This is a genomic window from Methyloceanibacter sp., assembly GCF_041573655.1.
GTDB lineage: Bacteria > Pseudomonadota > Alphaproteobacteria > Rhizobiales > Methyloligellaceae > Methyloceanibacter.
The window spans coordinates 1-57142 of the sequence record NZ_JBFFQD010000003.1 but is presented as its reverse complement, the minus strand read 5'-3'; the positions used below and the strand labels follow the sequence as shown (position 1 = coordinate 57142).

The following is a 57142-nucleotide window of genomic DNA, read 5'->3' as shown; positions in this document are numbered from 1 at the left end:
GCGAGGTGATGATATTGCCGAGAAAGCTGCCGGGACCGGCGAACCGCGCCACCAGCGAGCCGACCCAGGCCGTCACGATCACCGTGACCATGATGGGCAGGAGCGCGAGAACGCCCGACAGGAATATGCGAATGATCCGGCCCATGTCGGCCCTCCTCGTCTTTTCGGAGACGACGCTAGCCTATTGCGCGCAAGTTTGCATCAAACGCAAATGGCCGGGTCGAAACCCGGCCACCGACGCGGAACGAATTCTCGAATTTAAGTTAGCTGGCGCGCTTCAGAGCATCAGCCGCTGCGACCTGGCGCAAGAAGTTCTCCACCGTGTGGCGAAGCTGCTCGGCCTGGCGCGACAGGTCACGGCTGACCTGAAGCATCTGCGTCGCCGACTGGCTGGTCTCGTCCACGGCCTGCGTGACACCTGGCATATGCGCCACGACGTCCTCGGTGCCGCGCGCGGCCTGACGCACGCTGTGGGAAATCTCGGAGGTCGCAGCCGATTGCTGCTGCACGGCGCCTGCGATCTCCTGGGTGTTCTTGTTCACATCGCCCATCGTGGTGACGATGGACTGCATCGCATCCACCGCGCCGTTGGTCGACGATTGGATGGTATCGATTTGGTGCTTGATGTCTTCGGTGGCTTTGGCGGTTTGGTCGGCGAGTGTCTTCACCTCACTCGCCACAACGGCAAAGCTGCGTCCCGCCTCACCTGTGCGCGCCGCCTCGATCGTGGCGTTCAGCGCAAGAAGGTTCGTCTGCGCCGCGACATCTTGGATGAGACTCACCACATCGCCGATGCGCTGGGCGGAACTCGCCAGCCCCTCCACCTTGTTGTTGGCGGCACGGGCGTTCTCGGTCACGTCGTCGACAATGCGACTGGCCGTGGAGACCCGTTCGCCGATATCGCCGACCGAGACGGCCAGCTCCTCGGCGGTCGCGGCGACGGTTTGCACATTGGCTGACGCCTCGTCGGAGGCAGAGGCCACGGAGGTGACCCGCTCATTTGTGTCGGAGGCGACGGTCGACAGAGCCCGCGCCGTCTCGTCCATCTGACGTGCGCTGTCGGCAAAGGCGCCGAGGATACCGGCGATCGAGCCCCGGAATTGATGGATCAGTTCTTCGGTGCGCTGCTGCGAGGCAAGCCGCCCTTGGATCTGGCTGTCCTGCTCGCTCTTATGGCTCTCGCTCCATTGAATGGCGTCGACCTGGAAGGCCTTCAGGGCCTTGGCGATGACACCGATCTCATCGGAACGCTTGGCGTGCGGCACCTCGCCGTCCATGTCCCACTTAGTGAAGCGCAAGATGACGTTGCTGAGGTCCTTGAGCGACTGGTTCAACGCACCGCCCCAGTAATTAGCCGTACCCGGCGCCAAGCCCCATCGCGATAATCAGCGCCAAGACCGCGGCGAGCCCGGGGCTGTCGAACATGGTCAGGAGCCCAAACGAGACAATAACAGCCATCAGTGCCGTGGCGGCGTAGGCAAGCGTGATCTTCAACCGGAGAACCATTTGAAATCTATCAATATTTAAGACGCTAAGAACCGTCCGAAAGCCTGCCAGAACGGCTCGATGAAGCGAATCCCCCAACAGGCGTGTCGAGGAGAAGCCTCTCCGGTTGTGGTTAAAACTCCCTTAGGATTGCCCTCGTTTGGGCACGTCCAAAGAAAAATTTCGAGGAATCCGGCCCTAGCGGAGCGCCGCGGCGATGTTGCCGCCGTCCACCGTCTCCACGTGACCCGTCGTCTTGCGGGCCTTGGCCAAGCTTAAGAACGCCTGAGCCACATCGTCCGCCAGGACCTCGGCGTGGAGCAGATTGCCGCTCATATAGTCGGCCTCGGACAGCCCCCGCGCCTTTGAGCGCGCCGCGATCATCTCGGCCGTCAGGAGCCCGCTGCGAATACGGTCGGCATTGACCCCGTTGGAGCGGATCCCGTCCGCGCCATAATCGAGCGCGTATTGGCGCATGAGCAGCATGGTGGCGGCCTTCGGCAATCCATATGGCCCGAAATTCTGCCCCGGGTTCACCGCTTGCTTGGAGATGTTGAACAGAAGCGCCCCGCCGGTGCCTTGCTTCAGCATCACCTGGACCGCGGCTTTCGCCACCGTTTGGTGCGCGAAGAAGTTGAGCTCGAAGCTCTGGCGCAAGGTCTCGTCCGCAACCTCGCCGATGCGTCCTTGCCAGGCGGCGCCGGCGTTCGACACGAGAATGTCGACACCGCCATAGCGCTCGCAGATCTCGGCGAACGCGCGCGTCACTTGGTCCGGTTTCGTCACGTCGCAGGCGAGACCAAGCCCTTTGACTTGGGCCGCAGCGCTTTTCGCCGCCTCGCCGTCAATGTCGAGCACGGCAACCGCCGCGCCGTCGCCGGCGAATGCCTTGGCCGTCGCCGCACCGATGGCACCAGCGCCTGTCACCACAGCGACTTGCCCCGTGAGCGGCTTCTCCACCTGCGCTTTCAGCTTGGCTTGCTCCAGGCTCCAATATTCGAGCGCGAAGAGATCGCGCTCCGGCAGCGGGTCGTAGCGCCCGATGGCCTCCGCATCGGTCACCACCTTGATCGTGTTTTCGGCAAGATCGCCTGCGATGCCTGCGGCCTTGGCGTTACGCCCAAGTCCGAACAGGCCGACGCCCGGCACGAGAATGACGCGCGGCATCGGGTCGAGCTTGGTCTTGATGCCGCCAACGGCCGCGTTCTCGCGCGCGAAATAGGCGTCGTAGTCGGCGGCAAAATTCTCCACCGCCGCTTTCACATCACGCGCAAACGCTTCGAGCTTGCCGGCTTCCGGCGCCGGCACGAACAACGGCGTGTTCTTGGTGCGAATGATGTGGTCGGGCGTCACCACGCCGCGTTGGCTGTACGAGCCAAGCTCCGCTCCGTTCACGTAGTCGAGAATCTCCGGACTGTTACGCAGCTCAGCAATGAAGCGGACAGGCTCGGCGCCGTCTTTGCGGACTGCGCACGCACCGCGCAGGATCGGCGCGATCTCCGCTGCCGCTTCCAGCTTCGCCGGCGTCTTCGCCTTTTGGAACACGACGGGGCGTCCCTGCCGCAACCGGCTTTCGGCGAGCGACACCATCTCGATCATGCGCTCATAGGCTTCGCGCGCCGTCTCCCCGAACGTGAAGATGCCGTGCTTGTGCAGGATCAGCCCTTCGACGTCGGGCTTCTCGTCGAACACGTCCGCGGCGGCTTTGGCCAGCGCGAAGCCCGGCGCGATATAGGGCACGATACCCATGCGCCCGTCATAGACCTCGCGCGCCAACGCCTCGCCGTCGGGCTGATCGACCAGCGACAGCACTGCGGCGGCATGGGTGTGGTCCACGAATTTGTGCGGCAGAAAGGCGTGAAGCAGCGTCTCCACGGACGGGTTGGGCGCCGAGGCGTTCAGCAGGTTTAGCCGCTGCACATTGACCATCGCCTCGTCGGACAACGCATCGAGGCTGCGCGTCTCCCGCAAGGGTCCAAGCTTCACCTCCGGCAATCCCCACGGCTCCATGTCGGCCATGTCGGCGCCCGAGCCTTTGACCGCGATGACCTCGTGCGCCTGGCCGAGATCGTCGGTCGCGCTGGTCTTCACCGAGGTGTTGCCGCCTCCATGCAGGACAAGCAGGGGATCACGGCCGATCAGGCGCGTGGTGTAGACGCGAAGGGCAATGTCCTCATTGACGCCCTCGGCGCCATAGGCCTTGACCGTCTCTTTCGCGGTGTCGTCGTTCCATTGGCTTTGCATGTCGCGGGTTTTGGCAAGTTTCGTGAGGCGCGGCAAGAACGGAGCCGCCCCGGCCCTTGCGGCAAAGAATCCTCATTTTCGCCCCGGTTGCATACCAATTGGCAACATATTCGTATGAAAATTAAGACGTTAGGGGCTCATATGGATGAGGGATTGCAAGGTGGGTAGTTTTCGTAACGCGTACCGGCCCGAACGCCACTATATGCGTGGCCCAGGGCCGAAATGGCACGCCAAGCACACGGCCTCGCTCATCGCCGCTGCGGGCGTTCAGCCGATCATGGCCGCGAATGCGCCTCACGCGCACGCCGGGCCGGGCCTAAACATCGTAATGTCCTGGATCGCGCCGACGGCCGCCGCCGCCGCGCTAGGCTTCGTCGCCGTCATGATGCTGGCTTAAGCCACACATACGCTGAGACGGCTTGGGGCGTTCCGCCTGGATCGGTGGGATTCACTGATCTGAAACCGGAAAGCCCCAAAACAGTGGAATTCATGGGTTCCTTTTTGGGTGCCCAATCCCCACTTTTAGGGTTCGCCGAGGGAGAAAACCCAAGCACGCGAGGTAAGCACTCATGCGCACAGTACGTCTCACGGCCCTTTCAGGCCTCCTGGCCGTCTTCGTCGTCGCGAGCCCCCAGCCCGCCTCGGCAAATCCCGCGGCCGCGGCCCTGAAACTCAACCACGCCAACACCGCCGACGTGATTCAGGTCGGACGCTATTACAACCGGCGGCGCTATTACGGGCGGGGCTACGCACGGCCTTACCGCTACGGGCGGCGCTATTACGGGCGGCCCTACCGCTATTATGGGCGTCCTTACTACTATCGGCGGCCCTATTACCGCCCCTACCGCTATTACGGGCGACCCTACCGCTACCGGCGCCCAGGCGTCAGCGTGTGGATCGGCCTCTAGTCGGTTTCTAGGCTTTGATGACGAAAGCGCGGGGGGCCTCCCGCGCTTTCTTTGTGCCCGGCGGCTCACGTCAAAAAGACGCTTCCGACTCCGGCAACGAGCATGACCGAGGTCGCCAGGAGCAGCAGCCTGCCTAGGGACGCGCTGCCGAACAGAAAGGTTATGGCGCATTTCGCGATCGTGTTGGCCAATGCCGCGATCACAATGGCCGTGACCGCCACCTGCGCCGTGCCGCTCTTGGCGAATTCGGCCATCGACAGGGCAATCGCATCGACATCGGTGAGGCCGGCTAGGCCCGCCACCGCGTAGACCCCGCCTGCCGAGAAATTCTCCTGTGCAATCTTGACCGCGACCAGCACCACCGCAAAGAACGCCGCAAACTTTGCCGCCTCCGTGAGGCTGAACGGGTTGGCGACCTTCAAGTCACTTTTGGCATTGCCGTAGCTCTTCGCCTGCCCATCGCTGAGGTAGTAGTACGCGGCGAACGCCCCGACGATGAGCCCCATGACGCCGAACGGGATGAGGATTGGCGCAAGCAGCGCGCGGTTCACCACCGCCACCAGCACCAGGATGCGTCCGAACATGACGGCCCATGCCAGCAGGATGCCGCTCGCGAACACCGTCGTGTTCTGTGGGGTCGCACGCGCTTGGCGGGAAAATGACAGCGTCACCGCCGTCGAGGAGACCAAACCGCCGGCGAGCCCCGTGACGAGCGCGCCCTTGCCGGGCCCGAGCCAACGGGTGAGCGCATAGCCCACGAGCGAAAGCCCGGAGATCAGGATCACCAGCAGCCAAAGCTGATATGGGTTGAGCGCACCCCATGGATCGATCGGCTTATCCGGCAGGAGCGGAAGCGCGATAAAAGTGGCGATCAGGAGCCGCAGGCCAGCGTACACGTCGTCCCAATCGAGCTTCTTCACGAGGCCATGCAACGGCTGCTTATACGCAAGCACCGCAGCCGTGATGACGGCGAGTGCGATTGCAATCTCCGAAAAGCCGAGCAGCACAATAGCGCCCACCAGGAAGACGATGATGGCGGCGACTTCCGTGGTCATGCCGGCGGATAGAGGCATTCCCTCCGTGGTGACAAGATAACCCACGACAACGAACCCGCCGACGACCAGCAGTGCGACGGCGAGAATCCAGTATGAGTCAAGCTCGTGAGACAACCAGCCCGCGCAGGCTCCCAGCAAAGCGAGAAGAATAAACGTCCTCAGTCCGGCTGTTTGGCCGGTCTCGGTTTTCTCTCTCTTATGCTTCTCGCGCTCGATGCCCACCAAGGCACCGAGCAGCATCGCGATGGCAAAATCGAAAGCGACGTCAAGCAGGTTGTGATGCTCCATCCGCGCCAGTCTCCTCCAAGCGACGCGTGGATGCCACTTTCATTTAGGCGGCTAGGCGGCCTTCGCGCGGTGCTCCGGATAAAGCATGGCCAGCCCGCCGGCCGACCCGGTCGTGATCCCGCAGTCGGTGATGAAGCCGGTGACGAGACGCGCCGGCGTGACGTCGAACGCGTAGTTCGCGGCCGGACTTCCCTTCGGCACGATCTCCACGGTGGCCACCGATCCGTCCGGTAGTTGCCCCGTCATATGGGTCACTTCGCGCGCGTCGCGCTCTTCGATCGGAATGGCCCGGCCGTCGGCAAGCGTCCAATCGATGGTCGAGGACGGCAGCGCCACGAAGAACTGGACCCCGTTGTCCTTGGCTGCGAGCGCCTTCAGGTAGGTGCCGATCTTGTTGGCCACGTCGCCGTTCGCCGTGGTGCGGTCGGTACCGACAATGCACAGATCGACCAGCCCCGCCTGCATCAGATGGCCGCCCGTATTGTCCGCGATGATCGTGTGCGGCACGCCATGGGCGCCAAGCTCGAAGGCGGTCAGCGAGGCGCCCTGATTGCGCGGCCGCGTCTCGTCCACCCACACGTGAACCGCAAGGCCTTCGTCGTGCGCGCGGTAGATGGGCGCCAGCGCCGTGCCCCAATCCACTGTCGCCAACCAGCCGGCATTGCAATGGGTGAGAATGTTGACGGGCTCGCCGGCCTTCTTCTCCGTGTGCGCGCGGATCAGGCCGACGCCATGCTCGCCGATCTTCCGGCAGGCCTCCACGTCCTCGTCGCAGATCTCACCCGCCCGCGCGAATGCGGCCGCCACGCGTGCGCCTTGCGGCACGTCGCCAAGCGCCGCCTTCATCTGATCGAGCGCCCAACGAAGATTGACCGCGGTGGGCCGCGTGCCCGCGAGCGTCTCGCATGCGCGCGAAAGGCCATCGTCGGAGGCGTCCGCCCGCATGGCCAGCGCGACACCGTAGGCCGCCGTAGCGCCGATCAGCGGCGCGCCACGCACCTGCATCGAGGAGATGGCGTGGGCCGCATCGTCGATTGTCCGCAATGGCACGACGTCGAGTGCGAACGGCAGCCTGGTCTGATCGATGATCTCGGCCGAGCTACCGTCTTCGCCAAGCCAGATGGTGCGATAGGGTTTGCCGTCGATGTTCATGAGCCTGCCTTAGCACACAGAACCCGGCAAGTAGAGAGACCTAGTCGCCCTCGAAGGAGATGAGCGTGTGGCACTCCACGCCAAGCTCGGCGAGCCGCGCGCACCCGCCAAGGTCCGGCAGGTCGATGACGAACGCAGCGCCGACAACCTCGGCCTTCAAGCGGCGCAGCAGCTTGACCGCGGCCACCGCCGTGCCGCCCGTCGCGATCAAATCGTCTACCAGCAACACCGGCTCGCCCGGGCTTAACGCGTCTTCGTGAATCTCGATGACGTCGACGCCGTATTCCAGCTCGTAATCCTCGCCGATGGCCTTGTGCGGCAGCTTGCCCTTCTTGCGAATGGGAACGAACCCGCAGCGCAAACGGTCGGCGGCGGCGCCACCGAGGATGAACCCGCGCGCCTCGATGCCGGCGACAGCCTCCACCCGCTGATTGTGGAACGGCGCAATCAGTTGCTCGACCGATTCACGCAATCCGGTGGCATGGCCGAGCAGCGTGGTGATGTCGCGGAACATGATGCCCGGCTTCGGGTGATCCGGAATGGTCCGCACGAGACCTTTCAGGTCGATGTCAGTGGTCATTGTGATGAGGTCTCCCGAACGCAAAAGTAATTGCGCCTTGATACTGGAAGGAAGAGCGGCTGGCCAGACGCACGCGGTCAGCCGTTCAGCACGCGGCCCGCGACCGCATCGAGTTTTTTCAGAAGCTCCGGATCACGCGCCTCAGGCGCCGTGATGATGGCCGTGTCGAGCGCCCGGTCGGAGCCGATCGGACACGGCTCGTGCTCACGCGGAAAATCCTTAGCGATGCGCGCTACGAGCCGCGCGGCCTTCTCCACATTCGCCGTGAGCACACGGATGATGTCCTGCACGGTCACCGCATCGTGGTCCTGATGCCAGCAATCGAAGTCGGTCACCATGGCAACGGTCGCGTAGCTGAGTTCCGCCTCGCGCGCGAGTTTGGCCTCCGGCAAATTAGTCATGCCCACGACCGAATAGCCGAGCCCTTTATAGGTGAGACTTTCGGCGAGCGTGGAGAACTGCGGGCCTTCCATGCACACATAGGTGCCCCCGCGCACAAACGGGATGCTCTCGGCCTCCGCCGCTTCCGCAACCCGCATGGCGAGCCGCGGCGCCGTGGGGTGTGCCATGGAGACATGCGCCACGCAGCCCGTGCCGAAGAAAGACGTCGCGCGGTTGTGGGTGCGGTCGACGAATTGATCGACGACGACGAACGTGCCGGGCGGCAGCTCCTCTTTGTAGGAGCCGCAAGCCGACAGCGAAATGAGGTCGGTGACCCCTGCTCGCTTCAACACGTCGATATTCGCCCGGTAATTGATGTCGGTGGGCGAAAGCCGGTGCCCTTTGTCGTGGCGCGGCATGAACACGATGGGAAGCCCGTCGATGTCGCCGATACGCACCGGCGCGGACGGCGCGCCCCACGGGCTCTCGATGCGTTCCTCGCGCACGTTCTGAAGCCCGGGCAGGTCGTAAAGACCGGAACCGCCAATGATGCCGAGCACTGCTTTCGTCATACGTTCCTCGTTTCAGCGATGAGAGATGGGCGGACGGGCGTTCCCAAGGGCGAGCCTACTCGCCGATATGCATATAGACCAAGGCCCAGACGTGGCTGCCGCGATTGTCTTTGCCAACCGTCTCGCCTTCTTTGCGGGTGTTCATGAGCCAGAGCGGCCCTTGCTGGCCGAGCCCGAGCGGCTTCCCATCCACCTCCAGGGCGAGAATATAATCCGAAGCCTTGATGTCTTGCGGGAGAAGATAGCCGCTATAGCCGTCCGAGGCGACGAAGGTAGTCTTCACCATTGCCGCTTCGATCAGGTGCAGGACCTCGCGCAGGACCGGCCCCTTGAAGGTCGCCTCTTTCTCGAACTCTATGGGCTTGGCCTTGACGGTCCCTTGCGGAAGCGCGAGCAGCATCTCCCGGTCGAACGCGAAGCCGTGTTTGAAATCTGCCTTGAGATGGGCGAGCGCACTATCGCGCTTCGGATCGAAAGCCCCGCGATTGGGCTTGCCCACCAGCCCGCCAACCGTGAGGAGCACCATGCCCTTCGGCGCGGGCGCGTCATCGGCAGCCTGTGCCGAAAACCCGAGAAGCGCGACAACGAGAACGGCGACGGCACGCTTCATCGGCGGTTCCTTGCGTGGGTTTCCTAGGCGTGCCTTCTTACGCGGATTCGCTGTGATCGCGGCGATGCAGCCGCGCCCATACGGCACGCTTCGACAGATACATGATCACGGCGAACACGAGCAAGAAGATCATGATCCGTGCGCCGACCTTGTATCGCTCTTCAAGCTTCGGCTCCGCCGCCCACATAAGGAACGCGGACACATCCTTGGCGTAGTTGTCCGGCGTCGGCTTGGTGCCGTCCGTGTATTCGACGACGCCCTCCACGAGGGGATTGGGCATGGCGATCTGATGACCCGGGAAGGCAGTGTTGTACTGCATGCCCTGGCTCATCTTCATGTCGGACGGCGCCGTGCCATAGCCGGTCAGAAGCGCGTAGAGATAATCGGGGCCGCCTGCGCGCGCCTTGGCCATGACCGAAAGGTCCGGCGGCAGTGCACCGTTATTCGCCGCCCGCGCCGCCGCGTCGTTCGCGTAAGGAGAACGGAAGCGATCGGAGGGCACTCCCGGGCGCTGATACATCTGGCCCGTGTCATCCGGCCCATCGGTGATTTGCACTTGAGAGGCGAGAGCCTCAACCGCCTCGTGCGAGAACCCGGGACCGCCAGGCTCGCCGAGATTGCGGTAAGACAGCAGCCGCGCGGAATGGCAATTCGCGCAGACATATTGGTAGACCTTGTAGCCACGCTGGAGCTGCCCCTTGTCGAAACGGCCGAATGGCGGCGCGAACGACCAGTCCTGCGCCTCGATTTTCGTCCCCTCCGCGCCAAGCGCGGTGGCGGGGATCGCGAGCCCGGCAAGGAGCGCGACAGCAAGCGTGCGAACGACGTTCATTGCGCGCCTCCTGCGTGTTGTTGACTGCCGCCGGGCGGTGCCTTGGAGCCCAGTACGGATTGCGTGATGCTCCCGGGCAGTTTCTTCGGCCCCTCGATGAACCCGACAATGGGCATGATCAGCAGGAAGAAGCCGAAATAGTACGCCGTGCAGAGACGCCCGAAGAACAGGTACCAGCCGTCCGGCGCCTGCGACCCGAGATAGCCGAGCGCGATGCAGCAGATGACGAACAGCCAGAAGAACCATTTGAAGATAGGCCGGTAGCTGACCGAGCGGATCCGCGACGTGTCGAGCCAGGGCACAAACACCAAGATTCCGATCGAGGCGATCAGGGCGATCACGCCGAACAGCTTGCTCGGGATGGCGCGCAGGATCGCGTAGAACGGCAGGAAGTACCACTCGGGCACGATGTGCGGCGGCGTCTGCAGCGGATTGGCCGGAATGTAATTGTCCGGATGGCCGAGGAAGTTCGGCGCGTAGAACAGAAGCGCGCCGAACAGGATGCAGAACAGCACAAGCGCGTAGCCGTCCTTGATCGTGTAGTAGGGATGGAACGGGATCGTATCCTTCGCCGACTTCACCTCGACACCGGTTGGGTTGTTGCTGCCCGGTATGTGCAGCGCCCAGATATGCAGGATCACGACGCCTGCGATCACGAACGGGAACAGATAGTGGAGCGCGAAGAGCCGGTTCAGCGTCGGCTCGCCCACGGCGAACCCGCCCCAAATCCATTGCACCAGCGTGGTGCCAAGCCCCGGGATGACCGCATCGAGCGATGAAAACAGGTTGGTGATCACCGTCACCGCCCAAAAGCTCATCTGCCCCCATACGAGCGAATAGCCCATGAAGGCGGTGGCGATCATGAGAAACAGAATGATGACGCCCAAGATCCACAGCACCTCGCGCGGCGCCTTGTAGGATCCGTAATACAGACCGCGGAAGGTGTGGATGTAGACGGCGACAAAGAACATCGAGGCGCCAACGGTGTGCGCGTAGCGGAGCAGCCAGCCCCAGTTCACGTCGCGCATGATCTTCTCGACGGAATCGAACGCACCATCCACCGTCGGCTGGTAATGCATGGCCAGCACGATGCCGGTGACGATCTGGATCGCCAGCATGAAGGTCAGGATGCCGCCGAAGGTCCACCAGTAGTTCAGGTTCCGCGGCGTGGGGAAGACCATGAACTGGTCATGCATCATCCGCGGGACCGGCAGGCGTGAATCAAGCCAACGCTCAACGCCGGTCGATGGTTCGTAAGTCGAAGGATGCCCCATGCCCGTCTACCCGATCTTGATCTTGGTGTCGGAAGTGAACGCGTAAGGCGGGATGTACATATTCTCCGGCGCCGGGCCGATGCGGACCCGGCCCGCCGTGTCGTATTGCGAACCGTGGCACGGGCAGAACCAGCCGCCGTACTCGCCCTTGTAATCGCCGACCGCCTGTCCCTTCGGAATGCAGCCGAGATGCGTGCAAATGCCGATCATCACAAGCCAGGGCGCCTGCTCCGGCGCGGCGCGATTGCCGTCCGTGGCCGGGGCGTCGTCGGGCAGATTGGCGTTGCGCGCCAGCTTGTCGATCAGAACGTCGACTTTGACGTCCTTGGCCTCGTCGACTTCCTTGGCGGTGCGATGGCGGATGAAGATCGGCTTGCCGCGCCACATGACCGTGATCGCCTGGCCTTCTTCGATGGGCGCGAGGTCCACGTCGATCGAGGACAGCGACAATGTCGAGGCGTCCGGGTTCATCTGGTCGAGCAGCGGCCACAACATTGCCGCACCGCCGATCGCGGCAAACGCGCCGGCACCGATCAGAATGACGTCGCGCCGCGACGGATCATCATCCGGAACAAGAGATGGGTCGGTAGAAATATCGGGGTTAGCCACGGGCCCTAGAGCTCCTGACGTTGAGAAGGACCCGAAGAGAGCAATGCCCAGCCTCTCGGCTCCGCCAAACTGACGCGGATGCGCCGAACTTTTTTTGTCTCTCTCAATGCCGTTGTGCGGCACTATTGTTGCAAGTTTCTTGCACCGGTTCTTTTGGTTGTCCAGCGCCCAGAACGCTCATTCCGTGGGCAAATTGGCGCACGCATTGAACGATTTCCTGGAGCTAGCACATGGACGGCACGGCCGAGGTTGATCCGTGTCAAAAACCGCCTCGTTCGTTTGGGCCATGCCAGAACGCGCACGAAGCCGTATAGGGATGGTCCGAGCGGGAAATCCCACGCCTCGGCCAAAATACCGATGGATATGAAAACCGACGAATACGCAAAACGCGCCGCCAAGACGCCGGTCTCGACCTTCGAAGCCAACAAAGAGCGGGCCACGGCCTGGTTCGAGTCCTTACGCGATTCCATGCTGGCCGTGCTCGAGGCTATCGAGGACGGGGCCGAAGGCGCCCCCGGCTGCGAGGGCAAAGAGTCCGGCCGGTTCACCCGCTCGCCTTGGGAACGCGAGGAAGGCGGCGGCGGGGTCATGTCGCTGATGGGGGGCCGCGTGTTCGAGAAGGTTGGCTGTCACACCTCGACCGTCCATGGCGAATTCCCCAAAGAGTTCGCCAAACAGATCCCAGGCGCCGCCGAAGACCCGCGCTTTTGGGCCTCAGGCATGTCCTTCATCGCCCACCCGGTGAACCCCAACGCGCCCACCGGCCATATGAACACCCGCATGGTGGTGACCTCGAAAGGCTGGTTCGGCGGCGGCGGCGACCTCACCCCGGTTCTGAACCGCCGGCGCACCCAGGAAGACCAAGATTCGGCCGATTTCCACGCCGCCATGAAGGCGGCCTGCCAGGGCCAGCCCTCCGCCGACTACCCGCGCTTCAAGGACTGGTGCGATGAATATTTCTACCTGGCACACCGGAAAGAGCCGCGCGGCATTGGCGGCATTTTCTATGACTCTCTGGACACCGGCGACTTCGAGGCCGATTTCGCCTTCACCCAAGAGGTGGGCAAAAGCTTCGTCGCCATCTATCCGGAGCTCGTCGCCCGCAATATCGGGACACCTTGGACCGAGGCCGACCGCGAAGAGCAGCTGATCCGGCGGGGCCGCTACGTAGAGTACAACCTCCTCTACGACCGGGGCACAATTTTTGGGCTGAAAACCGGCGGAAATGTCGAGGCGATCCTGTCCTCGATGCCGCCTTTGGTCAGGTGGCCTTAAGCCCCCCTACCCGCGGACGCCCGCATACATCATCGGCGGGGTGGCTGTGGCCGGGATGGCGCTTTCCAGGGAAACGGCGGTGCCGAGGCGCCCATCGAACAGCGGCGCATCGTAAGCCAGCTGGGCGCCAAAGACCGCCAGGCCCGTAAGCGCCAGAACTGCAACGATTTTCCCCATTTCCGTTCCCCTTCCTTCGGCATCGGAAGCGCGTTTCCCGCGCGTCCTGTCCCAAGGTTTAGGGCTTGGCCGCTGAACCCAATCTGAGGCGGCCGTTCATCTGGCGTTTAGATTCGGAAGAAGGCCGAAAATTCCCACTTGCCATGGGGTTCGGCATCCCCCATCCTGACGAGACCGGGCGCTTCTCGGAGCGCGAACTTGGACGACGGCAAGTGACTAACGCGGCGCAAAGCTCGACCCTTTCCTGACATCTGACGACGTCATGGGCTCCCTTTCTGCGAGGGGGGTCAGTGGCCCGCTATGCTGAAACTTACTGGGAAAGGATCCCCTAAATGTCTCGTGTCAACGGCACTGTGAAGTTCTTTAACCATACGCGCGGCTTCGGCTTCATTCAGCCGGAGGACGGCAGCAAGGACGTTTTCGTCCACGCCACGGCGCTAGAGCGGGCCGGCATTTCGGCGATCAACGAGGGCGACAAAGTCTCGTTCGAGATCGAGGATGACCGTCGCGGCCGCGGCAAGCAGGCAGCCAACGTGCAGCTTGCTTAAACCGCGTCGAAAGACGTGACTTCAAGAACCGCCGGGCCTCGCGCCCGGCGGTTTTTTTATGCGCGCGTGCAGGGACTTAAGCCGTTCAGGCATGGTTCATCTTGCCGTCCATAGATTGCCTCAAATCGGAGCCAACTACGGTTCACCCTATCCCTGGGGGCACCCTCCACCTGCGAGACGAAGGAAATGGAAACAATGGGCAAGACAATTCTCACAGCACTCCTTGCCGCTGCGCTTGTCGGGGTCACGGCCCTGACGATGGCGGCTCCGGCCGAAGCCGGCCGCGGTCATGGCAAAGGCTGGAAGGGCGGCGGTGGTGGCCGCTACGTCCAGCACAACCACTACTACAAGCGCCGGGACGGCATTAGCGCGCTCGGCGCAGGCCTTCTCGGCCTCGGCGTGGGCGCCATTGTCGGCAGCGCGCTTGCTCCCCGCGAAGTCTATGTGGCGCCTCCGGCACCGGCCTATACGCGCGCCCGCTACGGACCGCCGGCCTGGACGCCGGATTGGTACTCATACTGCTACTCGCGCTACCGGAGCTTCAACCCGAACACGGGCACGTTTATCGGTTACGACGGCTACGAGCATTTCTGCCGGTAACTGAAAAAGGCCGTCGGCCACACCTGACATCAAGACCCGCCGGTGGAAACACCGGCGGGTCCTTTTTTGCCGGGTGGTTTTCGGGTGCAAGGGGGGCCTAGCTGCGCGCGCTGGACAATTCGAACTTGGACTGTCCCGCAAGATCCCTGTGATCGGCTGAGCATGGCAGATCGCAAAGGCCACCGCCGAGATACAAATGATGCCAGAGCTGAGTAGCCACCACGCCGCCCAAACCCAAGCTCGCGAAGGTGCCTAGCTTGCCGCCTTCGCCCCTCGCCAGCAGCTCGCAGTCTCGCCGCACGCGTTCCACGTCGAAATAGCCTGCCCGTGCCAAGGACTCTCGGCTAACCAGATCGCGCACGAAACTAGGTGGGCTCGATAGGAATGTCTCGGCCAGCGGCGCCCTGAACATGGCTTTCCGCCGCTGCGCCACCGCCTCGGGCAGCAGACGCATAGCCGCCTGCCGCAACAAATATTTGTCCTTGAGCCCACGCCGGAGCTTGAAGCGTGGATGGATGCGCGCGGCGAAGGAGATCACCTCCTCGTCGAGGAATGGGTAGCGCGTCTCGACGCTGTTTGCCATTGCGACGCGGTCACCCTTTTGGCTCAGCAGAAGGCCGGGGAGGTGCAACTTGTAGCCGAGATACAGCGAGCGGTTCAGCGGGTGCCAACGGCGTAAGCGGTCGAGGTCCAGCTCTAAGTCCTGATATGCGACGAACGAACCAAGCCTCTCTTTGAGGTCTTGGCTGTAATACAGGTCACGCGACGTCGCCACGAGATTGTACATCACCGACTGGGCGTGAGGCCCAGCGATGAGGCTATCGATACGAGCGAAATCGCCAAAGCCCAAATTCGGCGCCGCCCATTTCCGCGCGACCCTGCTGATTCCCGTACTTGGGCGAAAGCTGTCGCCGAAATCGAGTTTGCGCCCAATCTCCCTAATCTTGAACCAGACATACCCTGCGAAACCCTCATCCGCGCCCTCACCGGTCAACACCGCCTTGAAGCCTTGACCATGCACTTCCTGCGACAGAGCCAACAGCGCAGCGCAAGAGGTATCGAGCACCGGGCTCTCAGCCGCGCGAATTAGCTCTGCATATCTGTCCGCGATGAAAGCCGGTCCGGCTTCCACGACCGTGGCGGCGCCCCCGATATGGCGTGCCGCCTCGGCTGCGTTCTCCTCCTCGTCGAGCGTTGGGTCAGGCACCTTGACCGTGAAGCTCGGAAGAGGCCGGCCGCTCACCTTCGCGGCCATGGCGAGCACATAGGCCGAATCGACGCCGCCGCTGAGATAGCCGGCCACTGGTACGTCCGCCCTGAGCCTGACCTCAACCGCCCTTTGGAATTTCGCCTCGAACTCGTCGATCAGGAAAGATTCGTCGGCGGGATCGTCCTCGTCGCCCCAATCGGGAAAATCGAGATCCCAATAACGCCGTTCGGCGACCTCAGCTGCCTTGCCGTCACTCCGGAAGGCGATGCGAAGATAGTGCCCCGGCAAGATCGATTGCACGCCCTCGAACATGGTACGGCGTGAGCTCAACGCAAAAAAAGTGAACAAATGGTCGAGACCTTTGACATCCGCCACTGGAGCGACCACGCCGGAGGCTATAAGCGCCTTGATCTCTGAGCCGAAGTATACGGCGTTCCCTTGCTGCGACCAGAACAGCGGGCAGATGCCGACCCTATCCCGCGCGAGCAGCACGAGCCTCTTGGTAAAGTCGATAAGCACGAAGGCGAACTGACCCTTCAAATGCTCGAACAGATCCTCGCCGTGCTCCTCATAGAGATGCACGATCAGCTCGCAATCACTGTCTGTTCGGAACACATGACCCCGGGCCTGTAGCTCAGCCTTTCGCTCCGTGTAATCGAACAACTCGCCGTTGCAGAGGACCGCAATGGTGCGGTCCTCGTTGAAGATGGGCTGCTGACCGTTCTCCACGCCGACGATGCTGAGACGCCGATGAGAGACCCCGATTCCCGGCGCGAAGAGAGTGCCGGAATCGTCAGGGCCGCGATGGAACAGCACCGCGCCCATGCGTGCAACCATGGCCCGATCGGGTTCTCGTCGACCGGTAAGGTCTATCACACCTGCCAAACCGCACATATTGCCTCGCTAGAAATTCGCTAAGAATTAGGGGTGGGTGCACGTTCCCTAAGACCGTAGGGCCTCCCAAACTTAAGGCTTCTCAGGAAACCAGCTATCTCCGCTTGCCGCACCGAATGGGACAAGTTGACATCGCCACTGCGTGCCCACGATAGATCCTGGTCCCACTTCCACCGTTCTCGTGGTGCCCTCTGCCCGGCACCACCCTTTTCGGCGCAACGCGGCTGACCGTCGTGCTCGGAAAAAAGGTGTCGCCGAAATCGAGCACTGACGCAAGTTGCATGATCTCGAACCAGACATAACCCTAGCCGGATTTCCCCAGGGAGAGACGAGTCGCCGCATGGCCGAATCAACCGTTCGTGCGCCCCTCACCTGGACACGGCCATCCATTTTGTCTACCGAATAAGAATGGTTACTTGGCGAAATCTCGGCCCCTCAGAATTGACCCGCCCAACCAAATGCGTAGGTCTCCCGCGCGTCGTGGAATCAGACGGGCCGCACTCTCTGGCGGATCTCCGCGCCTTTGTGACCGCCGAACGCGCAACACTTCGAGATGAAATGTCGAAGCGCGGCGGCTTTCTCCTGCGCGGGTTTGAGGTGAATGACCCGGCCGACTTTGCGGACGTCCTTGGGGCACTCGGCTATCAACCCGAGGCGGAAAATCCGTTCGACACCAGCCCCCGAAGTAAGGTGGCCGAAAGCGTATACACCTCAACCGACACCCCCGACGCCTACCCAATCCTCGCCCACAACGAGAACAGCTTCTTAAACGAACGACCCCTTATGATTTCATTCTTCTGCTTCGTCGAACCCATACGCTATGGCGAAACGCCGCTTTTCGACTCACGCGCGGCGGCCAGAACCCTCGACCCCAACGTTCGGGCCAAGCTGAAAGAAAAGAAGGTCTGTTACCGGCGACGGTTTCCCAAAAAACGCCCGGGCTGGGCGCCGATCATCAACCGGGACTGGGACGAGGCTTTCGGAACCTCCGACCGCGATGAGATTGAGGCTAAGGTGAGCGCGCAGGGCATGGTCTGCAAGTGGCATCCGGACGGACGCATCCTACACACCGAAAACGTGGTCGATCCGCTGCCCCTCCATCCTGAGACCAATGAACAGTGCCTCAACCTTCAGGCCTTTCACCAAACGAGTATCCTTCAGGATCTCGACGAAGTCAGACCACGCCAGAACAGGCTGCATAACGCCTTTCTAAAAATGGGCCTTAGGTTGCTTTACGCCCTCGACGTTATGCCGGTCCAAATTCTTTACGGCGACGGAACGCCCATTCCCCCAGATGAGATGTCCGAAATCCGCCGTGCCACATGGGAGCACTCAGTTCTGTTCCGATGGAAAAAGGGCGATGTTCTCGTGCTGGACAACATCCTGACGGGGCATGGCCGCATGAACGTCGACGGTCCGCGCAAGATTCTTGCATCCTTTGCCGATCCGGTTACGTTTCCCGTGTAGAACCGAGAAGACGAGCCTCCCTGGCGATCATTGTTGTTGAGCCTACCAAAACCGCATGAGGTGCATGAGCGCTATCGCGACACCAACGTGTTCTGGGTGCGCGGCAAGATCATCGAGCCGGTCGTCAACTGGCTCTACATGTTCCAGAACTTCCACCTGGTCCACCACCTGTTCCCGCGCATCCCGTTATACAAATACGGCAACGCTTTTCGGGACCTGAAGCCGGTGCTGGATAAGGAGCACGCACATATTTACGAGTATGACTTTGGGCAGCATCGCGAAGCACAGACCCAGTCGTCCTCGTAAAGCGATCCCTCTTTCGGCAAAGCTATCTTGGCCGGGCACATCCCGGCTCAGCCTTTGATTGCGGCATCCTCTAATCTCGCGGATAATCGTCCGACGGGTTTTATTGCGCTCATCTGCGAGGGGACATGGGCGAGCCATTACGCAGCATTACGATTGTTGGCGGCGGCACCGCGGGCTGGCTTGCGGCGACCTTTCTCAATCGCTTTTGCTCACCGAAGGGCGCTAAGCACAAACTCAAGATCACGCTGATTGAATCGCCGACGATTCCGATCGTTGGCGTCGGCGAAGCCAGCCTGCCTGGCATGGTCGTGTTGCTGAACCAGCTCGGCATTTCCGAATCCGAATTTTTCGAGAAGACGGATGCGACCTTCAAGGTCGCGGCGCATTTCATAAACTGGAACCACGACGACAACGGCAAGCCGGTCGACTTTCTGAATGTCCTCAATGCCCCCAGCGCCATCGATGGCCGCGCGCTCGCCGACTATTTCATTACCTTCGATCCGGCACGCAATGCGCCCGACGCAGGCCTTGCTTATGTGCGCAACTTTTCGTCCGTCGCGGAGATCGTACGTGACAATCTCGCGCCGCGTCGTCCCGGCGAACCCGACTTCAGCGGCGAAGTTGGATACACGTATCATTTCGACGCCACGAAGCTTGCCAGCTTTCTGAACGACGTCGCGACGGACCGCGGCGTGAACCACATCCTCGACGATGTGGACGAGGTCAATCTCGACGAGCGCGGCTTCGTCAAATCGCTGAGTTTGCGCCGCCAGGGTGAGCATGAAGTCGATCTCGTTGTGGACTGCACCGGCTTTCGCGGCGCGATCCTTCAAAAGACCTTGGGTGAGCCCTTCGAGCCTTACGGCGACTACCTGCTGAACGACCGCGCCGCCGTGGTGCAGATTCCGCACAAGGATCCGAACGTGATCGCCCCGACGACACGCGCGACGGGTTTCTCGTCCGGTTGGACGTTCAACATCCCCCTGACGACGCGCGTCGGCACCGGGTACATCTTCTCCAGCAAGTTCATCTCCGACGACCAAGCCATCGACGAGCTTCTCGCCTTCTATGGCGATCAGGCCAAAGGTCACGAGCCGCGCATCATTCCCATTCGGACGGGCCGCGTTCGCAATGCCTGGGTCAAGAACTGTGTGGCCTTAGGACTCTCCGGCGGGTTCATCGAGCCCTTGGAAGCAACCGCCATTTTCATGACGGATCTCGGCGTGCGTTGGCTCCAGCATTACCTGCCAAGTCAAGACTTCGAGCCCGAACTCGCCGCCGCGTATAATCGCCAAGTCAAACGCGTGTTTGAAGAGGTGCGTGATTTCATTCAGGCGCACTATCACCTGAACAACCGCAACGACACCGACTATTGGAAGACGGCGCGCGAAGAGATGATCCTCTCGGACCGCCTCCAAGAAAATCTCAAAGTCTGGCGGCACACGACACCTGAGGTCATCGACCTGGACAGCGCGTATCTCTTCTCTAGCCCGGTCTACACGCTGCTGCTGATTGCCAAGGGCTTCTACAAGGACGCATCGCTGGCACGCGCCTCGACCTTGAGCCGTACCGCCTACGATCGATATCGCACCGCCGAGCGAAAGGCGCGTCCCGGACAGGTCGCAGGGCTCATAAGCCACGCGGAGTTTCTGAAAACCGGAGGCAAGCCGCCGGCCGGCATGTTTACCGGCCCGCACTCGGCGGAGATGGCGGCCTTCGCCCCCACCACGAAGATCAAGCTCCCAGCTCAGCCGGCGCGCCCGCGCATGTCGCGCAAGCGCTGACCAGCGTTCACTTGTCGCAAATCAAGGCGGCGCGCTCCAAAAGTGCTAACATTTCAAGGTCGTGGAGATTGGAGGACACTATGACGAATAGACAGCTCGCCGAAATTCTGGAGGATCAGACGCTGCTGGCGCTCGGTGAGCATGCGCCTGTCCAAGAAGCCTGCCGGTGCATGTGGGAGTATCGCAAGGGCTCCGTCCTCGTGATTGATCAAGATGGCCAGCTTATTGGCATCTTTACCGGCCGCGACGCCGTGCGCATACTCGCCGAAGGCCGAAGCGCCGACGCGACGCCACTCGCTCAAGCCATGACGCGAAACCCGGTCACGGTGGCGCCCACGGCCAGAGCCATCGACGCCCTCCGCGAGATGAGCGACCGTGGCATTCGCCATCTCCCCGTCGTGGAGAACGAGAGAATCCTTGGGGTCGTATCGCGTGGCGACTTCAAAGGCATAGAAATTGATCGTCTGGACGAAGACGATCATCTGACGGAATGCCTCCGCTGACCGTCAACGCAGCCTCGCACTACTAACGCCGAGGAGCGCCGCCCCCAAAGCGCTCGAAGATCTCCAGAAGGCTTGCGACTTCGGCTTGCTCGACGTCACGGCCGGGCTCGAGGCTGTCGCCAAAAACCGCCGCGCCGGCACCGTTCGTCAGCGCCGCGGGCTTCGCCGAACCTTGACCCAACGCACGGCCGAGAGCCTCGCGCAGGATCTTCCCAAGAATATCGCCGCCCGGCGACTGAGTTTGGCCTTGACCACCTTGGCCACCTTGACCGGGCGCACTAGCGCCTCCCGGAATGTCGACCTCATAGGGACCGATGACCACGGGCTTCAAACGGCCATCGCGCACGGCCTGCTCCAGGTCGCGCAAGATCTGGCTGAGCAAATCGCCTCCAGGACCTGCGGGTCCCGCTGGTCCTGCCTGACCGCCGCCCGTATCGACAGGGCTTGGCGGTGGCGTCGGCACAGGAAATGTTGGCGTGGGCGCTTTGCTTTCCGGCTGCGGCGGAAGTCCCGCCTTCCGGCGTTGCGCGTCAATGATGTCTCCCATGGGAGGAACAGGGCTCGAACCCGGTCCAGTGTAGTCCGCCGATGCCGGCCCCGAGCCGCCCTGTTGGAATATCTGCCGCAGGATGTCGAACAGCACACCACCGCCGCCCTGGGGCGCAGGTGCTTGAGGAGCCTGAGGCGCTTGCGGCGCTTGTTGAGGGGAGGCCTGACCCGACCCGCTTCGCATCAAGCCGGAGAGGAGAATGCCGGCGAGCGCGGAAAGCAGCTTCTCCAAAATGCCCGAGGCGATCCCAGACGCTTGCTGGGCCCGGTCCGCGATCGCACGCGGGGCCTCGGGCGACCCGAACATGTTCGCAACAGCAACTTCGCCTGCCAACTGGCCTTCACGCGAGAAAGGGGCATCCGGATCGTCGAACATTTCGTAGAGGCCCGGCTGCCGTCCCATCAGGCTCAACAGCTCGCCCAGGCCTTCGGGCGTATCGGTGGACCGTTTCAGGCCGAGGGAAATTGCGGGTAGGAGCGAGGCGACCGCCGCTTGGGTTTGCTCCTGGTTTAGTGAGTACTCACGGCCAATCCGGCGCATCGCTTCGCCGTTCTGCGCCTGTGCGAGGATATCGTATAACGTTGCCATTCCCTTTGACCTCCCTTTACGACCGCTCGGACCGAAGTCGGCAAAACGCTTTACACGAAAGTTGTGTTCATTGCAGCTCTAGATTGAGCGGTTCGCAGCGCACGCCGAATTGCCGGCTACTCGAAGGTGAGATCGGCAGGCGAGATCAGAACGCCGAATTGCTGGCACCAGATCACCACGCTCGGGAAGTTCTTGAGATCGACGCCTGCAGGGATCGCATAGTTCTGGCTGCCCTTGAACGCGCGCAAGCGCCCAAGATCCACGAACATCGTGTTCTTCACTTCGCTCGAGTCGCGGATCTCCGCCTTTGGCACCAGATAGACATGGAAGTCAGGCCCCGGGCCCACCTCGAAGTCCTCGCCGAGGAACACGGTGCGCGGGAATACGCTCACCGCGCCTTTGCCGTAATGGACGGGATCGTTCGGATTGGCGTGGATGAAGGTGCCCTTGGCTACCTGAGCGCCGGTCTCCTCGCGGCTTAGGCTTTCCTGTGCCTCAGGCGGCGGGAACATATACGGGAAGGCAAAAATGCCGAGCGCAAAGCCCACGATCGCGCCGATCAGAGCGCCAGACAGAAACCCTTTCACAAATCGCCACATGGCTTGCGCCTCCCGAACCCTAAAGAAGGCTAGGAGCTTGCCATGGCGACGCGATGAAGGCGAGTGCGCCTGAACTCAGTGGATCTGAAGCTCGCCGTCCAAGAAACTGAACTCGGCCGGCGATACGAGCGCCCGGTGCGCCACCCGCACCCGATAGAGCGGCCCCTCCAGATTGGCGTCCCAAAAGCCCAAGAAGTCCTTCAGCTTGGGAAAGCGCGGCGCCAGATCGTAGTCCTGCCAAACATAGCTCTGCAGCAGCTCCCGATGGTCGGGAAGCCGGTACAAGATCTCGGCGGTGGTCAGCGAATACCCAGCGATCTGGCGCACGAATGCCTGGTCCATCGGTCCCCCGTCCCCTCTTGACCCACCTGTTTTGGCTTTATTGATGCTAGGACCGGGGCGGCCTTGCGTCCAGGGTATTTTCCAAGCGATATCAGCATCTTGGCAGCACAGTGCGCCGAGTGCTGATTTTCTGGCACTCTCCCCTTGAAAGTGCCAAGGCCTGAATTTACATACTAGCTGAGCGCGCGCCTGTTCCGGGTCTTGCGCTCATTTCATGACAACCTGCTTGGAGGAGTTCGCAACATGAAGTTTCGTCCATTGCATGATCGCGTCGTGGTGCGTCGGTTCGATGAGGACGAACGGACCCGTGGCGGCATCATCATCCCCGAGACCGCGAAGGAGAAACCGCAGCAGGGCGAAGTCGTCGCTGCCGGTCCCGGCGCGACCGATGAGAAGGGGCAGGTTCAGCCTCTGGATGTGAAGCCAGGCGATCGCGTGCTGTTCGGCAAGTGGTCCGGTACCGAAGTTACGATCGACGGCGAGGAGCTGCTCATCATGAAGGAGAGCGACATTCTCGGCGTGTTGGAACAAGCAGCCGCCAAAAAGAAGGCTGCGTAACCCACGAACATTTTTCCGCCACGCGCGCGCGCTGCCGCCAATCCGGGGCCGCGACGCGAGCCGATGAGGAGTAGAACGTAATGGCTGCAAAAGATGTGAAGTTTTCCCAAGATGCCCGTGAGCAGATGCTCAAAGGCGTCGATGTCCTGGCCAACGCGGTCAAGGTCACGCTCGGCCCCAAAGGCCGCAATGTCGTCCTCGAGAAAGCCTTCGGCGCGCCGCGCATTACTAAAGACGGTGTGACGGTCGCCAAGGACATCGAGCTTGAGGACAAGTTCGAGAACATGGGCGCACAAATGCTGCGCGAGGTTGCCTCCAAAACCGCCGACGAGGCGGGCGACGGCACCACCACCGCCACCGTGCTGGCACAGGCCATCGTCAAGGAAGGCGCCAAGTCCGTTGCCGCTGGCTCTAACCCGATGGACCTGAAGCGCGGCGTCGATCTCGCGGTCACCGCGGTGATTGAAGCCCTTGAGGACAAGTCCAAGAAAGTTACGTCCAACGAAGAGATCGCGCAGGTCGGCACCATCTCCTCCAATGGCGATGAGGAGATCGGACGCTTCATTTCCGACGCGATGCAGAAGGTCGGCAATGACGGCGTCATCACCGTCGAGGAAGCAAAGAGCCTTCAGACCGAACTCGAAGTGGTCGAAGGCATGCAGTTCGACCGCGGCTACATCTCGCCTTACTTCATTACCGACGCCGACAAGATGCGCGTCGAGCTCGAGAACCCCTACATTCTCATCAACGAGGCGAAACTCTCCAACCTCCAGTCCATGCTGCCGCTGCTCGAGGCGGTGGTGCAGTCGGGCCGTCCGCTCCTAATCATCGCCGAGGACGTGGAAGGCGAAGCGCTGGCCACGCTCGTGGTCAACAAGTTGCGCGGCGGCTTGAAGGTCGCGGCCGTCAAGGCCCCGGGCTTCGGCGATCGCCGCAAGGCCATGCTCCAGGACATCGCCGTCCTGACCGGCGGCCAGGTCATCTCCGAGGATCTCGGCATCAAGCTGGACAACGTCACCCTCGACATGCTCGGCAGCGCCAAGAAGATCGTCATCACCAAAGATGACACCACGATCGTCGACGGCGCCGGCAAAAAGAAAGACATCGAGGCGCGCGTGGCGCAGATCCGCGCGCAAATCGAAGAGACCACCTCCGACTACGACCGCGAGAAACTACAAGAACGGCTGGCGAAGCTCGCCGGCGGCGTTGCCGTGATCAAGGTCGGTGGTGCCACCGAGATCGAGGTGAAGGAGAAGAAGGATCGCGTCGACGATGCGTTGAACGCGACCCGCGCGGCGGTCGAGGAAGGCATCGTGCCCGGCGGCGGCGTAGCGCTGTTGCGCGCGATCGAAGTGCTCGATGGCGTCAAGGGCGCCAATGACGACCAGAAGGTCGGCGTCAACATCGTGCGCCGCGCGCTCCAGGCACCTTTGCGTCAGATCGCGGAGAACGCGGGCGAAGACGGCGCCGTGGTCGTGGGCAAGATCCTTGACAAGGATCAGTACAGTTACGGCTACAACGCCACGACAGGCCAGTACGGCAACCTCGTGAAAGAGGGCGTGATCGACCCCACCAAGGTCGTGCGCACCGCGCTTCAGGATGCGGCGTCCGTCGCAGGTCTCCTCATCACCACCGAGGCCATGGTCGCCGAGCTGCCGAAGAAGGGTGGTGCGGCCGCGCCCGCTATGCCTAGCGGTGACATGGGCGGTATGGGCGGTATGGGCTTTTAGTCTTGCCGCGTTCAGTTGCGTAAGCGTCTGTAAGCGTAGGTTGCGTCGCGTAAGTTGCGTCCCTGCGTAAAAGTACCCCCAGAGTATTGAGCCGCGCCTTCGGGCGCGGCTCTTTTGTTATGTGCGCACCAACGCGGCGATGAGGCGATCGAGCGGTTGAATTAGGACGCGCTCGCCTTTGCCATATGCGCCTTCGCCCGTTCGAGAAGCTTCTCGCGGGTCTCGGCAAAGCCGCCGTCGATCCAAGCTTGTTCGACCGCGCGCAAGAGCGCACCGATCTCCGGTCCCTTGAGGTTGCCGAGCGCGGTGACGTCCGGCCCGCGCAAAGGAAAGACCGGCGCCTCCCACCGCGCCGGCAAGGTCAATGCTTCGCGCCAATCTGAATCGTCAGGCGCCGCATCGCTGCCGGCCCAAGCAAGCAAAACCTGCAAGGCAAATCGGTCGGGCCCGAGCCGGTAGAGCAGCCGCTTGGCGGTATCTTCGTCCGGCAGCTCACCATCGAGCCCGTCGTCGGCGCCGAGCGCCAGCACGGCCTGCTCCGCATTGGATAGTTTAAAGCGCGCGGCGAGCCGTGGCGCATCTTCGCGCACGAACACCGAAAGCGCGGCAAGTCTAAGCGCTGGATCGGGCGCGCGCGACAAACCCTCTTCAATCGCGATCAACCGCGATAGACGGTCAAGCCGCGGCGCTGCGCTCAAGACCCCGCTCAACAGGCCATAATCGAACAAGGCCTTTACCGCAGCAAAAGCCCGAGGCGCGATCAGAATACGCCGCAACTCGCCCGCCACGCGCTCTGCGGACAGCTTGGCAAGTCCAGCATGCTGGCGCACGCACGCGGCAAGTCCAGCCGGGTCAAGCCCATCCTTGCCGTAATAGGCATTGAAGCGGAAGTAGCGCAGGATTCGTAAGTAGTCTTCTTTGATGCGTTCGTCCGCCTCGCCAATGAAACGCACGCGCCCCGTAATCAAATCGTCATAGCCGCCAAGCGGATCGTAGAGCGTTCCGTCGGCATCGGCATAGAGCGCGTTCAGCGTGAAGTCGCGCCGCTGCGCATCTTCGGTCCAGTCCTCCGTGAAGGCGATCGTGGCATGGCGGCCAAAAGTTTCCACGTCGCGCCGCAGCGTCGTGACCTCGAAGGACTCGCCGTCCACCACAACCGTCACCGTGCCATGCGCGATCCCGGTGGGCACAGCTTTGAGACCGGCCTTGCGCGCCATCGTCATGACCGTTTTCGGCAGCGCCGTGGTGGCGAGGTCGACTTCCGAGACGTCACGCCCCAAGAGTGTGTTGCGCACCGCGCCGCCCACCGCGCGCGTTTCGATACCGTCGCCCGTGAGCGCCGCGAACACGCAACGCGTCTCCGGCCGCTGGAGCCATGCAGCATCCTTCAGCGAAGGCGGCGCCACGGCGCGGGAAGAAGAGGGCTCGGCCATGAAGCCTCTAAAGGTCAGTCGACACTGCCGGGCCTGATCACGCCATCTTCGAGGACCGGCGGGTGATAGGTGCCCTCACGGTCGCCGCCGGAGAACTGCACCAGCACCAACATCGCGACGAGCAGCAACCCGACGGCCGCCGCGAACAGCCACAGGAGCGGTGCGCCCTGCCACACGGCCGACGGCGGCGCGCCTTTGACCCAGATCACGTAGACCGCGTAGAGCAGGAAGGGCACTGCAAAAATCAGAAGTTCGATGAGGGCGATGCGCAACATCGGCTGGATGGTCTCCTGGCGTTTCGATTGTCGGGAACCTTAGCTTTGCACGCCGCGCAATGCGAGTGGGCTTCAGTCCCCGTCCATAGGGAAGGCAAAGAAGGCACCGCCGCTCCACACGCCCGTGCCCTGCTCCGTCTCCACCGCGAGCTCCGTGAGCTCATAGTAGACGGGACGCGCCAGCTGCGCCCGCAAACCCTCCCGCACCACGACATAGGGCGCATGGCCGCCGCCGGGCTCGGGCCGAAAGCCGATTTCGTGCCCCGGCCCCGCGGTCGCCTCGTCGTCCACATTGGTCCGGAAGGAGAGACGCTGGCTGGGCCCCTCTCCCGCGGCCGTCATCTCAACCGCAATAAAGGGCTCGCCCTCGACCGCGATGGGCACCTTCTCCACGGGCGTCACGAGATAGAAGCCATCCTCTTCGCAGCGCAACACGGAGGCGAATAACTTGACCAGCGGCTTCCGGCCGATGGGGCTCCCCTGGTAATACCAAGTCCCGTCGCGGGCTATTCTCAGGCCGATATCCCCGCAAATATTAAGGTTTGGCAATAATGGCTTGCGTGGTTTGCCGCCGTCTTGGGCAGATGTTACGAGTCTTTCTCTTTCAACTTGGTCGGGCATCACCATATTCGCCTGTAGGCCATCGTCTTTCTCTTCCGAAGCGCCGCTGCAGCAAACGGTATTGTGACCCAATTACCGATCAAAGTGTTCCGCTTTTCCAGGCCTTTGGCCCTATATTTTCCCATCATCAGGATCGAGCGAAACTGGAGCCATGACGACACTTGAATCCGATACACAACTGGTCGACCGCCTGGACGAAATTGGCGCGAAGATTCAGGACGTAAGGGAGACGACCGGGACGGTCATCTTCGGTCAGGAGCGCGTCATCGACCTCGCTCTGATCACGCTGCTGTCGGGCGGTCACGCCCTGCTGATCGGCGTGCCGGGCGTCGCCAAGACGAGCCTCGTGGAAACGCTGGGGGCCGTGCTCGGCCTCGACAACAAGCGCATTCAGTTCACGCCGGACCTTATGCCGTCCGATATCATCGGCTCCGAGGTGCTGGAGGAAGAGGCCGGCGGCCGACGCAGCTTCCGCTTCGTCAAGGGGCCCATCTTCACCCAGCTCTTGATGGCCGACGAGATCAACCGCGCCAGCCCCAAGACCCAGTCGGCCCTGCTTCAAGCCATGCAGGAGAACCATGTCACCACGGCGGGCGTCCGCCACGACGTGCCGCGGCCTTTCCATGTGCTCGCCACCCAGAACCCGCTGGAGCAGGAAGGCACCTATCCCCTGCCCGAGGCGCAGCTCGACCGCTTCTTGCTGCAAATCGACATGTCCTATCCGGATGCAGACGCCGAGCGGCGCATGTTGTTCGCCACCACTGGCGTCGAGGAGCGCGAGTTGAAGACGATCCTCTCCGCCGATGAGCTGATGCTGGCTCAACGGCTCGTGCGCCAGCTGCCCGTCGGCGATCAGGTGGTGGACGCGATCTTGCAGCTCGTCCGCTCCGCCCGTCCCGGCACCGGGGTCGACGATACGATGGACGAGATGATTGCCTGGGGTCCCGGGCCGCGCGCCAGCCAAGCGCTGATGCTGGCCGTTCGCGCCAAAGCGATGATGGAGGGCCGGCTTGCGCCGTCCGTCGATGACGTCGTTGATTTGGCCGAGCCTGTCTTGAAACACCGTATGGCGCTCACCTTCGCCGCGCGCGCCGAAGGCGTCGATATGAGCGACATGATGACAAGGCTCATTGAGCCGCTGAGGTAGCCAACCCTTGGCAAACGCGAAAGCGACATCACTTCAGCCGTTTCTGGCGGAGGAAGCCGAGGCCCATGGGTTGGCGGCGCGCATGCCTGCGCTTCTCATCGAGGCGCAACGCGTCGCGCACACAGTGACGCACGGCACCCACGGTCGACGGCGTCCGGGCCCCGGCGAAACGTTTTGGCAGTTCCGTCACTTCGACACGAATGACTCGGTCGCGGGCATCGATTGGCGGCGGTCAGCGAGCTCCGACCATCTGTTCGTACGCGAGCGGGAATGGGAAGCGGCGCACACGGTCTGGCTTTGGACCGACCTGTCGCCCTCCATGCGGTTTCAGTCGTCCTTGTCGAACACGTCCAAGGAAAGCCGCGCCGTCGTGCTTACACTTGCGCTCACCGAGCTTCTGTCGCGCGCCGGCGAGCGCGTGGGACTGTTCGGCGGCCGGCCCTTCGCAGGCCGCAACACAAGCCGGAAGGTCGCCGAAGTTCTGTTGAACGAAACGGCGGAAGGAAGCCTCCCGCCCGATGCCCGGCTCAGCCGCTTTTCCGAATGCCTCCTGTTCTCCGACTTCCTTGAGCCGGTGGACGAGACGGTGGCCAAGCTTCAAGCAATCGCCAGCCTGGGCGTGCGAGGGCATCTCGTTCAGATTCTCGATCCGGCCGAGGAGACACTGCCTTACGCTGGCCGCACCGAGTTCGCCGCGAGCGAAGGCGGTGACCGGCTGATCGCCGGACGCGCGGAGAATTTGCGCGACAGCTACCTCAAACGGATGAAACGCCACCGCATCGATCTTCAAGAAGCGGCGCGCCGCCTCGGCTGGTCATTCGTCGTGCATCACACAGACCGGCCGCCGGAAGAGGTCGTACTCGCCGTCCATAACCATCTTGCAGGGCTCGACCGCGACTACCGCTTTCGCGCGGCTGGCGGCAAGACGGGACACACTGAGGCGGGCGCCGCATGATGACGCTGGGATCCATAGGCTTCCTTCAGCCTTGGCTGCTGGTGGCGCTCGCGGCACTGCCCGCCATTTGGTGGCTGCTGCGCTTCACGCCGCCCAGTCCGAAGGTCGTGGTGTTTCCCCCCACGCGCCTCTTGAAGGACTTGAAGCCAACCGAGGAGACGCCGGCCCGCAGCCCCTGGTGGCTGACCCTGCTGCGCATGCTGCTCGCCGCACTTCTGATCCTCGCGCTGGCGCGGCCCGTGCTCAATCCCGACCGCGAAACCTTCGCCGGCGAAGGCCCGCTGCTTCTCGTGGTGGACAATGGCTGGGCGTCCGCCGCCCATTGGGGCGGACGCCGCGAGGCGATAGCTGCCGCCATCGATCGTGCCGGCCGCGACGGACGCATGGTCATCCTAGCGCCGACGGCCACGGCACAGCCGCTCGGCGAACCGCTCCCGGCCGATGAGTTGCGCGAGCGTATTGCTGGGCTGATCCCCGAGCCATACGCGCCCGACCGCATGGGCCTTGCCGAAATATTGGAGAAGGATATTAAACCTGCGAGCGGCTACAGCGTCCTCTGGCTCTCCGACGGACTCGATTACGGCAAGAGCGAAGACTTTGCAGGCCGCTTGGCCAAGCTTGCCGGCGACGGCGGCAGCCTCTCGGTGCTCAAGCCGGATGGCAGCGAAACGCCGCTCGCGGTCGGCCGTGCCTCCGGTGAAGGCGGCGTGCTGGCCGGGCGTGTGCTGAGCGGTGCCGACGGCCCGCGCACCGGCACGGTGAGCGCGCTTACCGGACGTGACGAGCCCCTCGGTGAGGCACCTTTCAAGATCAAAGAGGGCGAGCGCGAAGCCCAGGCGGAATTCGAGCTGCCGCTGGAAATCCGCAACCAAGTCGCGCGCATTCAGATCAAAGGCGAGCGCTCCGCTGGTGCGGTCCACTTGCTTGACGCCCGCTCGCAATGGCATCGCGTCGGCATTGTTTCCGGCGAATCCCGCGAGGAGGCGCAGCCGCTCCTGTCGCCGCTCTATTATGTCGAGCGCGCGCTTTCGCCCTACGCCGACGTTGTCCGCCCGAATGAGACGAACGTGGCGACCGCCGTGCACGATCTCATCGACAAGCAGCGGGTCTCCACCATTGTTCTGGCCGATATCGGCAAGCTCGTCGCCGGCACCCAAGAAGAACTCGAAGCTTGGCTCAAGGACGGCGGCGTCCTGATCCGGTTCGCAGGGCCTAGGCTCGAACAGGGTGGCGACGAACTCCTGCCCGTGGCGCTGCGCCGCGGCGGCCGGTCATTGGGCGGCTCGCTCTCCTGGAGCACGCCGCAACCGCTCGCGCCGTTCGAGGACAAGAGTCCGTTCAAGGGTCTCGAGATTGCCGACGACGTGCGCGTCAACCGCCAAGTGCTCGCCGACCCGACCGTCGCCATGGACGCCGAAGTGTGGGCCGCGCTCGCCGACGGCACACCTTTGGTGACGGCGGCCAAGCGCGATGAGGGCTGGATCGTTCTGTTCCATGTGACCGCCAATTCCGATTGGTCCAACCTGCCGCTCTCAGGCCTCTTCGTGGAGATGCTCCGCCGCGCCGTCGCGCTTGGTCCAAGTCAGGTGGGTGCGGCGACAGGCGACGAAGCCGCATCCGTCGAGGCAGGCACGCCCACGCCGGCCGCGACCACCGCGTTCGCGCCCATCCAAACCCTGGACGGCTTCGGTCAACTGGTCCCGCCGCCTTTGCGCGCGGCGCCCATCTCGCCGGACGCCTTCGACAAGACCACACCAAGCGCTGAGCACCCGCCCGGATATTACGGCCCGTCAAGCGCCGCCCATGCGCTGAACGTCGTGAATGCCAAGACCGCGCTGACACCCCTGACGAGTGTGGAAGGCGCAAGTACCGTGAGCGGCTACACCCTGAAGAAGCCCTTCGCACTTGAACCTTGGCTCTATATCGCCGCGCTTGCGCTGTTCGCCATTGACATTCTCGCCGTCCTTGCTCTGAGCACGGGCTTCAAGTTCCGTCGCCGTGGCGCCGTCGCAGCCGCTATTATCCTCGCATTCGCGCTCGTACCGCTTGCGTTCACCGCACCGAGCTTTGCTGCCGAAATCAAAAGTGCGGAGTCGACGGGCAACGCGGACGACGACTTCGCCCTGAGAGCCTCCCTCAAAACGCGTCTCGCCTACGTGATGACGGGCGACGCCGACATCGACCGCACCAGCCAAGAGGGCCTTGGGGGTTTGAGCAAGGTGCTTCAGGCCCGCACCGCGCTTGAACCTGGCGCTCCGATGGGTGTCGACATCGACAAGGACGAACTCTCTTTCTTCCCGGTGCTGTATTGGCCCGTGCGCGAAGACGCCGAGCCGATGTCGGATAAGACCCTGGCAAAGATCGACGCCTACATGAAACAGGGCGGCATGATCATCTTCGACACGCGCGACCAAGAGCGGGTGTCCTATGGCGGCGTGCAGGGCAAGGCGCTCAACCGGCTCATCGGCCAGCTCGACATTCCGCCGCTGGAGCCCGTGCCGGAGAACCACGTTCTCACCAAGTCGTTCTATCTGATGCATAGCTTCCCCGGCCGCTGGGACGGCGGCTCGCTTTGGGTCGAGGCCGCGCCGGCCGGCGAGGCTGAGCGCAGTGAACGCTCCCGCCGTACCGATGGCGTCAGCTCACTCGTCATCACATCGAACGACCTCGCGTCCGCTTGGGCACTCGACGAAGCGAACCGGCCAATGTTCCCGGTCGTACCCGGCGGCGAAGTGCAGCGGGAGATGGCGTTCCGTGCCGGCGTGAACCTCGTGATGTACGCGCTCACGGGCAACTACAAAGCCGATCAGGTGCATGTCCCTGCCCTACTCGAGCGCTTGGGGCAGTAAGCCATGAGCTGGTCGATCGAGTTCATCCCCTTCGTACCCTGGCCGGTCCTGTGGGTCATCGCCGCGATTGGCGCAGGTCTACTTGCGCTGCTGTTTTGGCGCGCGCGCCGCGGGGCCATCTTGCGTCTCTTGGCGTTTGCGCTGCTGATGCTGGCCCTCGCCAATCCGCATCTCAAGCAGGAAGACCGCGAAGCGCTCAACGACATCGTCACCGTCGTCGTCGACGATAGTCAAAGCCAAGCTATTGCGGGCCGCACCGTGCGCACCGAGGAGGTGCGCGAGGCGCTGGAGGAACGGCTGAAAGAGATTCCCGATCTCGACGTGCGCTTTGTCCGGTCCAACTCGGTTTCCGCCGACAATGAGCGTGACGGCACATTGCTGTTCACGGATTTGGGTCAGGCGCTGGCCGACGTGCCGCCGGATCGCTTGGCGGGTGTCGTCATGATCACTGACGGCGAAGTGCATGACGTCCCGGGCTCTGCGTCCGCGCTCGGTTTCGATGCGCCCGTCCATACGCTGCTCACGGGCAAGCAGGGCGAGTTCGACCGGCGGCTCGAGATATTGACTGCGCCGCGCTTCGGCATTGTCGGCAGTGTCCAGCCGATTGAGGTCAAGGTCAGCGAGACAAAACCCGGCGAGACGAATATCGTCACGCTCACCGTCACCCATCAGGGGCGACCCCCGTCCAAGGAGGTCGTCCGCATCGGCGATACGGTCGAGATCCCCGTCGAGATCGACCATGCCGGTCCCAACATCGTGGAGATCGAGACCGAGAGCGCGCCCGGCGAGCTCACCACTATCAACAACCGCGCCGTGCTCACGGTGGAAGGCGTGCGCGAGAACCTGCGCGTGCTGCTGGTTTCCGGCGAACCGCACGCGGGCGAGCGCACTTGGCGCAACATGTTGAAGTCGGACGCTTCCGTCGACCTCGTGCACTTTACGATCTTGCGTCCGCCCGAGAAGCAGGACGGCACGCCGATCAATCAGCTGTCGCTGATCGCTTTCCCCACACGCGAGCTGTTCCAGGAGAAGCTCGATCAGTTCGACCTGATCATCTTCGACCGCTACCAGCGCCGCGGCGTGCTGCCGCTGCTCTATCTCGAAAACGTCTCGCGTTACGTGGAACGCGGCGGCGCCGTGCTGGTCTCCGCCGGCGACGACTATGCCTCCGCTCTCAGCCTTTACCGCACGCCGCTCGGTCAGATCCTGCCCGCGGTTCCGTCGGGACGCGTCCTGGACGAACCCTATAAGCCGGCGCTGACCGATCTTGGCGGCAAGCATCCCGTGACCAGCGAACTGCCGGGTGCGCGTGGCGGCGGCCCGAACGCCGACGAGCCGACCTGGGGCCGTTGGTTCCGAGTGGTCGATACCAGCCCGCGAGAAGCCGAGGTCCTCATGAAAGGCGCCGGCGACCGGCCGCTGCTGGTCATCGGCGAGCGCGGCAAAGGACGCGTGGCACTGCTCCTGTCCGATCACACCTGGCTGTGGGCGCGCGGCTATGACGGCGGCGGCCCGTATTCGCATCTGCTGCGGCGGCTGGCGCACTGGCTGATGAAGGAGCCGGAGCTTGAGGAGGAGACCCTCAAAGCCACCAGCAAGGGGCAAACGCTCATCATCGAGCGCCGCTCCATCGAAGACGAGATCGACCCCGTCACCATCACCACGCCGTCGGGCAAGCAAGAAGCCGTCACCCTCGACAAGGGCGAGCGCGGCATCTGGCGCAAGACGATGACGGTCGACGAGCAAGGCGTCTATCGCGTGGCCTCAGGCGAGCTCGCCAGCATCGCCACCGTGGGCAACGCCAACACCCGCGAGCTTTCCGCCGTGACGGCCACCGACGCGCCGCTCTCCCCCATTTTGGAGGAAACCGGGGGCGGTGCCTTCTGGCTTGGCCGCAAAGACGGCGAGGCCTCCAGCCTGCCGCGGCTCGCCATGGTCCGCAGCGGCCACGTGATGCACGGCACCGATTGGCTCGGCCTGCACAAACGCGACGCCTATCACGTGAAGGGCGTACGGCTCTTCCCGCTATTCACCGGCTTCCTCGCGCTCGCGTTGCTCTTAGGTCTCCTGGCGGCCACCTGGTACCGCGAAGGCCATTAGCTAGTGGTCCGCTTGCGCCTTGACCTGTCCGGCGGCGGCGTCCAGAGCGCCGGGCACGAGCTCGGCGGCCAACAGGCGCGCAGGATCGACGGGACCGGGAAGCGCAATCTTTCCACGCACGACCGGCACGAAGCCGAAGCGCTCGTAATAGGGCATGTCGCCGACGAGCAGCACCAGGCCGAAGCCTTGATCCTTGGCGCGAGCGAGGCCCTCACCGACCAGCGCCTTGCCGTAACCGCTGCCCTTGACGTCGGGATCGACCACCAGCGGCCCGAGCAGCAACCCGCCTTCAGAATCCCCGATTGTGATTGCGGTGAAATGGATGCCGCCCACGAGGCGCCCGTCCAGCCAGCCCGCGAGGCTCAGCGCGGACACAGGCGGCACGCCTTCGCGCACCCGATACGCCGTCCGCGTGAAGCGCCCAGGCCCGAAAGCCACGGCAGAGAGCGTTGACATGGCCGCTTCGTCGGCGGCGGTCTGAGAGAGAATTTCAAAAGTTGTCATGGCGTTTGCACCAAATCATCGAGGGGAAAATCCCTCGCCGGCCAGGCACCAAACGCAAGTTTCCAGAGAAAGGACGAGGTGACGGCGACGAGGCTCAAGCGGTCCGCTGAAAGCGGGCGCACCCTCGTCGTCGGGGAAATGCCGAAATTTCGATCCTCGTACACATGACGGGCGGTGCCATATCACGGACGGGGCCTTGACGTAAAGCGGTCTAGCGGGCGAAGGCCCAGCAAAGTTTACGAACCCGTCCAAGTTCACTATGTGTTATCGCCTCTCGTCACATTGTTGAATCTGCTAGGCTAAAGACTGACGAGACGGGGGCGTGGAGCCACACCCCTGGAGATCAATCGGGGACTTTGTTTTATGACGGACACAGCGCAACTTCTCGTTCTTTATCACTCATCCTATGGGCACACCGAGACACTGGCCTATGCGATGGCGCATGGCGTCCGCGCGGTCGAGGACATTCAGGTGACGGTCAAGCGGGTGCCGGAGCTGATGCCCGAGGATGTCATGCGCGGCGCCGGCATGAAGGTCGAGCAGCCTGCCGAGATCGCCGACCCGCAAGAGCTCGCCAACTATGACGGCATCATCGTGGGCACGCCGACCCGCTTCGGCAATATGTCCTCACAGTTGCGCTACTTCTTCGATCAGACCGGGCCGCTCTGGGTTGCCGGCGCGCTGATCGGCAAGGTCGGCAGTGTCTTCACCTCGACCTCGACCGGCGGCGGCAACGAGACCACCATCGTCTCCGTCCATTCCACCATGCTGCACCATGGCATGGTCGTGGTCGGCCTGCCCTATTCGGCGCCCGACCTCCCGGACATCAGCGAAGTGAAGGGCGGCTCGCCCTATGGCGCGGGCACCATCGCCGCGCCGGACGGCTCACGCGTGCCGTCGCAAAAGGAGCTCAACCTCGCGAGCTTCCAGGGCCACCACGTGGCCAAAATCACCAAGAGGCTGGCGGGCGGCCTCGACGACTAGGCGGACCATTTCGGACTGACCGAAGCGCCTCCGAAAATCTCGGCGAGGCGCTGACGCGTACCCGCATCGGTTTGCGCCGGCACATCGTCGGCCGCGAACATCTCCGCCTCGGCGATCTCGCCCAATTGCACATGGCGGCCGCGCCGCGTCCACGCGCGGATCAGATAGACCGCGATGTGGTCCCCCGGAAAATTCGCGTTGTTGGAGAAGATCCCATGCAGAAGCGGCGGACCGGTAAGCGTCACGCCAACCTCCTCACCCAGCTCCCGGGCCAGCCCCTCTTCAAGCGTCTCGCCCCACTCCACGCCGCCGCCCGGAAAAAACCAGCCAGGCCGGTAGCTGTGCCGCACGAGCAGCAAGCGGTCCGCCTCGTCGATCACCACGCCTTGCGCGCCAAGCGTCATGCCGCGCCGCAAACGCCAGAAGGGGCGAAGCGTTGCCGTGACGAGGCGCGAAAGCGCCGGACCAGTTGGGCGTTGGGAACTCATGCCTTGAGCCTGTAACAGCAGAGCACCGAACACAATGCCTCCTGGGCACGCCGCCAAATTTGGCGATCGGCAAGGAGGCCATTAGGGTGCGGCTCGGTCAAGCCCGCGAAAGCCGCCGCCTGTGTTCACCCTCGCCCACCTGTCCGACGTTCACTTGAGCCCGCTGCCACGGGTTAAGCGCACGGACCTCCTGTCGAAGCGACTGCTGGGCTATGTGAACTGGCACCGCGGGCGGAAGTTTGTTCACCGGCGCGAATATCTCAATCTCCTGACCCGCGATCTGGCGGAGCGCGACCCGGACCACATTGCCGTGACCGGCGATCTCATCAATCTCGGCCTCCCGAAAGAGTATCTGCGCGCGGCAGACTGGCTGCATCACTTAGGCAACCCGAACGACGTCACCGCCATCCCCGGCAACCATGACGCCTATGTGCGCATGCATCCCGATACCAGCACGCGCCATTGGCAGCCCTACATGACATCCAACGAAGCGGGCGAAGCTCTGTTCACGACACCAACGGGCGGGTTTCCTTTCGTGCGCTGCTTCGGCGACATCGGCATCGTCGCGCTGTCTTCGGCGATCCCGACCATGCCGTTCATCGCCGCGGGACGCCTCGGCAAAGCGCAACTCGCAGATCTCGCAAACGCGTTGGACGCGATGGGCCGCGAGGGCCTCTTTCGCACGGTGCTGATCCATCACCCGCCGCTTCCGGGCCAAGCCGGTTGGCGGCGCGGCTTGCGCGATGCCGATGCCTTGCGTGACGTGCTTGAGGCGCATGGCGCCGATCTTGTCCTCCATGGCCACAACCACGCGCAGACCGTGCACGAGCTGCAAGCGGCGAGCGGCCCTACGATCGTCGTTGGCGTGCCATCCGCCTCGGACGCCGTCGACGGGCGCACACCGGCGGCGCGCTACAACGAGTACAACATCGAACGCGCCGGCAATGGCTGGCGCGTAGAGATGATCGGCCGCGCGGCCGCAGATCTAGATCAGGTTTGGGAATGCGAGCGGCGCGTTCTTAGGGAACGCTGAGCCACACTGAGGCGAACAGGCCGGCAGCACCGGTGATCACGCCGATGATGAACGCCGACAGCACGATGCCCATGCCGGGGCCCGAACTCTCAGGCTCGATCACAGTCTTCTGACGCGGCGGCGCCTCCACAAGTGCTGCTTCCATCCGCTCCCGCCGCACGATCTCCTGCGCCATGTATTTGGTGATGCGGTCCGCCATCTCGGCAACCGTGTTCGCACTGAACAACGTACGCCGCCCATTCTCGCTGTTGCGAATGAACAGATAGGCGCCCGAGCCGTCGTCGACGGCGACATAGGTAAACAGGTCGATCCACAGTCGCGCAGGCCGGCTCGGCGCCAGCACCAGGCTGAAGCGATCGTCGCTTTTCGGAATTTCAGCGAACACGGTCTCGAGCTCGGCCTTGAGCAACTCCAGCCGCGCGATCTCGCCGTCACGGGTGTCGGCCGTCGCGTCGAGGCGCTCCGCCTCCTCCAGGCGCGCCTTCCCGATCGCCTCGCGCAAGGACCGGCTTGCCGCCGGACGTGCGATCATCTTGACGTTGTCGTCCATACCAGAGACGTCCCTACGGTTTTCTTCCTCGGATTGAGGATAGCCCGCCAAGCGGCGGAAATGCGACTGAAATTCTGGGCCGGATTCCGGGGCAAGACGCCTTGTTTGCGGCGCCTCGCCACGGGCTTTGTTCCGACCCCCGGCCATGGCGCATGGCCCGGCTTGGCAGCGTGGCGCGTCTTGGCGCCCTCGCCCCAGGGGCGGGGCGGCGCCGGCTCGTTCAGAAAATTATTTGGCAGCAAGTACAACGGAGGCCCTCGCGTCGTCGAACCACTTATCGATTGCGGTGTCGACGCTGGCCTCAAGCCCCGACCTCCACGCCACTATAGTAGCGTCGAGAGCCTCTTCATTGGCAGCAACAAAGCTATCGCGGTTAACGGCTTCGCTTGCCTCATTGGCGAGATAGTCCACGGCAATGCCGATCGCCACGCCGATTGCGGCGCCGATCACCTGCCCGCCCACGGGCTGAACCGCCGTGCCGACCGCCGCGCCTTGAAGTGCGGGCGCCGCACGCGTCGCCAGCGACGTCGCGACCCGAGCCGACATCTGACCGAAGCTGCGGCTGACAATGGCGTTAATGGCACGCCCAAGTGTAAGCGCGCCCACCGTGCCGCCGGCCGCGGCCGCACCCACGCCCACGACACCATCGAAGGCGCGGTCTTCCATGAGATAGTGCGGCGCTTTCCACTTCTGGGCATCCCAATCGAGCTTGACGTTGGTCATGGAACTCGAAGCCGGGATGTCCTCCATATGGCTCGTGTGCTGAGCGAGGAAGAGCTGCAGCCGCATGTCGCCATTGGCGATCACCCGCCGATAGCTGTCATGGGCATGGCGCACTGCCTGCTCGACGCCCTTCGTGATGGTCTGGTCGCGGATCTCCGGCTTCAACACCTGCTCGGTGTAACTCTCCAGGAAGTACTCTTTGACGTCGGCCTCGATGGCTTCGCCCAACGACTCGTACTTGCCTGTCTCAAGGACGCGGGAAATCGCCGAGGAGATGGTCTCCTTCAGCACGATATAGGACCGCTTCCATTCGAAGAACCAATCGGCATACGCCTCGATCGTCTCGTCGCGGTCTTGGAATGCCAACGCGAACGTACGATCGATGTCGTTGCGCGCTGCTTCCTTGATGCGCGCCCGCTCGTCGTCGAGCATCAGGATGGTGTCGTTGACGAACTCGTCCGTCTCCGACTTGCTAACCAGAACACGGTGCAGCTTGCCGTCAACATCCTTGACAACGAGATCGACCGCGTCGGGCGGGAGCGTCCGGCTCGGCATGAAGATGTCGAAGATGCTGGCGTCGGGGTGCACGGGCGCCGTGTGATCGGCGTGCCGCGTGTAGCTTCGATAGAAGGTGGTGCCCAGTGACAGAATTGCATAGGCGATCAGAACGAACCCGATCGCCATGCCGATGGGTTTCAGAAACATGCCAAAGGCGCTGGGCTTGACGACCTTTTGCTTAACCGCGCGCGACCGCCGCGTCGCCTTTACCGGCGTCTCTTCGGCGCCGTGATGTTCGGTCACCTCCGAACCTGAGGTCGTGGTCAGAGCCGTACCCTGTCGTGGCATATCATCCATGTCCTTGACCCCTCGAAGCTAAGTGGAAGTGTACGCGCAACAATACCCCCCAGCCCCAGGCTATATATAGTGTTCTTCAAGGTCTCTTTTAAGATGAATGCGCAACATACATTCGCCAGTCACGCACAGGCTTAATGCACAAGTTCCGCAAGCCAGTCGAACAAAGCTTCACGGTCCGTACGGTATTGCGCTTGGCTCTCGCCGTCGTCGATCTTGATCGAGGCGCCGCCCAGTGCATTGACAACGGCAAACGCATCTTCATCGGTCACATCGTCGCCCATATAGACCGGCAGGCGTCCTTTGAAGGGCGGCTCGTCAAGGAAAGCCGTGACCGCCACGCCTTTGTCGCAACCTTTCGGCCTCACCTCGTAGACCATCTTGCCCGGCAGAATGACGAGGCCGTCATTATCTGCCACAGCCTCCTCAACCGCCGTCCGGCACGTCTCCTTCAACTCCGGCCGCTGGCGATAATGCAACGCCACGGATGTCTGCTTGCGCTCCAGCAGCAGGCCCGCATTGTCTTCGACAAAACCTGTAAGCGCATCACCAACGGCAATGACCGCCTGTAGGCTGCGCGTGTCGGCATAGACATGGCCTGAAGCGTCCCGCCGGATCGAGCCATGCTCCGCGGCGGTCGCGAGCCTGAGCGGGGCAAGGAAACCATCCACCACGTCGAGAGGGCGCCCGGTGACGATGGCGACCGCGCCGTCGAATCGGCCGCAAAGCCCCCGCAGCAGATCGCCGACGCGCGGTTCCACCTCGACCAGCTCCGGGCGCGGGGCAAGAGCCGCCAGCGTGCCGTCGAAATCGAAGAAAAAGGCGGAACTTTCGCCAAGCGGCGGCAAAGGCTGAGACATATTTTTCGCGATCAAGCCGTAATTTCAAGGCAGTAGCAGCTGGGGCCACGCATTTGGCCACCGCTTAACTGCTTAGATCAATTCTTCGGAGGTTAGGAGCCCCTTGTGACGTTTTCAGTCTAAAGTACGGCGCTCCAACCAGGATTGAAACATGAGACATGGAGGCGTCATCCAAAGCCGCTATGCACATGCCGACGTCTCAAGCCTGCATTTCGGCTCGCCGCCCACCCGCCGAGACCGCCTGCCAACGCCAGGAGGCTTGAGATGACTGGAAAGACGCGGAGACTTGTTGTCGTCTCCAATCGCGTCGCCGACTTCAACGCGAAGTTCCAGACCGGCGGCTTGGCCGTCGCCCTGGGGGATGCGCTGAAGGCGTCGAAGGGTGTGTGGTTCGGCTGGAGCGGCGACGTGAGCGACGACGCGCTCGCCGAGGCGCCTAAGGTCGAGAATATCGAAGGCCTCACCGTCGCCACCATCGATCTCACGCCTCAGGAAGCCGAAGGCTATTACTACGGCTACGCCAATCGCTGCCTGTGGCCGGCGCTGCACTATCGCCTCGATCTGGCGCAATCCAACGAGGAGCACAGCGAGGTCTACTTCGACGTCAACGCGCGGTTCGCCGACGCATTGATGCCGCTGATCGAACCGGACGATCTGATCTGGGTCCACGACTATCATCTGATCCCGCTCGCCGAGGAACTTCGCGGCCGGGGCTGCACGTCGCGCATTGGCTTCTTCTTGCACACGCCCTTCCCTTCGCCGGAGATATTCGCCGCCGTGCCGGGTCAGAAGCGTCTCGGCAACGCGCTCATGGTCTATGACGTCGTCGGCTTCCAGACCACGTCGGACCGCGACAATTTCCGCCGCTACGTGGCGGCCTCGCTCGACGGCGAACAGCTTCATGGCGACCGCATCGCCGCGCAAGGCGAGACGACGCTCGCCTCCGTATTCCCCATCGGCATCGACGCCGCCGCCTTCCGCAAGCTGGCCGAGAGCGAAAGCACCAAGGACGCGATCCTCCCCGATCTTGGCGAGGACATGAAGACGATCATCGGCGTGGACCGTCTCGACTACACCAAGGGCTTGCCGGAACGCCTTCGCGCTTTCGAGACGCTGCTCGAGGAGTTCCCGGAGCATCACGGCAAGGTACGCTTGGTGCAGATCGCGCCGCCCACGCGCGAAACGCTTCCCGTCTATCAGGGGATGCGCGAAGAGGTAGAGCGGCTCGTGGGCCGCATCAACGGCCGCTTCGGGGACCTGCGCTGGACGCCGGTCACTTACCTGCACCATGGCGTACCGCAGGACATTTTGACTCGCCTTTATCGCGAGAGCGCCGTCGGTCTCGTCACGCCCTTGCGCGACGGCATGAACCTCGTGGCCAAGGAGTACATCGCCGCGCAGGCGCCGCAGGACCCCGGCGTGCTTGTCCTGTCGCGCTTCGCCGGGGCGGCGGAGCAGCTGCGCGAGGCACTCCTCATCAATCCCCATGACGTCAACGAGTTGGCGCGCGCCCTGGATCGCGCCCTGACCATGCCCCGCCAGGAGCGCTGGGCGCGGCACAACCGGCTGTGGCAGCGGATCGAGACCTACGATCTCGCCAATTGGCGCGACAGCTTCATCCAGACCTTTGCCGAGTCCGACACAGACCCCGTGAATCTGTTTGCCAAGAAGGCCGGCGCCGCCTAAGAGCCAGCCAAGGCTCGCTGGCGGCAAGACCCACCGCCCCTCAAGGCTTGGGGGCGCGGCCGATAGCCTCTGGTCGAGCGCGCGTAAGCCGCTTAACTTCTGTCGACGTACCGCCTATGTAGGCGCCCTTCGAGATGTCACCGCCCCGCCCCTAGTCGCTATTCCCCAGTCATGATCGATCGCACCGACCGGCTCTGGTACAAGAACGCCGTCATCTACGAGCTGCACATTAAGGCGTTCTTCGATTCCGACAATGACGGTATCGGCGATTTCGCAGGCCTCATGCGGAAGCTCGACTATCTCCAAGAGCTCGGCGTCACCGCCGTCTGGCTCCTGCCGTTCTACCCCTCGCCCTTGCGGGACGACGGCTACGACATCGCCGACTACACCTCGATCAACCCCACCTACGGCACCATGCGCGACTTCCGCCAGTTCGTGGCGGCCGCCCATGACCGCGGCATTCGCGTCATCACCGAGTTGGTGGTCAACCACACCTCCGACCAGCACCCCTGGTTTCAGCGGGCGCGCAAGGCCAAGCCGGGCTCTGTGTGGCGCGATTACTATGTGTGGAGCGACACGGACCAGAAATATCCCGGCACGCGCATTATCTTTCTCGACACCGAGACCTCGAACTGGACATGGGACCCGGAGGCCAAAGCCTATTTCTGGCACCGCTTCTACTCTCACCAGCCGGACCTGAACTACGACAACCCGCGCGTCCTCGCGGACATCTTGCGGGTGCTGCGCTTCTGGCTCGACATGGGTGTCGATGGCCTCAGGCTGGACGCCGTGCCCTATCTCGTCGAACGCGAGGGCACGAACAACGAGAACCTGCCCGAGACACATGAAATCCTGAAGCGCTTCCGCGCCGAGCTCGACGAGCGGTACGCCGACCGCATGCTGCTGGCCGAAGCCAATCAATGGCCGGAGGATACGCGCCCCTATTTCGGCGACGGCGACGAATGCCACATGGCCTTCCACTTCCCGCTAATGCCGCGCATCTTCATGGGGCTGGCCCGCGAGGACCGCTACCCCATCACCGACATCGTCAGTCAGACGCCGCCAATTCCGGAAGATTGCCAATGGGCCATCTTCCTGCGCAACCACGACGAACTCACCCTCGAAATGGTGACCGACTCCGAGCGCGACTATCTCTGGGAGACCTACGCCACCGATCAGCGGGCCCGACTCAATCTCGGCATTCGGCGGCGGCTTGCGCCGCTCCTCGACAACGACCGGCGCAAGATCGAGCTCCTGACAGGATTGCTGCTCTCCATGCCCGGTGCGCCAGTGCTCTACTACGGTGACGAACTCGGCATGGGCGACAACTTCTATCTCGGCGACCGGGATGGCGTACGCACACCCATGCAATGGTCCGCGGACCGCAATGGCGGCTTCTCGCGCGCGGACCCGCAAACACTCTATCTGCCGCCGATCATGGACCCGATCTACGGCTACGAGACGGTCAACGTCGAAGCGCAGCAGAAGCACGCCAATTCTCTGTTTAACTGGACCAAGCGTATGATTGCCGTGCGCCAGTCGCATAAAGCCTTCGGCAACGGCGACATAACATTTTTGCGCCCCAGAAACCGGAAGGTGCTCGCCTATTTGCGTGAACATAACGGCGACATGCTGCTATGCGTGTTCAACCTGTCCCGCTCGGCGCAAGCCATGGAACTCGATCTTGTCGACCAAAAGGGAAAGGTTCCCGTCGAGATGACCGGCGCCTCGGTCTTCCCGCCGATCGGCACGCTGCCCTATCTGCTCACCCTGCCGGCTTACGGATTTTACTGGTTCACGCTCTCTGATCCCGCACAGGTGCACGACCTGCCGGACCTCGAGCCGGAATCGCTGCCAGAGCTTGAAACGCTAGTTCTAGGCCAGGGATGGAATCTCGTGGACAGTCAGGCCAGCGATCGCGCGCGCACCGACCATTTCATCTATGAACTGCTTCCCACCTATATCGCGCGGCAGCGCTGGTTCGCACCAAAGGATGCAGCCATCGACTCGGCAATCCCAGAGCGGATCGGCGAGTTGCCGCAAGAGGGCCACGAAAGTTTTCTGCTTCTGGCGACTAATGTCGCGCTTGAGGACGGCACGACCCAGCACTACTTCCTGCCGCTGGCGCTCTCCTGGGGCGAGGACGACTTGCGCCTCGACAACCCACTCCTGCCCTACCTGCTCGCCAAGGTCCGGCGCGGACGGCAAGCCGGGGTCGTGTTCGACGCCGCGCATGGCGAGACCTTTCCGCGCGCGCTGCTCCACGCGATGCGGTCGCACCAGACATTGCCTGCGTTTGACGGCGAATTGCGCTTCGATGCAAGCGATACCTTGCACGCGCTCGATCTGTCCGAAGAGCTTGAGGTGCGTCGCGTGGAGACAGGCGAGAACTCTCACACCGCGCGCACGCTCGGCGACACCGTAAACCTGAGGATCGCCCGCCGCTTGCGCACCGGCATGGACCCCGGTATCGAGATGGGGCGATTTCTCTCGAAAGCCGGCTTCGCCAACAGCCCGCCTTATCTCGGTGCTATCGAACATATCGCGCCGGACGGGACGCCCACGGCTTTGGCCGTGGCCTTCGAGCATGTCCGCAACCAAGGCGACGGATGGACCGTCGTGGTCGATGCCCTCGATCGCGAGTTGGAGGAAGAGAGTCTTTCCGGCGACGGCGACGGCGCGGACGGCGGCTTGCCTTATTCGCTGTCCTTGATCGAAACGATCGGGCGCCGGACCGGCGAACTGCATCGCGCCTTGGCTGGCGCCGACCCCGAAGACCCCGCCTTCGCGCCGGAAGTCATCTCAAGCGCGGACCTTGACGAATGGGCGGCCAGAACAACGGCCCGCGCCGAGCAAGCTTTCACGCACCTCGTGTCACTGCACGAAAGCGTCGATCAGGAGACCAGAGATCTTGCGGCAAGGCTCTTGAGCCTGCGCGAGGTCACCTTGAAACGCATCGAGATGCTCATTCCCAGGATCGCGCGCGGCAACAAGCTCCGCCTTCACAATGATTACCACCTCGCCAAGATTCTGGTGTCCGCCAACGACGTCTACATTGTCGACTTCGAGGGCGAGCCGGACCAGCCGGTGGACGAGCGCCGGCAGAAGGCGCCGCCGTCGCGCGATATCGCCACCATGCTGCGCTCCTTGGACTACGCGGCGCGCACCGCCATGGATCGGCAAACCCAGCGCGGCGCCAGTCAGCTCGAAGAGATCGAGGAGCGCAGTCTCCATTGGCGCGCCCTAGCCGAGCGGCGCTTCTTGCGCTCCTACGGCATGGCGCGCGACGACACGGCCAGCGGATCGCATCTGGCCGGCGGCGAACTGTTACCGCTGTTCTTGGCCGACAAGCTCTTCCAGGAGATCCTCTACGAAGGCATGAACCGCCCCGTATTCTTGTCAATACCCTTGCGTGCGGCCCTCGAGCTGGTCGAGCCCATGGAGGAGCTCACCAAGGAGGATGCGGATTGACGTCACCTCTCAGGCGCTCACCGAACCAGGCTCGCCGGCCATGGGGCTGAAACTCGGTCCCGGAACGCCCTGGCCTCTTGGCGCGACCTATGACGGCCGCGGCGTGAACTTCGCTCTCTTCTCCGCGAACGCAACACGCGTCGACCTTTGCCTGTTCGACGCACGCGGTGACGAGACGACCCGCATCACGCTGCCCGAATACTCCGACGAGGTCTGGCATGGCTACGTGCCCGGACTCGCACCAGGCCAACTCTACGGCTATCGCGTGCACGGGCCTTACGCGCCGGGAGACGGCCACCGCTTCAATTCTAACAAGCTGCTGCTTGACCCCTATGCGCGAGGCTATTCGGGTCCCCTCGTCTGGGACGATACCTTGTTTGGCTATCAGATCGGCACCAAGCGCGCCGACTTGGCGAAGAGCAAGGCGGACAGCGCGCGCTTTATGCCGAAATGCGTCGTCGTTGGCGAAGGCAGAGATCTCGTCCATGACCGGCCGAACCGCGCTTGGCACGAAACAGTGATCTACGAGGCACATGTGAAGGGCATGACCGCGCGGCATCCCGGCGTGCCCAAACCTTTGCGCGGCAAGTTCGCAGGGTTAGCGCAGCCCGCCATCGTCGATCATCTGGTCAAGCTTGGCGTCACGGCCATCGAGCTTCTACCCGTGCATGCCATCGCCAACGACCACCACCTCGTGGACCAGGGGCTCAAGAACTATTGGGGCTATAACAGCATCGGCTTTTTCGCCCCGGCCGAGCGTTACGTGTCGCATGGCGAAGATGTCGATGCGTTCCGCACCATGGTGGATACGCTGCACGCGGCCGGCATCGAAGTCATCCTCGACGTGGTCTACAACCACACGGCTGAAGGGAACGAGTTCGGACCGACCCTGTCCTTCCGCGGCATCGACAACGCGACCTACTACAAACTCGGCGAGAACAAGCGCCACTATCACGACACCTCTGGCTGCGGGAACACACTCAACGTTGCTCACCCGCGCGTGCTTCAGCTCGTCATGGATTCGCTGCGTTACTGGGTCGAACACTGCGGCGTCGACGGGTTCCGTTTCGATCTGGCATCCGCGCTTGCTCGCGACCATGAGGACTTCGAGCAAAGCGCCGCGTTTCTCGATGCGGTTGGCCAGGATCCCGGCTTGCGCCAGACGAAGCTGATCGCGGAGCCTTGGGACCTCGGCGAGGACGGCTATCAGGTCGGCAATTTCCCGCCGAGTTGGGCTGAGTGGAACGACAAATGGCGCGACGGCTTGCGGTCCTATTGGAAAGGCGAGATGGCCACGCTGCCCGCGCTTGGCCGCTGCATCTCGGGCTCGGCGGAGATTTACGACCACCGCGGCCGCAAGCCCTGGGCCAGCGTCAACTTCGTCACCGCCCATGACGGTTTCACCCTGACGGACCTCGTTTCCTACGACGAGAAGCACAACGAGGCGAACGGCGAAGAAAACCGCGACGGGCATTCCGACAATCGCAGTCACAACTGGGGCGTCGAAGGCCCGAGCGACGATCCAGAAACTCTCGACCTGCGCGACCGGGTGCGCCGCGCGCTGATCGCCAGCCTCCTGTTCAGCCACGGCACGCCGATGCTGAACATGGGCGATGAGCTCGGCCGCACCCAACACGGCAACAACAACGCCTTCTGCCAAGACAATGAGACATCTTGGGTTCAGTGGGAGGGCTTGAGCGATCGCGATCGCGCCTTCCACGACTTCGTGCGCGGCGCCGCGGCCTTACGCGCGCAACTCCCACTGCTGCGCAGCCCGCGTTTTCTCCACGGCGAGCCCGTGGCGCCGCTGATCCGCAACATGACCTGGTTCAAACCGGACGGCGAAGAGAAGCAAGCCGAACATTGGGAAGACCCGGTCGCCAAGTGCATCGGCGTTTCGTTTGCCGGCGACGGAAATATTTTGCTGCTGCTGTTCAACGCCGACGCCGATCCCATCGACTTCGTCTTCCCCTTTTTCGGCAAGCGGCATCTGCATTGGCGGCTTTTGTGCGACTCCGCCAACGGCCTGATCCGCCCCGAGCCCGTCACCATCGCCAACGGCAAGGCCACGGTACCGGCACACGGCCTCCTGCTTTTCGAGAGGACGGATCCGTGACGGCGCGGCTCGCTCATGTTGCGCCGTGGGGCACGGAGATCGTGGACGGCGGCGCACGCTTTCGCCTGTGGGCGCCGGCGCAAGATACGATCTCGGTACTGAGCGAGGACGGCACCAACATTCCCATGACCAAGACGGACGACGGCTGGTTCGAGGGGGCCACGGATGCCGTACCGGTTGGCGACGGCTATCAGTTCGTCCTCGCCGACGGCATGCGCGTGCCCGACCCGGCCGCGCGCGCACAAGTGGGCGACGTGCATGGACCGAGCCGATTGGTCGACCCCAAAGCCTATGAATGGCGAAATGCCGGCTGGAAAGGCCGTCCCTGGGAGGAGGCCGTGCTCTACGAGCTGCACACGGGCACGTTCTCACCAGATGGCACGTTCGATGGCATCGCCGCCGATCTCGACCGGATTGCCGATGCCGGCGTTACCGCTATCGAGCTCATGCCCGTCGCGCAGTTCGGCGGGACACGCGGCTGGGGCTATGACGGCGTACTGCATTATGCACCGCACGCCGCCTATGGCGGGCCGGAAGGTTTGAAACATCTTGTAGACGAAGCGCACGCGCGCGGACTGATGGTCTTGCTCGACGTCGTCTACAACCATTTCGGCCCGGACGGGAATTACCTCCATCTCTATGCGCCGGACTTTTTCGACACCGGGCGTCATACGCCTTGGGGGCCGGCAATCGCCTTCGACCGTGCACCTGTGCGCCAGTTCTTCGTGCACAACGTGCTCTATTGGCTGGAGGAGTTCCGCTTCGATGGGCTGCGCTTCGACGCCATCGATCACATCAAGGATCCGTCCGACGAGGAGATCCTCGCCGAGATGGCGCGCAAGGTGCGTGCGGCGCTCCCGGACCGGCACATCCACCTCATCCTCGAGGATTGCGACAACACCACACGGCTTCTGAAGTTCGACAAGGAGAACCACCCACGCCTCTTCGATGCTGAGTGGAATGACGATTGGCATCACGCCATGCACGCGACGCTGACGAACGAGGACACCGGCTACTATCAAGACTACGCGGATGCGCCGGTCCGCCGCCTAGCTAAGACCATGGCGCAAGGTCACGACTACCAAGGCGAGCCCTCGGCGTTTCGCGGGCTTCACAAATATGGCGAACCGTCGGCGCATCTGCCGCCGACCGCCTTCATCGACTTTCTGCAGAATCACGACCAGACGGGAAACCGAGCGCAAGGCGACCGCATCACGACGCTTGCGTCTCCGGAAGCCGTCGAAGCCGCGCTCGCGCTTCTTCTGCTATCGCCGCATATCCCGCTTCTATATATGGGCGATGAGTATGGCGAGCAGCGCCCGTTTATGTTTTTCACGGACTTCACCGGCGACTTGGCGAAGGCCGTCCGCAAAGGCCGCAACCTGGAGTTCGCGACCAACAAGAGCTTCGCGGACGCATCCGCGAAAGGGCTGGTGCCCGACCCGAATGCGATTGAGACATTCGCCGCCTCCAAGCTTGCGCCCGAGACGAACGCACGCACGGCGCTGATCAAGCGCCTCATTGCAACGCGGTTTGCGCATGTGGTGCCGCGTCTCGCGCAGATCGGCGGCAATGCCGGCAAGATTATGCATATGTCAGACAAGGCCTTTACGGTGCGCTGGACATATCCTGCAGGCGATGCATTGCAGCTCACCGCGAACCTTTTGGACACGCCCGCGCCATGGCCTACGGAAACGCGCGGGCTGGCCTTCTTCACTCACCCCGGCGATCTCGATCCGACGCAAGGTATCCTGCCACCTTGGTCGGTGATCGCCGAAACGATCGATCGGGAGTAGTCATGCCAGACCGGCTCGAAGACTCGCAGCTCGAAGACCTGCGGCTTGAAGATTTGGCAAAACGTTTCGGGATCGCCGATGGCTATGTCAGCGAGCAAGGCGATTGGGTCGCCACGCCGCCCGAAACCAAAGCCAAAGTACTCCAAGCCATGGGCGTGCCGGTCGACGACCCGGACGCAAAGCTGCCGGAAGCACCGGCCATCGAAGACATGGCGGGACTGACGGAGAGCGCCTATTGGCCGCCCTTCCTGGTCGAGCAGCGCGCCTGGGGACTATCGGTACAGGCCTACGCGCTGCGCTCATCGCGCAATTGGGGCATCGGCGATTTCGAGGACCTCGCGCAAGCCGCCGAGTTTGCCGCAAGGCTCGGCGCCGACTTTGTCGGTGTCAGTCCGTTGCACGCCCTGTTCATGGCCGAGCCTTCGCGCATCAGTCCCTACAGCCCGTCGAACCGCGGGCTCCTCAATCCCATGCTGATCGCGCCGGACAAAGTGCCGGGTTTTTCGAGCTTGCCTGACAGAGCCGAACTGGAAGCGGCGCTTCCGCGCTTGCGTGACACCGAACTCATCGACTATGCCGGCGTGCACCAGGTGAAGCTGCGCGCGCTCGAAGCGCTCTTCGCGCACTTCATTGCGAATGCAAACGCCGAGGCCAAGGCGGCGTTCGAATCGTTCTGCCGCGCGCGTGGCAAAATGCTCGAAGGCCATGCGCTGTTCGAGGCGCTGTCCGAGCGCTTCATGGCTGAGGGGCGCAACGCGGCATGGTGCACCTGGCCCTTGGCGTATCAGGACCCCGGCAATATCGCGGTGCGCGATTTCGCGCGAGCCGCCAAGCATCGCATCGCCTTCCATGTCTGGCTGCAATGGGTCGCCGACACCCAGCTTGCCAACGCCCGCGAACGCGCCAAGGCGGCCGGCATGCGCATCGGCCTCTATCTCGATCTCGCCGTCGGCATTTCCCCCGACGGTTCGCGCAGTTGGATGGGCGGGCCAGCCATCGCCCATAACGCGCGGATCGGATGCCCGCCTGATCCCTTCAGTGCCGCGGGCCAGGACTGGGGTCTCGTCCCCTTCTCGCCGGTCGGCCTTGACGAAGAGCGCTTCGAGCCCTTCCGCTCAGTGCTTCGTTCGAACATGCATTATGGCGGCGCGCTTCGGATCGATCACGCCATGGGGCTTCAGCGTCTCTATTGGATTCCGGAAGGTAACACCGCCATCGACGGCGCTTACGTGTCCTATCCTCTCCGCGAGTTGATGGCGGGCATCGTTGAAGAGTCCTGGATCTCCGAGACAATCATCATCGGCGAGGACTTGGGGACGGTTCCGCCGGGATTCACCGATGCGATGGTGCGGGCGGGACTGCTCAGCTACCAGGTTTCCTATTTCAGCGAAGACGATGGAACGTGGAGACCGCCTCATGCCTACCGGCGCGAAGCCATGGTGTGTGCGTCGACCCACGACTTGCCCACGCTGAAAGGCTGGTGGGCTAGCCGCGACGTCGACTGGCGCGTCAGTTGCGGCCTCGCCACGGAGGCGCAAGCCGCGGCGCAGCGGCAAGATCGCTTGCGCGATCGCGGACGTCTGCTCGACGCTCTCGTCGATGCCGAAGCACTCGCGCCGGAGACTGTCGAAGCGGATGCCAAGCAGATGCCCGACGATGTTCTCGTGGCCGTGCACGGCTTCCTTGCAAGCACACCTTGCCGGTTGCTGGCCGTGCAGCTCGACGATGCGTTAGGACTTGTCGAGCAGGCGAACCTGCCGGGCACCGTTGACGAGCACCCCAACTGGCGGCGCAAGTCTCCGGTCGCCCTGGAGGATCTCGGCCAGCACGCGCTGTTCCGGTCCGTGATTGGCGCGGTTACCGCCGAACGGCCGAAGCAATGATCGTCGGCTAGAGCGCTTCGGTGCCCATCTCGCCGGTGCGTACGCGCATCGCGCCTTCGAGCGGCAGGACGAACACTTTGCCGTCGCCGATCCGGCCCGTGCGCGCCGCCTCGCCAATCGCTTCGACGGCGGCGTCGGCAATCGAGGCATCGACCGCAAGCTCGAGCTTCACCTTAGGCACGTATTGCATGGTGTACTCCGCGCCACGGTAGATCTCGGTTTGCCCTTTTTGCCGGCCGAAACCGCGCACCTCACTGACCGTCAATCCTTGCACGCCCATATTGGAGAGCGCTTCGCGGACGGCCTCGAGCCGGTGCGGCTGGATCACTGCGATGATGTATTTCATGTGTAGTCCCCGCTCACATGTTGTAGCCGCGTTCGCCGTGGACATTGATGTCGAGGCCTTGTTCCTCGAGCTCGGCGCTGACGCGCAATCCGACGATCGCCTGAACGACCTTGATAATTATGAAGCTGACGACGACCGACCAGATCAAGACAGCGACAACACCGATCAGCTGGGTCACCGCTTGGCTGCCCATGGTCTGCCCCTCGGCAAGCCCGACGCCGCCAAGCGCCGCCGCCGCGAAGACCGCCGTAAGCAGGATCCCGAGTCCGCCGCCGACACCATGCACGGCAAGCACGTCGAGCGAGTCGTCGATCTTGAAGCGATGCTTCACCAGCATCACCGCAAGATAGCAGATGGTGCCGCCCGCCAGCCCGATCACCAGCGCACCGCCGGGGCCCACATAGCCCGACGCCGGCGTGATGGAGGCGAGGCCCGCAATAGCGCCCGTGACCGCGCCGACCAAGCTGGGCTTGCCGAACTTCACCGCCTCGATGACGATCCAGACCAGCGTCGCCGTCGCCGCCGAGATATGCGTGACAGTCATGGCCATGCCGGCGTCCGCGCCGGCCGTCAGCGCGCTGCCGGCGTTGAAGCCGAACCAGCCCACCCACAACATGCATGCGCCCGCCATGGTCATCCACGGCGCGTGCGGCGGCCGAACGTCGCCCGGAAATCCCATACGCGGCCCGAGAACAATAGCGAGCAACAATGCCGAGACGCCGGCCGTCAAATGGACCACCAGCCCGCCGGCGAAGTCCATCACACCACGTTCAGCGAGCCAACCGCCGCCCCACACCCAATGGGCCACCGGCACGTAGACCAGGAACAGCCAGAGCGCGCAGAACAGGATCACGGCGCCGAAGCGCATGCGCTCGACGAACGCGCCGACCATCAGCGCCGGCGTGATGATCGCAAACGTCATTTGGAACATGAAGAAGACGGTCTCGGGGATCGAGCCGGACACCGCATCGCGCGGCACCCCGAGCAACAGCACCTTCTTGAGGTCGCCGATCCACGCTCCGTCGCCCGAGAAGGTCAGGCTATAGGCTGCCACCAGCCACAGCACTGACATCAGGCAGGCGATGGTGAAACACTGCATCAGCACCGAGAGCACGTTCTCGGCGCGCACCAGCCCGCCATAGAACAGCGCGAGCCCCGGTAATGTCATGAATAGAACCAATGCGGTGGCCGTTATCAGCCACGCTGTATCGCCCGCGTCGATCATGTATCCCTCCCCTAGAGCCTGCTCAAAAACAGGTCTTTGCCCAATTATTTAGCACAGTCGGACGGGTCCTCGGCAATATCGATGCCTAAAAATAGGCCGCGCCCGGACGGGGCCGGAACCCTTCCGGGATGCCAGGCGTGGTATAATTATTTGATGAGCAAGGCTTTCACGAAGGAGCCTGAAGGCGGGGACGTCTATGACGACCTTCCCGACCGGCCGATCTCGCCTCACAACCTCGTGACCGCGCATGGCCTCGAACTCATCGAGACGGAGCTCGCGCGCCTGCATGTGGACCACGCCGCAGCCCACGACGCCGACGACAAACCCTTGCTGGCCAAGATCAATCGCGACTTGCGCTATTGGACGTCCCGCCGCGCCACGGCCCAGGTGGTCGAGCCGCCGAGCGATAAGACCCAGGTCCATTTCGGTTCGACGGTGACGATCGAGCGCGAAGACGGGCGCCGCCAGACCTACCGCATTGTCGGCGAGGACGAGGCGGACCCGGCCAAGGGCACCCTGTCCTACGTCTCCCCCGTAGCCCAGGCCCTTCAGAACACGGCGGTCGGCGAGACCGTCGAGGCCGGCGCGGGCGAGGCCACGATCGTGGACATCTCCTGAGCCCGCATGTTGGCTCCAACCAATGCGCTGAAAGAACTATGATTTATTCTCTACATGGCCGAGATCGCGATCGGGCGCGACCCGGTCCCGGACCAGCTGTTTGAGCTCTTTGACGTCGGGGAAACGCCCGCGCTCCCCGCGCGACCAGCCCAGATCGCCGTCGATGCGAACCTCGAACACGCCTCCAGTGTCGTTGGGCTCCAGCGTGACGGAGCCGAGTTCCTCGGCGAAGGTGGACAGTAGCTCCTGACCCATCCAGGCGGCCCTGAGCAGCCAGCCGCAAAGCCGACAATAAGTGATGGAAACGTTCGGCTTCGTGGCCATGGCTGGCGCCCTCCGCTTGGCCTCGAATCGGGACCCGTGAACCTACGCGCATAATAGGTTAGGTTTGCGAATCGACCGAACCTGAGGACTTGTCACCATATTGCAACAGGCACGTCCGATGTGGGTCACGAGGGGTTGCATCGGCAGCGTCGGCTCATCACCTCGTAGCAACATCCTGACTTGTCCAAGACCGGAAACTGCGGGAAGACAGAACCTATGAAACAAGCAATTCGCAAGACTGCGCCGATTGTCCTGGCCACCCTGGCCCTTGTCGGGCTGTTCATGGTCACCCCCTCCCAAATTGTAGCGGCAAGCCCGTTCGACAGCCTGCTCGGCACTTGGCGGGGAAGCGGCACGATGCGCCTCAAGAGCGGGACCGAGCGTCTGAGCTGTAACGCCTACTACACCGGCGGCGGCAAACAGCTTGGGCTGGCCATTCGCTGCAATGCCCCAAGCGGCAAAGTGGAAATTCGGAGCAAGTTGAGCCTCAGCGGCAACCGCCTCAGCGGAAACTGGGAAGAGCGGACCTACAACGCATCGGGCGCAGCGTCCGGCACCGCCAAACCAGGCCGGATCAGCATCCGGGTCTCTGGCACGGTCCGGGGCAGCATGGTCGTCACCTACAGCAAATCCAGTCAGAGCGTCTCGATCTCGACGACCGGAACCGCTCTGCAAGGTGTGTCAATCCGCCTGACCCGCAGCTAGTTCGCCGCTAGTCTTAGACCCGAGTCATGACAGCTTGGTGGGGCGACGCTCCGGGCTGGCAAAATTCAGGTGGCTAGGAGCGAACTGCTATGGGCGAGGCTTTGCTGACGCACAAATTGGTGGGGGAGCGGCTCGAGCTGGCCGCGGGGGGCTCTTGGACGGCCCCTCATGCGGGCGATCTCGAAGCGGCCGTCGAACGCGTCGCCGGCGAGGCCCCCAAAGCCAAAAACGTCTCCATCGACATGGGCGGCGTCCACGAATTCGATACATTCGGCGCCTGGCTGCTGGAGCGCCTGACGCGGCATTGGACGGCCGCGGGCCGCGAAGCGGTTGTCGTCGGCCTGCCCGAGCACGACTTGGGTCTTCTGGAAGAAATGCATGGCGTCAACCGCGAGGCGCCGCCAAAGCCCGAGCGCGTGAACCCCATCGTCGCAAGCCTCGCCGCATTCGGCCGTGGCGGCGCCGCCTTCGGCCGCAACCTCCTCGTGTTTGCCGAAATGCTCGGCGCGGTGGGGCTGGCGCTCGGCCGTGTCATCATGAAGCCGCGCGACTACCGCCTCACCTCGACCGTGCATCAGCTCGACCGCGTCGCCTGGCAGGCGGTGCCCATCATCCTGCTGATCACCTTCCTGATCGGCGCCATCATCTCGCAGCAGGGCATCTTTCATTTCCGCAAGTTCGGCGCGGAGCTCTACTCCGTCGATCTTGTGGGCATCTTGGTGCTGCGCGAGATCGGCGTTCTGATCGTGGCGATCATGGTGGCGGGCCGCTCGGGCAGTTCCTACACGGCGGAGCTCGGCTCCATGAAGATGCGCGAGGAGATCGATGCACTCCGCACCATGGGCTTCGATCCTGTCGAGGTGCTGATCCTGCCGCGCATTTTGGTGCTGGTCGTCGCGCTGCCCATACTGGCCTTCATCGGCTCCATGGCGGCGCTATACGGCGGCGGGCTCGTGGCCTGGCTCTATGGCGGCCTCAGTCCCGACATCTATATCGCGCGGCTCACGGACGCGATTTCGCTCACCCATTTCAAGGTCGGCATGATCAAGGCCCCGTTCATGGGCCTGGTCATCGGCATCGTGGCCTGCGCCGAAGGCTTGCGGGTCAAGGGCAGCGCGGAGTCGCTCGGCATTCAGACGACGAACTCCGTCGTGGAGTCGATCTTCCTGGTCATCGTGCTCGACGGCCTGTTCGCCATCTTCTTCGCCTCGATCGGAATGTAAGGCGATGAGCGAAGTCAAGCCCGCCATCAAAGTGCGCGACCTCGTGGTCGGCTTCGGCGATCAGACCGTGCTGAACCATCTGGATCTCGACGTGCGCGCGGCCGAGATTCTCGGCGTGGTCGGCGCGTCCGGCGCGGGCAAGTCGGTTCTGCTCCGCACCATCATCGGTCTCTTGCCGCGCCGTCACGGCTCGATCGAAGTTCTCGGCACGGACCTGGCGCATGCGGACGAAGAGGCGCGCCGCGCGCTGGAGCGCCGCTGGGGCATTCTGTTCCAGCAAGGCGCCCTGTTCTCATCGCTCACCGCCAAGCAGAACATCCAGTTCCCCATGCGCGAGAATTTGGACATCTCCCAGACGCTCATGGACGAGATGGCCATCGCCAAGCTTGAAATGGTGGGCCTCACCCCGCAAGACGGCGGGAAGTTTCCATCCGAACTGTCCGGCGGCATGACCAAGCGTGTGGCGCTCGCCCGGGCGCTGGCACTCGACCCCGAGATCCTGTTCCTCGATGAGCCGACCTCCGGCCTCGATCCAATCTCCGCCGGCGATTTCGACGAGCTGATCCGCACGCTACAGCAGACTTTGGAAATCACCGTGTTCATGGTGACCCATGACTTGGAAAGCCTCTACACCGCGTGCGACCGCATTGCCGTCTTGGCGGACGGAAAGGTCGTGGCCGATGGACCAATGCCCGTCATGCTTGAATCCGAACATCCCTGGGTGAGAGCCTACTTCCAGGGTAAGCGCGGCGGCATGCTGGCCGAACGCCAAATCGGCGCTTGAAGCGCCTGAAACGAAGGGACCTGATCGCGATGGAAACCCGAGCCCGCTACGCCTTGATCGGACTGTTCATGCTCGCCGTGATCGGCACGATCTTCGCCTTTGTCTATTGGTTGGAGAACAAGGGCGGTTTCGGCGAACGGGAGACCTATCGCGTTCAGTTCGAGAGCTCGGTCTCCGGCCTGCTTATTGGTTCCGCCGTGCTCTTCAACGGCATCCGCGTGGGCGAGGTCACCGGCATCTCGCTCAACCCGGACGAGCCCCAGCAAGTCATCGCCGCCATTTCGGTTCTCAAAAACACGCCCATCCGCGAAGACACGCGGGTCAATGTTGAGCAGCAGGGCCTGACCGGTGGCGTGGCTGTCACGCTGACGGGCGGCGTATCCACCACCCCGCTGCCGACCAATGGCGGCATGCAGACACTCATCGCCCCGCCCGGCGTCGGCCAGGACTGGACGCAGTCGGCACGCGAC

55 protein-coding genes (1 of these 55 cut by a window edge) are annotated in these 57142 nt (G+C 63.1%); 27 read left to right on the top strand and 28 right to left on the bottom strand.

Annotation, left to right across the window (positions count from 1 at the left end):
* The 4 genes from ABY454_RS01460 to ABY454_RS01445 form a co-directional block, all read right to left on the bottom strand.
* Nucleotides 1-145, bottom strand: the beginning of a protein-coding gene (locus ABY454_RS01460; protein ID WP_372928393.1) for a DUF502 domain-containing protein. 557 nt of this gene lie to the left of the window's left edge; only the first 145 of its 702 coding nucleotides appear in the window; the start codon lies at nt 143-145; its stop codon lies beyond the left edge, outside the window.
* A gap of 118 nt (nt 146-263) precedes the next feature.
* Nucleotides 264-1334: a methyl-accepting chemotaxis protein gene (locus ABY454_RS01455; protein WP_372928392.1), complete on the bottom strand. Its 1071-nt coding sequence runs from the start codon at nt 1332-1334 to the stop codon at nt 264-266.
* Nucleotides 1335-1350: 16 nt separating this feature from the next.
* A complete protein-coding gene (locus tag ABY454_RS01450; RefSeq protein ID WP_372928391.1) occupies nt 1351-1506 on the bottom strand; it encodes a hypothetical protein in 156 nt (51 codons plus the stop codon).
* 177 nt (nt 1507-1683) lie between these two features.
* Nucleotides 1684-3729, bottom strand: coding sequence for a bifunctional aldolase/short-chain dehydrogenase (locus tag ABY454_RS01445; RefSeq protein ID WP_372928390.1), 2046 nt, complete (start codon nt 3727-3729; stop codon nt 1684-1686).
* A 160-nt stretch (nt 3730-3889) separates the two neighbouring features.
* Between ABY454_RS01445 and ABY454_RS01440 the strand changes: the two genes are divergently transcribed.
* Entirely contained in the window at nt 3890-4126 is a 237-nt protein-coding gene (locus ABY454_RS01440; protein ID WP_372928436.1) for a hypothetical protein, read from the top strand.
* A 172-nt stretch (nt 4127-4298) separates the two neighbouring features.
* Nucleotides 4299-4637 carry a hypothetical protein gene (locus ABY454_RS01435; protein ID WP_372928389.1) on the top strand — a complete coding sequence of 113 codons (339 nt, stop codon included), beginning with the start codon at nt 4299-4301 and terminating at the stop codon, nt 4635-4637.
* Between the two features lie 65 nt (nt 4638-4702).
* On the opposite strand, the gene ABY454_RS01430 is transcribed toward ABY454_RS01435, so the two are convergent.
* The 8 genes from ABY454_RS01430 to petA all read right to left on the bottom strand — a co-directional run bounded on the left by ABY454_RS01430 (nt 4703) and on the right by petA (nt 11990).
* Nucleotides 4703-5980, bottom strand: coding sequence for an MgtC/SapB family protein (locus tag ABY454_RS01430; RefSeq protein ID WP_372928388.1), 1278 nt, complete (start codon nt 5978-5980; stop codon nt 4703-4705).
* A 51-nt stretch (nt 5981-6031) separates the two neighbouring features.
* A complete protein-coding gene (gene mtnA / locus ABY454_RS01425; protein ID WP_372928387.1) occupies nt 6032-7132 on the bottom strand; it encodes an S-methyl-5-thioribose-1-phosphate isomerase in 1101 nt (366 codons plus the stop codon).
* A gap of 40 nt (nt 7133-7172) precedes the next feature.
* A complete protein-coding gene (locus ABY454_RS01420) occupies nt 7173-7712 on the bottom strand; it encodes an adenine phosphoribosyltransferase (RefSeq protein WP_372928386.1) in 540 nt (179 codons plus the stop codon).
* A gap of 77 nt (nt 7713-7789) precedes the next feature.
* Nucleotides 7790-8665 (bottom strand): S-methyl-5'-thioadenosine phosphorylase, encoded by an 876-nt coding sequence (locus ABY454_RS01415; RefSeq protein WP_372928385.1) that lies wholly within the window; start codon nt 8663-8665, stop codon nt 7790-7792.
* Nucleotides 8666-8720: 55 nt separating this feature from the next.
* Nucleotides 8721-9275, bottom strand: coding sequence for a hypothetical protein (locus tag ABY454_RS01410; protein WP_372928384.1), 555 nt, complete (start codon nt 9273-9275; stop codon nt 8721-8723).
* A gap of 37 nt (nt 9276-9312) precedes the next feature.
* Nucleotides 9313-10107, bottom strand: a complete 795-nt coding sequence (locus ABY454_RS01405; RefSeq protein ID WP_372928383.1) for a cytochrome c1 — start codon at nt 10105-10107, stop codon at nt 9313-9315.
* Nucleotides 10104-11381, bottom strand: coding sequence for a cytochrome bc complex cytochrome b subunit (locus ABY454_RS01400; RefSeq protein WP_372928382.1), 1278 nt, complete (start codon nt 11379-11381; stop codon nt 10104-10106). Before ABY454_RS01400 ends, ABY454_RS01405 begins: the two co-directional genes overlap by 4 nt.
* 6 nt (nt 11382-11387) lie before the next feature.
* Nucleotides 11388-11990: a ubiquinol-cytochrome c reductase iron-sulfur subunit gene (gene petA / locus ABY454_RS01395; RefSeq protein WP_372928381.1), complete on the bottom strand. Its 603-nt coding sequence runs from the start codon at nt 11988-11990 to the stop codon at nt 11388-11390.
* A 357-nt stretch (nt 11991-12347) separates the two neighbouring features.
* Here petA and hemF point away from each other — a divergent pair, with 357 nt between their 5' ends.
* Complete coding sequence (hemF, locus tag ABY454_RS01390; protein ID WP_372928380.1) at nt 12348-13265, top strand: oxygen-dependent coproporphyrinogen oxidase; 918 nt, start codon at nt 12348-12350, stop codon at nt 13263-13265.
* Between the two features lie 6 nt (nt 13266-13271).
* Here the strand turns inward: hemF and ABY454_RS01385 are convergent, their stop codons facing one another.
* Complete coding sequence (locus ABY454_RS01385) at nt 13272-13442, bottom strand: hypothetical protein (RefSeq protein ID WP_372928379.1); 171 nt, start codon at nt 13440-13442, stop codon at nt 13272-13274.
* Nucleotides 13443-13774: 332 nt separating this feature from the next.
* Between ABY454_RS01385 and ABY454_RS01380 the strand changes: the two genes are divergently transcribed.
* Nucleotides 13775-13990 (top strand): cold-shock protein, encoded by a 216-nt coding sequence (locus tag ABY454_RS01380; protein ID WP_372928378.1) that lies wholly within the window; start codon nt 13775-13777, stop codon nt 13988-13990.
* 195 nt (nt 13991-14185) lie between these two features.
* Nucleotides 14186-14590, top strand: a complete 405-nt coding sequence (locus ABY454_RS01375; protein ID WP_372928377.1) for a BA14K family protein — start codon at nt 14186-14188, stop codon at nt 14588-14590.
* 97 nt (nt 14591-14687) lie between these two features.
* Here the strand turns inward: ABY454_RS01375 and asnB are convergent, their stop codons facing one another.
* Nucleotides 14688-16694: an asparagine synthase (glutamine-hydrolyzing) gene (asnB, locus tag ABY454_RS01370; RefSeq protein ID WP_372928376.1), complete on the bottom strand. Its 2007-nt coding sequence runs from the start codon at nt 16692-16694 to the stop codon at nt 14688-14690.
* A 408-nt stretch (nt 16695-17102) separates the two neighbouring features.
* Here asnB and ABY454_RS01365 point away from each other — a divergent pair, with 408 nt between their 5' ends.
* From ABY454_RS01365 to ABY454_RS01350, 4 genes are all read left to right on the top strand, one after another.
* Nucleotides 17103-18161, top strand: a complete 1059-nt coding sequence (locus tag ABY454_RS01365; RefSeq protein WP_372928375.1) for a TauD/TfdA family dioxygenase — start codon at nt 17103-17105, stop codon at nt 18159-18161.
* A gap of 36 nt (nt 18162-18197) precedes the next feature.
* Nucleotides 18198-18467, top strand: a complete 270-nt coding sequence (locus tag ABY454_RS01360) for a fatty acid desaturase (protein WP_372928374.1) — start codon at nt 18198-18200, stop codon at nt 18465-18467.
* Nucleotides 18468-18592: 125 nt separating this feature from the next.
* A complete protein-coding gene (locus ABY454_RS01355; RefSeq protein ID WP_372928373.1) occupies nt 18593-20251 on the top strand; it encodes a tryptophan halogenase family protein in 1659 nt (552 codons plus the stop codon).
* Nucleotides 20252-20331: 80 nt separating this feature from the next.
* Nucleotides 20332-20754, top strand: coding sequence for a cyclic nucleotide-binding/CBS domain-containing protein (locus ABY454_RS01350; RefSeq protein ID WP_372928372.1), 423 nt, complete (start codon nt 20332-20334; stop codon nt 20752-20754).
* Between the two features lie 22 nt (nt 20755-20776).
* Here ABY454_RS01350 and ABY454_RS01345 read toward each other — a convergent pair whose 3' ends face one another.
* The 3 genes from ABY454_RS01345 to ABY454_RS01335 all read right to left on the bottom strand — a co-directional run bounded on the left by ABY454_RS01345 (nt 20777) and on the right by ABY454_RS01335 (nt 22833).
* A complete protein-coding gene (locus ABY454_RS01345; RefSeq protein WP_372928371.1) occupies nt 20777-21892 on the bottom strand; it encodes a DUF937 domain-containing protein in 1116 nt (371 codons plus the stop codon).
* Between the two features lie 116 nt (nt 21893-22008).
* The gene (locus ABY454_RS01340; RefSeq protein WP_372928370.1) at nt 22009-22491 is read right to left on the bottom strand and encodes a DM13 domain-containing protein; all 483 of its coding nucleotides are present in this window, start codon (nt 22489-22491) and stop codon (nt 22009-22011) included.
* Between the two features lie 75 nt (nt 22492-22566).
* A complete protein-coding gene (locus ABY454_RS01335; RefSeq protein WP_372928369.1) occupies nt 22567-22833 on the bottom strand; it encodes an usg protein in 267 nt (88 codons plus the stop codon).
* 243 nt (nt 22834-23076) lie between these two features.
* Here ABY454_RS01335 and groES point away from each other — a divergent pair, with 243 nt between their 5' ends.
* Both groES and groL read left to right on the top strand, forming a co-directional pair.
* Nucleotides 23077-23391, top strand: a complete 315-nt coding sequence (groES, locus tag ABY454_RS01330) for a co-chaperone GroES (RefSeq protein ID WP_372928368.1) — start codon at nt 23077-23079, stop codon at nt 23389-23391.
* 80 nt (nt 23392-23471) lie between these two features.
* Nucleotides 23472-25121, top strand: a complete 1650-nt coding sequence (groL, locus tag ABY454_RS01325; RefSeq protein ID WP_372928367.1) for a chaperonin GroEL — start codon at nt 23472-23474, stop codon at nt 25119-25121.
* Between the two features lie 161 nt (nt 25122-25282).
* On the opposite strand, the gene ABY454_RS01320 is transcribed toward groL, so the two are convergent.
* The 3 genes from ABY454_RS01320 to ABY454_RS01310 form a co-directional block, all read right to left on the bottom strand.
* Nucleotides 25283-26554: a CCA tRNA nucleotidyltransferase gene (locus ABY454_RS01320; protein ID WP_372928366.1), complete on the bottom strand. Its 1272-nt coding sequence runs from the start codon at nt 26552-26554 to the stop codon at nt 25283-25285.
* 14 nt (nt 26555-26568) lie between these two features.
* Nucleotides 26569-26829, bottom strand: coding sequence for a DUF6111 family protein (locus ABY454_RS01315; protein ID WP_372928365.1), 261 nt, complete (start codon nt 26827-26829; stop codon nt 26569-26571).
* 72 nt (nt 26830-26901) lie between these two features.
* Nucleotides 26902-27378, bottom strand: a complete 477-nt coding sequence (locus ABY454_RS01310; RefSeq protein ID WP_372928364.1) for a DUF1285 domain-containing protein — start codon at nt 27376-27378, stop codon at nt 26902-26904.
* A 223-nt stretch (nt 27379-27601) separates the two neighbouring features.
* On the opposite strand from ABY454_RS01310, the gene ABY454_RS01305 reads away from it, so the two are divergent.
* From ABY454_RS01305 to ABY454_RS01290, 4 genes are read left to right on the top strand one after another with little or no spacing between them, the layout of a single operon-like run.
* Entirely contained in the window at nt 27602-28597 is a 996-nt protein-coding gene (locus tag ABY454_RS01305) for an AAA family ATPase (protein WP_372928363.1), read from the top strand.
* 7 nt (nt 28598-28604) lie between these two features.
* A complete protein-coding gene (locus tag ABY454_RS01300; protein ID WP_372928362.1) occupies nt 28605-29552 on the top strand; it encodes a DUF58 domain-containing protein in 948 nt (315 codons plus the stop codon).
* Nucleotides 29549-32401 carry a DUF4159 domain-containing protein gene (locus tag ABY454_RS01295; RefSeq protein ID WP_372928361.1) on the top strand — a complete coding sequence of 951 codons (2853 nt, stop codon included), beginning with the start codon at nt 29549-29551 and terminating at the stop codon, nt 32399-32401. The genes ABY454_RS01300 and ABY454_RS01295 overlap by 4 nt, the downstream gene beginning before the upstream one ends.
* Nucleotides 32402-32404: 3 nt before the next feature.
* On the top strand, nt 32405-34501 hold the full coding sequence (locus ABY454_RS01290) for a hypothetical protein (RefSeq protein ID WP_372928360.1): 2097 nt from the start codon (nt 32405-32407) through the stop codon (nt 34499-34501).
* On the opposite strand, the gene ABY454_RS01285 is transcribed toward ABY454_RS01290, so the two are convergent.
* Nucleotides 34502-35005, bottom strand: coding sequence for a GNAT family N-acetyltransferase (locus ABY454_RS01285; protein ID WP_372928359.1), 504 nt, complete (start codon nt 35003-35005; stop codon nt 34502-34504).
* A 363-nt stretch (nt 35006-35368) separates the two neighbouring features.
* Between ABY454_RS01285 and wrbA the strand changes: the two genes are divergently transcribed.
* Nucleotides 35369-35989, top strand: coding sequence for an NAD(P)H:quinone oxidoreductase (gene wrbA, locus ABY454_RS01280; RefSeq protein WP_372928358.1), 621 nt, complete (start codon nt 35369-35371; stop codon nt 35987-35989).
* Here wrbA and ABY454_RS01275 read toward each other — a convergent pair.
* Nucleotides 35986-36477 (bottom strand): NUDIX domain-containing protein, encoded by a 492-nt coding sequence (locus ABY454_RS01275; RefSeq protein WP_372928357.1) that lies wholly within the window; start codon nt 36475-36477, stop codon nt 35986-35988. The two genes, wrbA and ABY454_RS01275, sit on opposite strands and share 4 nt — an antisense overlap.
* A 121-nt stretch (nt 36478-36598) precedes the next feature.
* Between ABY454_RS01275 and ABY454_RS01270 the strand changes: the two genes are divergently transcribed.
* The gene (locus ABY454_RS01270; RefSeq protein WP_372928356.1) at nt 36599-37510 is read left to right on the top strand and encodes a metallophosphoesterase; all 912 of its coding nucleotides are present in this window, start codon (nt 36599-36601) and stop codon (nt 37508-37510) included.
* Here ABY454_RS01270 and ABY454_RS01265 read toward each other — a convergent pair.
* The 3 genes from ABY454_RS01265 to otsB form a co-directional block, all read right to left on the bottom strand.
* Nucleotides 37497-38060: a hypothetical protein gene (locus ABY454_RS01265; protein WP_372928355.1), complete on the bottom strand. Its 564-nt coding sequence runs from the start codon at nt 38058-38060 to the stop codon at nt 37497-37499. The two genes, ABY454_RS01270 and ABY454_RS01265, sit on opposite strands and share 14 nt — an antisense overlap.
* Nucleotides 38061-38288: 228 nt before the next feature.
* Entirely contained in the window at nt 38289-39629 is a 1341-nt protein-coding gene (locus ABY454_RS01260) for a hypothetical protein (protein ID WP_372928354.1), read from the bottom strand.
* Nucleotides 39630-39769: 140 nt separating this feature from the next.
* Nucleotides 39770-40495, bottom strand: a complete 726-nt coding sequence (gene otsB / locus ABY454_RS01255) for a trehalose-phosphatase (protein WP_372928353.1) — start codon at nt 40493-40495, stop codon at nt 39770-39772.
* A gap of 264 nt (nt 40496-40759) precedes the next feature.
* Between otsB and ABY454_RS01250 the strand changes: the two genes are divergently transcribed.
* The 5 genes from ABY454_RS01250 to malQ all read left to right on the top strand — a co-directional run bounded on the left by ABY454_RS01250 (nt 40760) and on the right by malQ (nt 51447).
* Nucleotides 40760-42181, top strand: a complete 1422-nt coding sequence (locus ABY454_RS01250; RefSeq protein WP_372928352.1) for a trehalose-6-phosphate synthase — start codon at nt 40760-40762, stop codon at nt 42179-42181.
* Nucleotides 42182-42352: 171 nt separating this feature from the next.
* Entirely contained in the window at nt 42353-45652 is a 3300-nt protein-coding gene (gene treS / locus ABY454_RS01245; protein ID WP_372928351.1) for a maltose alpha-D-glucosyltransferase, read from the top strand.
* Complete coding sequence (glgX, locus tag ABY454_RS01240) at nt 45642-47768, top strand: glycogen debranching protein GlgX (RefSeq protein ID WP_372928350.1); 2127 nt, start codon at nt 45642-45644, stop codon at nt 47766-47768. The genes treS and glgX overlap by 11 nt, the downstream gene beginning before the upstream one ends.
* Entirely contained in the window at nt 47765-49564 is a 1800-nt protein-coding gene (gene treZ / locus ABY454_RS01235) for a malto-oligosyltrehalose trehalohydrolase (protein ID WP_372928349.1), read from the top strand. The genes glgX and treZ overlap by 4 nt, the downstream gene beginning before the upstream one ends.
* A 2-nt stretch (nt 49565-49566) precedes the next feature.
* Nucleotides 49567-51447 (top strand): 4-alpha-glucanotransferase, encoded by a 1881-nt coding sequence (malQ, locus tag ABY454_RS01230; RefSeq protein ID WP_372928348.1) that lies wholly within the window; start codon nt 49567-49569, stop codon nt 51445-51447.
* A 7-nt stretch (nt 51448-51454) separates the two neighbouring features.
* Here malQ and ABY454_RS01225 read toward each other — a convergent pair whose 3' ends face one another.
* Nucleotides 51455-51793 carry a P-II family nitrogen regulator gene (locus ABY454_RS01225; protein WP_372928347.1) on the bottom strand — a complete coding sequence of 113 codons (339 nt, stop codon included), beginning with the start codon at nt 51791-51793 and terminating at the stop codon, nt 51455-51457.
* A 13-nt stretch (nt 51794-51806) separates the two neighbouring features.
* Entirely contained in the window at nt 51807-53018 is a 1212-nt protein-coding gene (locus tag ABY454_RS01220) for an ammonium transporter (RefSeq protein WP_372928346.1), read from the bottom strand.
* A 153-nt stretch (nt 53019-53171) separates the two neighbouring features.
* Here ABY454_RS01220 and greA point away from each other — a divergent pair, with 153 nt between their 5' ends.
* A complete protein-coding gene (greA, locus tag ABY454_RS01215; RefSeq protein ID WP_372928345.1) occupies nt 53172-53636 on the top strand; it encodes a transcription elongation factor GreA in 465 nt (154 codons plus the stop codon).
* A gap of 36 nt (nt 53637-53672) precedes the next feature.
* Here greA and ABY454_RS01210 read toward each other — a convergent pair whose 3' ends face one another.
* Nucleotides 53673-53960, bottom strand: a complete 288-nt coding sequence (locus ABY454_RS01210; protein WP_372928344.1) for a SelT/SelW/SelH family protein — start codon at nt 53958-53960, stop codon at nt 53673-53675.
* 216 nt (nt 53961-54176) lie between these two features.
* On the opposite strand from ABY454_RS01210, the gene ABY454_RS01205 reads away from it, so the two are divergent.
* The 4 genes from ABY454_RS01205 to ABY454_RS01190 all read left to right on the top strand — a co-directional run.
* On the top strand, nt 54177-54665 hold the full coding sequence (locus ABY454_RS01205) for a hypothetical protein (protein WP_372928343.1): 489 nt from the start codon (nt 54177-54179) through the stop codon (nt 54663-54665).
* A gap of 89 nt (nt 54666-54754) precedes the next feature.
* Nucleotides 54755-55888: an ABC transporter permease gene (locus ABY454_RS01200; RefSeq protein ID WP_372928342.1), complete on the top strand. Its 1134-nt coding sequence runs from the start codon at nt 54755-54757 to the stop codon at nt 55886-55888.
* Nucleotides 55889-55892: 4 nt separating this feature from the next.
* Nucleotides 55893-56672 carry an ABC transporter ATP-binding protein gene (locus ABY454_RS01195; protein ID WP_372928341.1) on the top strand — a complete coding sequence of 260 codons (780 nt, stop codon included), beginning with the start codon at nt 55893-55895 and terminating at the stop codon, nt 56670-56672.
* A gap of 29 nt (nt 56673-56701) precedes the next feature.
* Nucleotides 56702-57142, top strand: a 441-nt coding sequence (locus ABY454_RS01190; protein ID WP_372928340.1) for an MlaD family protein, incomplete at its 3' end; no start/stop codon positions are given.

Coding starts and splice junctions, on each gene's coding strand:
- ABY454_RS01450 (WP_372928391.1), bottom strand. CDS start 1,506: ATGGTTCTCCGGTTGAAGATCACGCTTGCCTACGCCGCCACGGCACTG.
- ABY454_RS01445 (WP_372928390.1), bottom strand. CDS start 3,729: ATGCAAAGCCAATGGAACGACGACACCGCGAAAGAGACGGTCAAGGCC.
- ABY454_RS01435 (WP_372928389.1), top strand. CDS start 4,299: ATGCGCACAGTACGTCTCACGGCCCTTTCAGGCCTCCTGGCCGTCTTC.
- ABY454_RS01430 (WP_372928388.1), bottom strand. CDS start 5,980: ATGGAGCATCACAACCTGCTTGACGTCGCTTTCGATTTTGCCATCGCG.
- mtnA (WP_372928387.1), bottom strand. CDS start 7,132: ATGAACATCGACGGCAAACCCTATCGCACCATCTGGCTTGGCGAAGAC.
- ABY454_RS01420 (WP_372928386.1), bottom strand. CDS start 7,712: ATGACCACTGACATCGACCTGAAAGGTCTCGTGCGGACCATTCCGGAT.
- ABY454_RS01415 (WP_372928385.1), bottom strand. CDS start 8,665: ATGACGAAAGCAGTGCTCGGCATCATTGGCGGTTCCGGTCTTTACGAC.
- ABY454_RS01410 (WP_372928384.1), bottom strand. CDS start 9,275: ATGAAGCGTGCCGTCGCCGTTCTCGTTGTCGCGCTTCTCGGGTTTTCG.
- ABY454_RS01405 (WP_372928383.1), bottom strand. CDS start 10,107: ATGAACGTCGTTCGCACGCTTGCTGTCGCGCTCCTTGCCGGGCTCGCG.
- ABY454_RS01400 (WP_372928382.1), bottom strand. CDS start 11,381: ATGGGGCATCCTTCGACTTACGAACCATCGACCGGCGTTGAGCGTTGG.
- hemF (WP_372928380.1), top strand. CDS start 12,348: ATGGATATGAAAACCGACGAATACGCAAAACGCGCCGCCAAGACGCCG.
- ABY454_RS01385 (WP_372928379.1), bottom strand. CDS start 13,442: ATGGGGAAAATCGTTGCAGTTCTGGCGCTTACGGGCCTGGCGGTCTTT.
- ABY454_RS01380 (WP_372928378.1), top strand. CDS start 13,775: ATGTCTCGTGTCAACGGCACTGTGAAGTTCTTTAACCATACGCGCGGC.
- ABY454_RS01375 (WP_372928377.1), top strand. CDS start 14,186: ATGGGCAAGACAATTCTCACAGCACTCCTTGCCGCTGCGCTTGTCGGG.
- asnB (WP_372928376.1), bottom strand. CDS start 16,694: ATGTGCGGTTTGGCAGGTGTGATAGACCTTACCGGTCGACGAGAACCC.
- ABY454_RS01365 (WP_372928375.1), top strand. CDS start 17,103: ATGGTTACTTGGCGAAATCTCGGCCCCTCAGAATTGACCCGCCCAACC.
- ABY454_RS01355 (WP_372928373.1), top strand. CDS start 18,593: ATGGGCGAGCCATTACGCAGCATTACGATTGTTGGCGGCGGCACCGCG.
- ABY454_RS01350 (WP_372928372.1), top strand. CDS start 20,332: ATGACGAATAGACAGCTCGCCGAAATTCTGGAGGATCAGACGCTGCTG.
- ABY454_RS01345 (WP_372928371.1), bottom strand. CDS start 21,892: ATGGCAACGTTATACGATATCCTCGCACAGGCGCAGAACGGCGAAGCG.
- ABY454_RS01340 (WP_372928370.1), bottom strand. CDS start 22,491: ATGTGGCGATTTGTGAAAGGGTTTCTGTCTGGCGCTCTGATCGGCGCG.
- ABY454_RS01335 (WP_372928369.1), bottom strand. CDS start 22,833: ATGGACCAGGCATTCGTGCGCCAGATCGCTGGGTATTCGCTGACCACC.
- groES (WP_372928368.1), top strand. CDS start 23,077: ATGAAGTTTCGTCCATTGCATGATCGCGTCGTGGTGCGTCGGTTCGAT.
- groL (WP_372928367.1), top strand. CDS start 23,472: ATGGCTGCAAAAGATGTGAAGTTTTCCCAAGATGCCCGTGAGCAGATG.
- ABY454_RS01320 (WP_372928366.1), bottom strand. CDS start 26,554: ATGGCCGAGCCCTCTTCTTCCCGCGCCGTGGCGCCGCCTTCGCTGAAG.
- ABY454_RS01315 (WP_372928365.1), bottom strand. CDS start 26,829: ATGTTGCGCATCGCCCTCATCGAACTTCTGATTTTTGCAGTGCCCTTC.
- ABY454_RS01305 (WP_372928363.1), top strand. CDS start 27,602: ATGACGACACTTGAATCCGATACACAACTGGTCGACCGCCTGGACGAA.
- ABY454_RS01295 (WP_372928361.1), top strand. CDS start 29,549: ATGATGACGCTGGGATCCATAGGCTTCCTTCAGCCTTGGCTGCTGGTG.
- ABY454_RS01290 (WP_372928360.1), top strand. CDS start 32,405: ATGAGCTGGTCGATCGAGTTCATCCCCTTCGTACCCTGGCCGGTCCTG.
- ABY454_RS01285 (WP_372928359.1), bottom strand. CDS start 35,005: ATGACAACTTTTGAAATTCTCTCTCAGACCGCCGCCGACGAAGCGGCC.
- wrbA (WP_372928358.1), top strand. CDS start 35,369: ATGACGGACACAGCGCAACTTCTCGTTCTTTATCACTCATCCTATGGG.
- ABY454_RS01275 (WP_372928357.1), bottom strand. CDS start 36,477: ATGAGTTCCCAACGCCCAACTGGTCCGGCGCTTTCGCGCCTCGTCACG.
- ABY454_RS01265 (WP_372928355.1), bottom strand. CDS start 38,060: ATGGACGACAACGTCAAGATGATCGCACGTCCGGCGGCAAGCCGGTCC.
- ABY454_RS01260 (WP_372928354.1), bottom strand. CDS start 39,629: ATGCCACGACAGGGTACGGCTCTGACCACGACCTCAGGTTCGGAGGTG.
- otsB (WP_372928353.1), bottom strand. CDS start 40,495: ATGTCTCAGCCTTTGCCGCCGCTTGGCGAAAGTTCCGCCTTTTTCTTC.
- ABY454_RS01250 (WP_372928352.1), top strand. CDS start 40,760: ATGACTGGAAAGACGCGGAGACTTGTTGTCGTCTCCAATCGCGTCGCC.
- treS (WP_372928351.1), top strand. CDS start 42,353: ATGATCGATCGCACCGACCGGCTCTGGTACAAGAACGCCGTCATCTAC.
- glgX (WP_372928350.1), top strand. CDS start 45,642: ATGCGGATTGACGTCACCTCTCAGGCGCTCACCGAACCAGGCTCGCCG.
- malQ (WP_372928348.1), top strand. CDS start 49,567: ATGCCAGACCGGCTCGAAGACTCGCAGCTCGAAGACCTGCGGCTTGAA.
- ABY454_RS01225 (WP_372928347.1), bottom strand. CDS start 51,793: ATGAAATACATCATCGCAGTGATCCAGCCGCACCGGCTCGAGGCCGTC.
- ABY454_RS01220 (WP_372928346.1), bottom strand. CDS start 53,018: ATGATCGACGCGGGCGATACAGCGTGGCTGATAACGGCCACCGCATTG.
- greA (WP_372928345.1), top strand. CDS start 53,172: ATGAGCAAGGCTTTCACGAAGGAGCCTGAAGGCGGGGACGTCTATGAC.
- ABY454_RS01210 (WP_372928344.1), bottom strand. CDS start 53,960: ATGGCCACGAAGCCGAACGTTTCCATCACTTATTGTCGGCTTTGCGGC.
- ABY454_RS01205 (WP_372928343.1), top strand. CDS start 54,177: ATGAAACAAGCAATTCGCAAGACTGCGCCGATTGTCCTGGCCACCCTG.
- ABY454_RS01200 (WP_372928342.1), top strand. CDS start 54,755: ATGGGCGAGGCTTTGCTGACGCACAAATTGGTGGGGGAGCGGCTCGAG.
- ABY454_RS01195 (WP_372928341.1), top strand. CDS start 55,893: ATGAGCGAAGTCAAGCCCGCCATCAAAGTGCGCGACCTCGTGGTCGGC.